Annotated in this window: 56 protein-coding genes and 2 riboswitches; of the genes, 52 read left to right on the top strand and 4 right to left on the bottom strand. The window is 32.8% G+C overall.

Translation table 11 applies throughout. The features are described from left to right. The first annotated feature begins 238 nt into the window (after positions 1–238). The 39 genes from P8V03_RS11965 (at position 239) to P8V03_RS11775 (ending at position 37,522) form a co-directional block, all read left to right on the top strand. Entirely contained in the window at positions 239–781 is a 543-nt protein-coding gene (locus P8V03_RS11965) for a CDP-alcohol phosphatidyltransferase family protein (protein ID WP_261671353.1), read from the top strand. 265 nt (positions 782–1,046) lie between these two features. Next, a complete protein-coding gene (gene ortA, locus P8V03_RS11960) occupies positions 1,047–1,358 on the top strand; it encodes a 2-amino-4-oxopentanoate thiolase subunit OrtA (protein WP_261671352.1) in 312 nt (103 codons plus the stop codon). Further along, positions 1,358–2,779: a 2-amino-4-oxopentanoate thiolase subunit OrtB gene (gene ortB / locus P8V03_RS11955; protein ID WP_261671351.1), complete on the top strand. Its 1,422-nt coding sequence runs from the start codon at positions 1,358–1,360 to the stop codon at positions 2,777–2,779. The genes ortA and ortB overlap by 1 nt, the downstream gene beginning before the upstream one ends. A 20-nt stretch (positions 2,780–2,799) precedes the next feature. Further along, positions 2,800–4,149, top strand: coding sequence for an APC family permease (locus P8V03_RS11950; protein ID WP_261671350.1), 1,350 nt, complete (start codon positions 2,800–2,802; stop codon positions 4,147–4,149). 449 nt (positions 4,150–4,598) lie between these two features. Further along, a complete protein-coding gene (locus P8V03_RS11945) occupies positions 4,599–5,390 on the top strand; it encodes an energy-coupling factor transporter transmembrane component T family protein (RefSeq protein ID WP_261671349.1) in 792 nt (263 codons plus the stop codon). An 11-nt stretch (positions 5,391–5,401) separates the two neighbouring features. Then, the gene (locus P8V03_RS11940) at positions 5,402–6,127 is read left to right on the top strand and encodes an energy-coupling factor ABC transporter ATP-binding protein (RefSeq protein WP_261671348.1); all 726 of its coding nucleotides are present in this window, start codon (positions 5,402–5,404) and stop codon (positions 6,125–6,127) included. A 100-nt stretch (positions 6,128–6,227) separates the two neighbouring features. Further along, positions 6,228–6,407, top strand: a riboswitch (cobalamin riboswitch). 183 nt (positions 6,408–6,590) lie between these two features. Beyond that, a complete protein-coding gene (locus tag P8V03_RS11935) occupies positions 6,591–8,108 on the top strand; it encodes a cobyric acid synthase (RefSeq protein WP_261671347.1) in 1,518 nt (505 codons plus the stop codon). Positions 8,109–8,132: 24 nt separating this feature from the next. Further along, positions 8,133–9,107, top strand: coding sequence for an adenosylcobinamide-phosphate synthase CbiB (gene cbiB, locus P8V03_RS11930; RefSeq protein WP_261671346.1), 975 nt, complete (start codon positions 8,133–8,135; stop codon positions 9,105–9,107). Between the two features lie 68 nt (positions 9,108–9,175). Next, positions 9,176–10,291 (top strand): pyridoxal phosphate-dependent aminotransferase, encoded by a 1,116-nt coding sequence (locus tag P8V03_RS11925; RefSeq protein ID WP_261671345.1) that lies wholly within the window; start codon positions 9,176–9,178, stop codon positions 10,289–10,291. Between the two features lie 58 nt (positions 10,292–10,349). Beyond that, on the top strand, positions 10,350–11,069 hold the full coding sequence (locus P8V03_RS11920) for an energy-coupling factor ABC transporter permease (RefSeq protein WP_261671344.1): 720 nt from the start codon (positions 10,350–10,352) through the stop codon (positions 11,067–11,069). A gap of 4 nt (positions 11,070–11,073) precedes the next feature. Further along, the gene (locus P8V03_RS11915) at positions 11,074–11,370 is read left to right on the top strand and encodes an energy-coupling factor ABC transporter substrate-binding protein (RefSeq protein ID WP_318798277.1); all 297 of its coding nucleotides are present in this window, start codon (positions 11,074–11,076) and stop codon (positions 11,368–11,370) included. After that, entirely contained in the window at positions 11,336–12,037 is a 702-nt protein-coding gene (locus P8V03_RS11910; RefSeq protein ID WP_261671342.1) for a CbiQ family ECF transporter T component, read from the top strand. Before P8V03_RS11915 ends, P8V03_RS11910 begins: the two co-directional genes overlap by 35 nt. A gap of 68 nt (positions 12,038–12,105) precedes the next feature. Then, complete coding sequence (gene hemA, locus P8V03_RS11905; protein WP_318798276.1) at positions 12,106–13,305, top strand: glutamyl-tRNA reductase; 1,200 nt, start codon at positions 12,106–12,108, stop codon at positions 13,303–13,305. Next, positions 13,263–13,910, top strand: coding sequence for an NAD(P)-dependent oxidoreductase (locus P8V03_RS11900; protein ID WP_318798275.1), 648 nt, complete (start codon positions 13,263–13,265; stop codon positions 13,908–13,910). Before hemA ends, P8V03_RS11900 begins: the two co-directional genes overlap by 43 nt. Before the next feature lie 39 nt (positions 13,911–13,949). After that, positions 13,950–14,822, top strand: coding sequence for a hydroxymethylbilane synthase (gene hemC / locus P8V03_RS11895; RefSeq protein WP_261671339.1), 873 nt, complete (start codon positions 13,950–13,952; stop codon positions 14,820–14,822). 44 nt (positions 14,823–14,866) lie between these two features. After that, positions 14,867–16,324 carry a uroporphyrinogen-III C-methyltransferase gene (cobA, locus tag P8V03_RS11890; RefSeq protein WP_318798274.1) on the top strand — a complete coding sequence of 486 codons (1,458 nt, stop codon included), beginning with the start codon at positions 14,867–14,869 and terminating at the stop codon, positions 16,322–16,324. 110 nt (positions 16,325–16,434) lie between these two features. Beyond that, entirely contained in the window at positions 16,435–17,403 is a 969-nt protein-coding gene (gene hemB / locus P8V03_RS11885) for a porphobilinogen synthase (protein ID WP_261671337.1), read from the top strand. Between the two features lie 47 nt (positions 17,404–17,450). Then, positions 17,451–18,719, top strand: a complete 1,269-nt coding sequence (gene hemL / locus P8V03_RS11880; protein WP_318798273.1) for a glutamate-1-semialdehyde 2,1-aminomutase — start codon at positions 17,451–17,453, stop codon at positions 18,717–18,719. 231 nt (positions 18,720–18,950) lie between these two features. Then, positions 18,951–20,276 carry a cobyrinic acid a,c-diamide synthase CobB gene (locus P8V03_RS11875; RefSeq protein WP_318798272.1) on the top strand — a complete coding sequence of 442 codons (1,326 nt, stop codon included), beginning with the start codon at positions 18,951–18,953 and terminating at the stop codon, positions 20,274–20,276. A gap of 53 nt (positions 20,277–20,329) precedes the next feature. Then, entirely contained in the window at positions 20,330–21,403 is a 1,074-nt protein-coding gene (gene cobT, locus P8V03_RS11870; protein ID WP_318798271.1) for a nicotinate-nucleotide--dimethylbenzimidazole phosphoribosyltransferase, read from the top strand. A 31-nt stretch (positions 21,404–21,434) separates the two neighbouring features. Further along, a complete protein-coding gene (locus tag P8V03_RS11865; protein ID WP_318798270.1) occupies positions 21,435–22,055 on the top strand; it encodes a precorrin-8X methylmutase in 621 nt (206 codons plus the stop codon). 4 nt (positions 22,056–22,059) lie between these two features. Beyond that, positions 22,060–23,139, top strand: coding sequence for a cobalt-precorrin-5B (C(1))-methyltransferase CbiD (gene cbiD / locus P8V03_RS11860; RefSeq protein WP_261671332.1), 1,080 nt, complete (start codon positions 22,060–22,062; stop codon positions 23,137–23,139). Between the two features lie 84 nt (positions 23,140–23,223). Continuing rightward, entirely contained in the window at positions 23,224–23,853 is a 630-nt protein-coding gene (cbiE, locus tag P8V03_RS11855; RefSeq protein WP_318798269.1) for a precorrin-6y C5,15-methyltransferase (decarboxylating) subunit CbiE, read from the top strand. A 33-nt stretch (positions 23,854–23,886) separates the two neighbouring features. Then, positions 23,887–24,450 carry a precorrin-6Y C5,15-methyltransferase (decarboxylating) subunit CbiT gene (gene cbiT, locus P8V03_RS11850; protein WP_261671330.1) on the top strand — a complete coding sequence of 188 codons (564 nt, stop codon included), beginning with the start codon at positions 23,887–23,889 and terminating at the stop codon, positions 24,448–24,450. A gap of 78 nt (positions 24,451–24,528) precedes the next feature. Continuing rightward, complete coding sequence (locus P8V03_RS11845) at positions 24,529–25,203, top strand: cobalt-factor II C(20)-methyltransferase (protein ID WP_261671329.1); 675 nt, start codon at positions 24,529–24,531, stop codon at positions 25,201–25,203. Between the two features lie 14 nt (positions 25,204–25,217). Next, positions 25,218–25,994, top strand: coding sequence for a precorrin-4 C(11)-methyltransferase (cobM, locus tag P8V03_RS11840; protein ID WP_318798268.1), 777 nt, complete (start codon positions 25,218–25,220; stop codon positions 25,992–25,994). Continuing rightward, the gene (cbiG, locus tag P8V03_RS11835; protein WP_318798315.1) at positions 25,975–26,958 is read left to right on the top strand and encodes a cobalt-precorrin 5A hydrolase; all 984 of its coding nucleotides are present in this window, start codon (positions 25,975–25,977) and stop codon (positions 26,956–26,958) included. Before cobM ends, cbiG begins: the two co-directional genes overlap by 20 nt. 40 nt (positions 26,959–26,998) lie before the next feature. Continuing rightward, positions 26,999–27,715 (top strand): precorrin-3B C(17)-methyltransferase, encoded by a 717-nt coding sequence (gene cobJ, locus P8V03_RS11830; protein ID WP_318798267.1) that lies wholly within the window; start codon positions 26,999–27,001, stop codon positions 27,713–27,715. A gap of 38 nt (positions 27,716–27,753) precedes the next feature. Continuing rightward, positions 27,754–28,554: a sirohydrochlorin cobaltochelatase gene (locus P8V03_RS11825; protein ID WP_261671326.1), complete on the top strand. Its 801-nt coding sequence runs from the start codon at positions 27,754–27,756 to the stop codon at positions 28,552–28,554. A 27-nt stretch (positions 28,555–28,581) separates the two neighbouring features. Next, entirely contained in the window at positions 28,582–29,349 is a 768-nt protein-coding gene (locus P8V03_RS11820) for a cobalt-precorrin-6A reductase (RefSeq protein WP_318798266.1), read from the top strand. 24 nt (positions 29,350–29,373) lie between these two features. Beyond that, positions 29,374–30,210, top strand: a complete 837-nt coding sequence (locus P8V03_RS11815) for a GHMP family kinase ATP-binding protein (RefSeq protein WP_318798265.1) — start codon at positions 29,374–29,376, stop codon at positions 30,208–30,210. A gap of 16 nt (positions 30,211–30,226) precedes the next feature. Beyond that, positions 30,227–30,745, top strand: a complete 519-nt coding sequence (gene cobO, locus P8V03_RS11810; RefSeq protein WP_318798264.1) for a cob(I)yrinic acid a,c-diamide adenosyltransferase — start codon at positions 30,227–30,229, stop codon at positions 30,743–30,745. 409 nt (positions 30,746–31,154) lie between these two features. Continuing rightward, a complete protein-coding gene (locus P8V03_RS11805; RefSeq protein ID WP_318798263.1) occupies positions 31,155–32,006 on the top strand; it encodes a YitT family protein in 852 nt (283 codons plus the stop codon). A gap of 202 nt (positions 32,007–32,208) precedes the next feature. Beyond that, positions 32,209–32,814, top strand: coding sequence for a DUF3793 family protein (locus tag P8V03_RS11800; protein ID WP_318798262.1), 606 nt, complete (start codon positions 32,209–32,211; stop codon positions 32,812–32,814). A 58-nt stretch (positions 32,815–32,872) separates the two neighbouring features. Beyond that, a riboswitch (FMN riboswitch) is annotated at positions 32,873–32,987 on the top strand. Positions 32,988–33,194: 207 nt separating this feature from the next. Then, positions 33,195–34,292: a bifunctional diaminohydroxyphosphoribosylaminopyrimidine deaminase/5-amino-6-(5-phosphoribosylamino)uracil reductase RibD gene (gene ribD / locus P8V03_RS11795; RefSeq protein ID WP_318798261.1), complete on the top strand. Its 1,098-nt coding sequence runs from the start codon at positions 33,195–33,197 to the stop codon at positions 34,290–34,292. A gap of 53 nt (positions 34,293–34,345) precedes the next feature. Then, a complete protein-coding gene (locus P8V03_RS11790) occupies positions 34,346–34,996 on the top strand; it encodes a riboflavin synthase (protein WP_261671316.1) in 651 nt (216 codons plus the stop codon). Between the two features lie 67 nt (positions 34,997–35,063). After that, positions 35,064–36,281: a bifunctional 3,4-dihydroxy-2-butanone-4-phosphate synthase/GTP cyclohydrolase II gene (locus P8V03_RS11785; protein WP_346432508.1), complete on the top strand. Its 1,218-nt coding sequence runs from the start codon at positions 35,064–35,066 to the stop codon at positions 36,279–36,281. A gap of 1 nt (position 36,282) precedes the next feature. Continuing rightward, positions 36,283–36,744: a 6,7-dimethyl-8-ribityllumazine synthase gene (ribH, locus tag P8V03_RS11780; protein ID WP_261671314.1), complete on the top strand. Its 462-nt coding sequence runs from the start codon at positions 36,283–36,285 to the stop codon at positions 36,742–36,744. Positions 36,745–36,862: 118 nt separating this feature from the next. Continuing rightward, the gene (locus P8V03_RS11775; RefSeq protein ID WP_318798259.1) at positions 36,863–37,522 is read left to right on the top strand and encodes an HAD family hydrolase; all 660 of its coding nucleotides are present in this window, start codon (positions 36,863–36,865) and stop codon (positions 37,520–37,522) included. 152 nt (positions 37,523–37,674) lie between these two features. Here the strand turns inward: P8V03_RS11775 and P8V03_RS11770 are convergent, their stop codons facing one another. Next, complete coding sequence (locus P8V03_RS11770; protein WP_318798314.1) at positions 37,675–38,229, bottom strand: DsbA family oxidoreductase; 555 nt, start codon at positions 38,227–38,229, stop codon at positions 37,675–37,677. Positions 38,230–38,721: 492 nt separating this feature from the next. On the opposite strand from P8V03_RS11770, the gene P8V03_RS11765 reads away from it, so the two are divergent. Together P8V03_RS11765 and P8V03_RS11760 are read left to right on the top strand one after the other, a co-directional pair. Then, complete coding sequence (locus tag P8V03_RS11765; RefSeq protein ID WP_318798258.1) at positions 38,722–40,737, top strand: cell wall-binding repeat-containing protein; 2,016 nt, start codon at positions 38,722–38,724, stop codon at positions 40,735–40,737. 259 nt (positions 40,738–40,996) lie between these two features. After that, positions 40,997–41,140, top strand: coding sequence for a hypothetical protein (locus tag P8V03_RS11760; RefSeq protein WP_318798257.1), 144 nt, complete (start codon positions 40,997–40,999; stop codon positions 41,138–41,140). A 47-nt stretch (positions 41,141–41,187) separates the two neighbouring features. Here the strand turns inward: P8V03_RS11760 and P8V03_RS11755 are convergent, their stop codons facing one another. The 3 genes from P8V03_RS11755 to P8V03_RS11745 all read right to left on the bottom strand — a co-directional run bounded on the left by P8V03_RS11755 (position 41,188) and on the right by P8V03_RS11745 (position 42,964). Further along, on the bottom strand, positions 41,188–41,328 hold the full coding sequence (locus tag P8V03_RS11755; RefSeq protein ID WP_318798256.1) for a hypothetical protein: 141 nt from the start codon (positions 41,326–41,328) through the stop codon (positions 41,188–41,190). A gap of 140 nt (positions 41,329–41,468) precedes the next feature. Then, positions 41,469–42,260 (bottom strand): metal ABC transporter permease, encoded by a 792-nt coding sequence (locus P8V03_RS11750; protein ID WP_318798255.1) that lies wholly within the window; start codon positions 42,258–42,260, stop codon positions 41,469–41,471. Positions 42,261–42,310: 50 nt separating this feature from the next. Continuing rightward, positions 42,311–42,964 carry a metal ABC transporter ATP-binding protein gene (locus P8V03_RS11745; RefSeq protein ID WP_261671308.1) on the bottom strand — a complete coding sequence of 218 codons (654 nt, stop codon included), beginning with the start codon at positions 42,962–42,964 and terminating at the stop codon, positions 42,311–42,313. Positions 42,965–43,298: 334 nt separating this feature from the next. Between P8V03_RS11745 and P8V03_RS11740 the strand changes: the two genes are divergently transcribed. The 11 genes from P8V03_RS11740 (at position 43,299) to P8V03_RS11690 (ending at position 57,560) form a co-directional block, all read left to right on the top strand. Beyond that, positions 43,299–44,249 (top strand): metal ABC transporter substrate-binding protein, encoded by a 951-nt coding sequence (locus P8V03_RS11740; protein ID WP_261671307.1) that lies wholly within the window; start codon positions 43,299–43,301, stop codon positions 44,247–44,249. A 50-nt stretch (positions 44,250–44,299) separates the two neighbouring features. After that, a complete protein-coding gene (gene mnmA / locus P8V03_RS11735) occupies positions 44,300–45,406 on the top strand; it encodes a tRNA 2-thiouridine(34) synthase MnmA (RefSeq protein ID WP_261671306.1) in 1,107 nt (368 codons plus the stop codon). A 126-nt stretch (positions 45,407–45,532) separates the two neighbouring features. After that, entirely contained in the window at positions 45,533–46,909 is a 1,377-nt protein-coding gene (locus P8V03_RS11730) for a PhoH family protein (RefSeq protein WP_318798254.1), read from the top strand. A gap of 230 nt (positions 46,910–47,139) precedes the next feature. Then, on the top strand, positions 47,140–48,147 hold the full coding sequence (locus P8V03_RS11725; RefSeq protein WP_261671304.1) for a phosphodiester glycosidase family protein: 1,008 nt from the start codon (positions 47,140–47,142) through the stop codon (positions 48,145–48,147). 38 nt (positions 48,148–48,185) lie between these two features. Further along, positions 48,186–49,211, top strand: coding sequence for an NHL repeat-containing protein (locus P8V03_RS11720; RefSeq protein ID WP_318798253.1), 1,026 nt, complete (start codon positions 48,186–48,188; stop codon positions 49,209–49,211). A gap of 145 nt (positions 49,212–49,356) precedes the next feature. Beyond that, positions 49,357–50,001, top strand: coding sequence for a site-2 protease family protein (locus P8V03_RS11715; RefSeq protein ID WP_318798252.1), 645 nt, complete (start codon positions 49,357–49,359; stop codon positions 49,999–50,001). Positions 50,002–50,124: 123 nt separating this feature from the next. After that, positions 50,125–50,760, top strand: a complete 636-nt coding sequence (gene trmB, locus P8V03_RS11710; protein WP_261671301.1) for a tRNA (guanosine(46)-N7)-methyltransferase TrmB — start codon at positions 50,125–50,127, stop codon at positions 50,758–50,760. A 1,323-nt stretch (positions 50,761–52,083) separates the two neighbouring features. Beyond that, complete coding sequence (locus P8V03_RS11705) at positions 52,084–52,224, top strand: hypothetical protein (protein WP_318798251.1); 141 nt, start codon at positions 52,084–52,086, stop codon at positions 52,222–52,224. A 71-nt stretch (positions 52,225–52,295) separates the two neighbouring features. Further along, on the top strand, positions 52,296–54,215 hold the full coding sequence (locus tag P8V03_RS11700; RefSeq protein WP_318798250.1) for a cell wall-binding repeat-containing protein: 1,920 nt from the start codon (positions 52,296–52,298) through the stop codon (positions 54,213–54,215). A gap of 163 nt (positions 54,216–54,378) precedes the next feature. Next, complete coding sequence (locus tag P8V03_RS11695; protein WP_318798249.1) at positions 54,379–55,854, top strand: cell wall-binding repeat-containing protein; 1,476 nt, start codon at positions 54,379–54,381, stop codon at positions 55,852–55,854. A 407-nt stretch (positions 55,855–56,261) separates the two neighbouring features. Continuing rightward, positions 56,262–57,560, top strand: a complete 1,299-nt coding sequence (locus P8V03_RS11690; protein ID WP_318798248.1) for a cell wall-binding repeat-containing protein — start codon at positions 56,262–56,264, stop codon at positions 57,558–57,560. Positions 57,561–57,671: the final 111 nt, after the last annotated feature.

The raw sequence follows: 57,671 nt of genomic DNA, 5'->3' as shown, positions 1-57,671 counted from the left end.
TTGATGAAATAATGCTTTTAAACTCTATTTCAAGGGATCTTAATAACGGATTTAAGGAAGCTCCCTTTACTAAGAGAGAAGTATGATCTCAGTGCAATTCTATTTTTGTTATTGAAAATGGAAAGTTCAGTGGAAGAGAAAAACAGATATGTAAGTTTTGTGAATAAGTATAATTACAGTATAATATTTATATACAGTGATACTTAATAGTAATATTTATGTATAGTGAGGCAGTAGAATGAAAAGTATACCGAATATTATATCCATATTAAGAATTTTATTATCTCTAATTCTTCTATTTTTAAAACCCTTCAACCTTTTGTTTTTCATTGTATATTCCATATGTGGATTTAGCGATATTATTGATGGATATATTGCAAGAAAGACTAATTCAGCAAGCGGCCTAGGGGCTATACTTGATAGTATTGCTGATATTGTTTTTATGGGTGCTGTGATTGTTGCTATTTTGCCTACAATATTTGTTCCAATGAGAATATTCATATGGATAATACTAATTGCTTTTGTGAGAATTGTTTCATTGTTGGTAGCATATTGCAAATACCATACATTGGCTATTCTTCATACATATGCAAATAAAGCAACAGGCTTTCTTTTATTTTGCTATCCGTATTTATATAATACAGTTGATATAAGTATTTTATGGTGCTTGATTTGTACAGTAGCAACTTTATCTGCAATTGAAGAATTGATTATACATATAACATCAAAAGAATTATCAAGAAATGTTATAGGGATATTTATTCATAAAAGGAGTATTTAGTTAACACTACAATTGGCCTTTTTCAATTTATGCATTAATAGGTAGTCCGGTTTGGACTACCTCTTTTAGTGTGTATATATCAACAGTTTAATCTAATAGAGTGTTATTAAAATACAAATACCGGAATAAATATATATGGTAATCCTCATATTTTTTTATAATATCATCATTGATTTTTAAATATTAAAAATATTCGAAAAATGTGCTATAATTATATTATTTCCAGCATGAGAGAAAACATTGATTAAAAGGGGGCATATGGAAAATGAATTTAAAAGCAATTAAGGGAGATTGGGTGCAAATTCACAGCATTGTATTAAAACCAGAAGAACGAACAGGAAAGATCCCAGAGGATACTAAAAAGGTTCCGCTAGAGATGTGGGTAAAGGGATTCTTAAATAGTGACTCAGAAGTAGGAGATAAGGTTTCTGTAATAACTTTGACAGGGAGAAGAGTAGAAGGTGAATTGGTAGAAGTCAATCCGAGATATATACACAATTTTGGAGAAGAATATGTTCCAGAACTTTTAGAAATTGACATGCAGATAAGAAACATTGTTAAGGCAGGTGAAATTTAATGACAATGGATAATAGTTATGAAGCAGTTATGTCAAGAAATAGTGAAATAATGAAAAAGGCTACAGGTATTGATTATTCTAAATATGAATCTGGCGGTATAGCTTTTGACTATGAGGGAATGATGCAGGATACTGGATACAGCCTTGAGGATATAATAAAGATTCAAAGGGAAGTGGGAGTAGGAAATACCCCTCTTTTAGAATTGAAAAATTTAACTTCCTTAGCAAGGAAAACTGCACCAAAGGGTAAAGGGGCAAGGATTTTTGTAAAAGATGAACAATGCAATCCATCTGGTAGTTTTAAAGACAGAAGGGCATCTATATCTGCCTACCAAGCTAAACAATTAGGATTTAAAGGGATAGCAGCAGCCACTAGCGGGAATTATGGAGCAGCAGTAGCATCACAGGCAGCTATGAGAAATCTAAACTGTATAATTGTCCAAGAGTGCTTTGACTCGAAGAAAACTGGACAACCAGAGATACTTGAAAAACAGAGAAAATGTGAATCCTTAGGTGCAGAAGTTGTTCAGCTTTCTGTAGGACCGGAGCTTTTCTATTCTTACCTTAGAGTTTTAGAGGAAACAGGATACTTTAATGCTTCACTTTATTCTACCTACGGTATAGCTGGAGTAGAGTCTTTAGGATATGAAATAGCAATGCAGTGTAGAGAACTTCTTGGACGAGATCCAGACTATGTTATAGCTACTCAAGCAGGAGGCGGCAATCTAACCGGCACTGCAAGAGGACTTATGAAAGCTGGAGCTGTAAATACAAAGATTTATGGAGCAAGCGTTGATCTTTCTGGTCTTCATATGGCATCAGATAAAGATTTTAATAGAAAGTCCTTTACTACCGGTCATACTGGTTTTGGTGTACCTTATGCCACTAATCCAGATCACTCAGATGTGCCTAGAAGTGCGGCAAGAACCTTAAGATATATGGATGAATTTTTAACAGTTAAACAGGGAGAAGTGTTCTACATCACAGAGGCTTTATCAGTTCTTGAGGGAATGGAAAGAGGACCTGCAGGAAACACATCACTAACTGCTGCCTTTGCATTAGCAAGGGAGTTGGATGAGAATGCAGTAATAGTGGTACAGGAAACAGAGTATACAGGAGCAGGAAAACATCCATTAGCTCAGCTTTCCTTTGCTAGGTCAAGGGGTATAGAGATAAAATTCGGAGATCCAGAAGAGGAAAAGCCAGGAGTAAATATTATACTTCCACAGCATCCATCTTTCATAAATACTAGATTTGAGGATATGAGTAAATTAAGAAAGTCATATATTAAGAATGCTGTTAAGCATGTTAATGCTTCAAGTGCAAATGAAAAGGATATTAGTTTTTTAATAGAGGATACTAGGTCCGATAGAAAATTTGTAATAGAAACCCTTAGGGAATTAGCTGTGGAAATAGTGTAAGTGTATTAGGGGGGGCTTATATGGAGAAAAAGGGTAATATGCCAGTTTTAAAGAGAGAAATTAAATTGGGGCAGGCAACAATGCTTGTAGTTGGTATAGTTATAGGAAGTGGTGTGTTTTTTAAACCAGCACAGGTTTTTAAAAATACAGGAGCACCTGGACTTGGAATATTAGCTTGGATAGTTGGGTGCCTAATAACTATGGCTGGGGCATTAACAATTGCAGAGATTGGCTCTGCTATACCTAAAACAGGAGGACTTTTCGCATACCTTAAAGACTTATATGGTGAAAAGTGGGCTTTTTTACTTGGTTGGGTACAGACCTTGATATACTATCCAGGAATTGATGCAGCACTTGCTGTTGTATTTGCAACACAATGTACTAGCTTTATAGATTTAACACCAGCACAGCAAAAGGGAATGGCTGTTGGCCTAATTATATTTTTGACTATAGTAAATCTAGTATCAACCAAGTTTGGTACTAAGTTTGCCGTTCTATTTACAATAGGCAAGCTAGTACCTATTGGTGTTATAATAGTATTTGGTTTACTTATGGGAAAGGTTCACAACTTTACGCCTATGTCCACTGAAGTGAGTACCGGCGCTGGATTTGGAGCTGCGCTGCTAGGAGTATTATTTGCTTATGAAGGTTGGATTGCCGTTGCTAATATGTCTGAAGAAATGAAAAATCCTGCAAAGGATTTACCAAAAGCTATAGTCTTTGGTCTTACAATCATAACAATTGCATATTTAGGGGTCAACTTAGCAATAATAAATACTATGCCGGCAGCGGATGTTGCAGTTTCCCAAAAAGCAGCTTCAGATGCAGCAGTTATACTTTTCGGACCAATAGGAGAAAAGCTTATTGCAGCAGGTATACTAATATCCATAACTGGGTGCATAAGTGCATTCATAATGACTGGGGCAAGAATTCCTTATGCTATGGCTGCAGACAACCTATTTGTATTTAAAAAGTTCTTTGGTAAGTTAACAGAAAAGGAAGCAATTCCTGCTAATGCCATAATATTTGAGTCAATATTGGCTTGCTTATATGCTTTATCAGGTTCTTACGATACATTAACGGATCTAGCTGTATTTGTTATGTGGTTGTTCTTTATCTTAGGAATATTTGGGGTGTTTGTACTAAGAAAAAATCATAAAGAGCTTATCAGTGAAGATTCTTATAAGGTTCCTTTTTATCCTATAGTACCGATAATTGGAGTAGCTGGGGCTCTCTATGTTGTGATTAGTACACTTATCACAGGAACTGAAAATGCTTTATTTGGTCTTGGGGTTACTTTAATAGGCTTACCTGTTTATATGTATATAAAAAATAAAGATACTAGTTCAAACAGTTCTGCTAGTGTATAATTATGCTAGTTAACAACTTTTTAACCTGACATTATTGGAGGAGTCAGAAGGATTAGATTGTATAATTTTTCTGACTCTTGAACTTTGCAACATTAAATAATATTTCGAGGTGATTAAATGATAGAAGCTATGATATTAATGTGCAGCATAGTGGCTGTGATATTAACTATAGTTGTGTTATTGGTCTTTTTTATAATATTTTTTCGAAAAAAATAACTATGGCGGGAATAAAAGGTTCTGTCCATAGTTTTTTTATTGTCTATTAAGGAATCGCAGGACAAATTAATTGCATTAATTGGAGATTTATGATATATTTTTAACATAAGCACATAAGAGTAATTTTTTTACAAAATATTAAATTCAGAAATTTATAAATTTTTACATAAATCGACATTGTATTTATCCATAAGAACGTTATAAGACTATGATGAAATGTGAAGGTGTATACTATGGAAGATTGGCTTTATAAAAAAGATGATTACATACCTAAGAAGGATAAAGATAGCTTTATAGATAAAAGCATAATGTCTATTATTCATATACTGTCTCTAATAAAGAGAAATGGTATAACTGGCAATGGTTTTGTATACAAGCTAAATCCTCTTATTAAGCTTATCTTTACAGTATTAAATATATTGTTAATAGCGTTATCTCAAGAGTTTACATATGTTTTAATTATTGATGCATATCTATTATTACTAGTTGCCTTATTAGATGTAAGAGAAATAAAGAAAATATTAGCTTTAAGTTTAATGGTGCCATTATTTACTATAGTAATGTTGACACCTTCTATAATAATGGGAAACGTTAGAAACAGTATTTTACTACTCTTTAAGGTTACAGGAACTATAATATCTATAAATCTGTTATCTTATACCACAAGATGGCATGATATCACTAAGTGTCTAAAGATTTTTTTTATACCAGATATATTTATATTAGTATTTGACATTACAATAAAATACATTTATATATTAGGTGAGTTTTCCCTTGAAATGTTTTATGCTTTAAAGCTGAGGTCTGTGGGGAGAAATAGCAGTAAATATTCTTCCTTAACTAAAATAATGGGTAACTTATTTTTAAAGTCAAAGGAGCTTGGAGATGAAATGTATTCTGCAATGGAATGTAGAGGTTTTACTGGAGAATACAAGGCTTATTCAAAATTTAGTTTTACTTTTAAAGATATTTTATACTCTTTTGTAAATGTATTAATAATAATGATGTATTTTTACTTTAAGTAGGATGTGAGAAAATGATTGAAGTTAAGAACAGTTGGTTTAAATACAAGGATATTGAAGTTTTGCGAGATATAAATGTAACCATTAAAGAAGGAGAATCAGTAGCGTTAATAGGTCCAAATGGTAGTGGAAAGTCAACTTTTTTAAAGTTGATAAATGGCATAATATTTCCAACTGAAGGAAAATATTATTTTAATGGAGAAGAAATAAACAGTAAGGTACTGGGAAATAACAATTTTTCAAAGGGTTTTCACAAAAAGGTTGGTTTTGTATTCCAAAACTCTGATGCTCAGCTTTTCTGTTCTAATGTTTATGAAGAAGTAGCCTTTGGATTAAGACAAATGGGTATGGATGAGAAAGAAGTGGAGAGAAGAGTTGGTGATTGTTTAAGACTTTTAGATATTGAGGATTTAAAGGATAGAGAGCCTTATAACTTAAGTGGTGGAGAAAAGAAAAGAGTAGCTATAGCTAGTGTACTTGCTTTAAATCCAGAGGTTTTAGTTTTGGACGAGCCTATGAATGGCATAGATCCAAAGGGAAAAAATTTTTTAAGAACCCTTTTGACTAGGTTAAATGAAAGCGGCAAGACCATAATATGTTCTACTCATGATTTTCAGTATGTAGAGGGAGTATTTAAAAGAGCATTGGTGTTTTCAGAAGATCATAAAATAATAAGAGACGATAACTATGAGGTAGTAATTAATGATACTGATTTTTTAGTTCAATATAATATAAAATAAATAGAGCTTGTAGTTTCTGCATTTGTAACTGATATGGAGTTAATGGATACCTTAGAAGCCATTGACATATAATGAAGCTTATAATAAACTAAAAGTGTAAAATAAAATAATTTATATAGGTGCCTTTTAAAAAAAGGTGAAAAGGGAATGCGGTTAGAATCCGCTACAGCCCCCGCTACTGTATTTGAGGACGAACCTTTGTTAAACCACTCTATTTAGAGGAAGGTAAAGGGGAGGAAGAATCATAAGTCAGGAGACCTGCCTAATATGTTTTATGGACTTTCGGAGGGAGAGTACTTTTAATATGATGTCTGGCTTTAGCCGGTTTTTCAGTGATGTTAAAAGCAGTAAACTTTCAGGGTTTACTGCTTTTATTTTTAGTAATACTAAAGTTTAACTATAAATAAATAGAACATAGAGTGGTATAAATGCTACATGGAAGTTTTATAAGGGGGAGATAGTCATGGCTAAGATAATGATACAAGGAACGGGATCATCAGTAGGAAAGAGTATATTAGTAACAGCACTTTGTAGAATATTTAAGCAGGATGGATATTCAGTTTGTCCTTTTAAATCACAAAATATGTCTTTAAATTCTTACATAACTTTAGATGGAAAAGAGATGGGACGTGCTCAGGTACTTCAAGCTTATGCTTCGGGACTTCAACCAGAGGCTTATATGAATCCTATACTTTTAAAACCTACTTCAGATAAAAAGTGTCAAATCATAGTTAATGGGAAGGTTTATGGTAACAGTACAGCTATGGAATATCACAACATGAAGTTAGAGTTTAGGGATATGCTTAAAGAACAGTTCGAAAAGATGGAAAAGGAATTTGACATAATTGTTATGGAAGGGGCAGGGAGTCCTGCAGAAATTAATCTAAGAGATAGAGACATTGTAAATATGGGAATGGCTGAACTTGTAGATGCTCCTGTGCTTTTGGCAGGAGATATTGATAAAGGAGGAGTATTTGCATCTCTTGCAGGAACTATGGTGCTTTTCACTGAAGATGAAGGAAAGAGGGTTAAAGGTACTATAATAAATAAGTTTAGGGGAGATGTGGAGATATTAAAACCAGGGCTTACTATGCTTGAGGACATAATAAAAGTGCCTTGTTTAGGTGTAGTCCCTTATTTTAATCTAGCTCTTGAAGATGAAGATGGTGCAGTACAATTTAATACTAAGGTTACAGCACCTATAGATATAGCTGTAATTAAACTTCCTCATATATCTAATTTCACAGATTTAGATGCCCTAAAAAGTGAAGCAGATGTCTCAGTGAGATTTATAAATTCCTTAGAAGAATTTGGTCACCCTGATTTACTAATAATTCCAGGAAGTAAGAATACTATTGAAGATCTACTTAAGTTAAGGGAGTGCGGTCTTGAGAGAGCTATTAAGGAATATAGCAAAACAGGTTTAGTAATGGGAATTTGCGGTGGGTATCAGATACTTGGAAAGCTCATAAAGGACCCTTATGGCGTTGAAACTGAGGTTAAGGAAGTAGAAGCTATGGGACTTTTAGATATAGAAACAATTTTTGAAGAAGAAAAGGTAACTACTAGAGTAAATGCTGAAAGTATAGAAGACTTCAATGTGTATAATGAGGATAATTCCATGGAAAATATAAAATTAAAAACCTATGGATATGAAATTCATATGGGAATATGCACCTATGGAAAGAATGCAAAGCCTCTATTTAGAATACTAGATAAAAATGGAGAAAAGGTTGAAATTCTTGACGGAGCAATTAATACAGACAGAAATATAATGGGAACTTATATACATGGAATTTTCGACGGAGTAGATTTTAGAGAATATATGTTAAATAGAATTAGAGTGAAAAAGGGAATGAAAACAAAAAAATCCGGTACCTATGAGAGTCTTAGGGAATTAGAACTAGATAAACTGGCAGATATCGTAAGGGCTAATATAGATATGAACAAAATTTATGAAATTATGAACATAAAAAAATAATTTAAAAAGGTTGGAGGGAACGGTTTGATTACATCTTTTTTTATCACTAATACAATAGCTATATTTTTAGCAGTTATACTTGACTGGATAATAGGAGATCCCTATTGGTTCCCTCATCCTGTTATATATATAGGAAAGCTTATATCCTTCTTAGAAAAGAGGGGAAGAAAGTTTTGTAAAACAAATAAAGGAATTAAGTTTTTTGGAGGATTGATAGTAGTCATTGTAGCATCCATAAGCTTTATGATTCCATTTATATTATTAAAGTTAATAGGGGATATTACTTGGCTATATATTATTATAAATACAGTTATAATATGGACAACTTTAGCTGCTAAGTGCCTAGCACAGGAAGCTAAAAAGGTTTACTATGCATTAAAGGATAACAATTTAGGAGATGCCAGAGTAAAGCTATCATATATAGTGGGAAGGGATACAACAGAACTTAGTGATAAAGAGATAATAAGAGCAGATGTAGAAACGGTAGCAGAAAATGCTGCAGATGGAGTAATAGCACCATTATTTTATGCCATTATAGGTGGAGCACCACTGGCTATGATGTATAAGGGCATTAACACTATGGATTCAATGCTTGGTTATATGAATGAAAAATATAGACATATAGGCTTTTTTCCAGCTAAGGTAGATGATGTTTTTAATTTTATACCTGCTAGAATTACTGGTTTTCTTATATGCGTAGTTGCTTTTGTGGTAAAAGGAAATATGGTGGAAAGCTTTAAGATAATGATTAGAGACAGAAAAAATCATAAAAGTCCTAATTGTGCTTATCCGGAAGGGGCAGCTGCAGGAGCTATGAAAGTACAGCTCGGTGGCACCAACGTGTATTTTGGGGAAGTGGTCTATAAGCCTACCATTGGAGATAAGATAAAGGAGTTAAGCTTTGAACATATAAATGACTCTGTAAAACTTATGTATGCAGCAGAAACTCTGATGATGATTTTATATGCAGCTGTAGTTTTAACTACTATCAGCTCATAAACTATCTGTTGTTAGAAAATAAAAGAAGCTGATATTAGTTCAAAATAAGAGTATAGGAGGTGATAACAGTGGAGCATGGAGGAGATGTATACACAGAGGGAATATTAAAGGGAATAGAGCTTTTAGATTTTAGCTCAAATATTAACCCTTTAGGAATACCTAAAAGCTTTAAGGAACATGTAAATGAAGCCTTGGAAAGTATGGAGAGATATCCTGATATAAAGTATAGAGAGTTAAGAAAATCCTTAAAGGAGTATATAAAATTTAGTGAAAGTTATTTTATATCTCAACATAAGGAAAGTACATATGGTCTTGGTAGCGGACTGCAGATAAGTGAGGATAATATAGTTCTTGGAAATGGTGCTGCAGAAATTATAGATCTAGTTATAAGCTGCTTCAGTAAAGTATGCATACCTATACCTTCCTTTATAGAGTATGAAAAAAGTGCAGCAAAATGGGGCTGTAGTATTGCATATTCTCTTATGAAGGAGGATATGACTTATAATTATGAAGATATATTAGAAAAATTAAAGGAATCAGAGGCTTTAATTATAGCAAACCCCAATAATCCTAATGGAATGGTATTGGATAAGGAAGTGTTTAAATCTATATTGGATTACTGCGAGAAGAATTGTAAGGTAGTTGTCATAGATGAGGCCTTCATTGAGTTTACTGGAAAAAGAGGTTTTAGCTTTTTAAAGGAAGTAGAAAAATATAGCTGTTTATTTATAATAAGGGCTTTAACGAAATTTTATGCTATGCCAGGAGTAAGATTTGGATATGGTATAACTAAAAATATGACTTTAATAAATAAAATACAAGATAAACAAAATCCATGGAATATAAACTGTTTTGCAGAATTAGCAGTAAAATATGTTTTAAAAGATAAGGGATATATAGAAAAGTCTATAGAATGGATTGATAAGGAAAGGCAGTTTATGCTCTGTAACCTTGAAAAAGTAAGTTTTATAGAAAAGGTGTATAACAGCTACAGCAATTTTATACTTTGTAAATTAAAAAACACAAACTGCCATGAGCTATATGAGCTTTGTTTAGAAAAGGAAATTGCAATAAGAAAATGCAATAACTTTAAAGGTTTAAACGAAAACTACATAAGACTAGCAGTTAAAGATAGAAAAAGTAATGAAAGAGTTTTAGAGGTTTTAAACTCCTTGAATCTTTAAGGGCTAAAATGAAAATCCTAGAAAACTACAAATAAGAAAGTTTACGGAGGAATATATTATGAAAAAAAGATATAGTTTGCTCATGGTAATGGCCTTAGTATTAAGCCTTTCGCCAAGGGTTTACGCGATGCATATATCGGAAGGATTCCTGCCTCCTATATGGTGTGGTGTATATTTTCTGTTATCGCTACCTTTCGTAGTAATTGGACTAAAGCATATTAGAGTAAAAACAGAAAAAAGTAAGGATTTAAAAATGCTTTTAGGTCTTGTTGCTGCTTATGTATTTGTTTTATCTGCCACAAAATTACCTTCTGTTACAGGAAGCTCTTCCCATCCAACAGGTACAGGCTTTGGAGCCATATTATTTGGACCTTTTGTTATGGCTGTTATATCCGTAGTTGTGCTTTTGTTTCAGGCCATATTTTTAGCACATGGAGGAATAACAACATTAGGAGCAAATGTATTTTCTATGGGAATAGTTGGACCTATAGTTTCTTACTTAGTCTTTACAGTAACTAAGAAGAAAAATAAGAAGGCAGCGGTGTTCTTAGCAGCGATGCTTGGTGATTTGGCAACTTATATAACTACAGCAATTCAACTAGGGCTAGCTTTTCCAGCTAGTAATGGGGGATTCCTAACTTCCTTTACCAAATTTATTTCCATATTTGGAATAACTCAAATACCTCTTGCTATAATAGAGGGTATTTTAACAGTTGTAATATTTAAATTCATTGAAAATTATGCAGCTAAAGAAATAAGTGATTTAAGAGAGGTGTAAGGTGTTGAAAAGGAAAAGTATAAGTATAGGAATTGTCTTTGTAGCTTTACTAGTGATGTTATTTATAGCAGGTTCAATTGGAAGTAAAGCTCTTGAGGGCACAGATGACCAGGCGCAAGCTGCAGTAGCACATTTAGATGAGAATTACAAACCTTGGTTTAACAGTGTATGGGAACCATCATCAGATAAAGTTGAAGAGGCTATATTTGCACTTCAAGCAGGGATAGGTATAACTTTTATAATATATTATTTAGGAAGAAAAAAACATGCTAAAACTAATAATGGCACTATCAAGAATTAATAAAATTTCAAAGATACATCCAGTGGAAAAAATACTTTTAAGTATATTTCCAATAATAGTTATAGGATTTTGTCAAAGGGCTATTCCTATTATTGGAAATATAATGGTTTTTATAATACTTCACTTAATATGTGAAAACAATAAAAAGATAGTTGTGAAATTTACTTTAGGGATAACAATTTTTGCTGCAATTTCATCCATTACTTTTGTTTTTGATTATGGATTGAACTACTCTGTAATTATTTTGTTAAAAAGTTTATCAGCGGGACTGTGTTTATCATTTTTTTCTTTAACTACAGCTATAGATGATGTGCTGCTTATTCTTTCTAAAAATAATTACCTTAGAGATATATGTGACATAGCAAAGAGTATGGAAAGATTTATATTACTAATCGATGAAGAGTGGAGAATTCTATATAATTCTATCAAGTCTAGAGGTGGATTTGACGGAGTAAAGTTAAAGATTGAGAATACTGGAAAGATGACAGGTTTGTTATTTATAAATACAATGCACAGATGGAAGAATATAAAAGATGGTATAGACAGTAGAGGGTACAAAGGATACATGCCCTATTTAAACAAAGATTTCAATTTTTCTTATCTAAGATTTGGAGGTATATGTATTTATCTGTTAGGGTTATCTACACTTATATATATTAATATTTAATTCTGCATAATAAGTTTTTTATCCTAAAGTTAAAGTTTTAATTTCAAGTATAATTAGGGGTTGGTAGTATGATACAGCTTATAGCACTAAAGAATGACATAGGAATTGAAATAAGAGAGAAATTTTCTGTAATACAAAAGCGATGCGAAAGTTCATTGAAAAAATTGTCTCAAATATGTGAAGAAGTAGTTATGATAAGTACCTGTAATAGAACAGAAATATACTTCAATTCTTCCTATGACGATTTGAGTATAATAGAAAAGATATTTGAAACTTTAAACTGGGATAAAAGTTTAATGAAATATATTTGCCACCATAAGGAGGAAAAGGCTGTTAGACATCTTATGGACGTAGTTTGTGGGTTTGATTCTCTAATATTAGGAGAAGATCAAATATTGGCTCAGGTAAAAGAAGCTTATGAAACTGCTAGAACAGCAAAAACAGTACATAAGGAACTTCAGAAACTTTTTCTTACTGCAATAACCTGTGGAAAAGAGTTTAGAACGAAATCCAATCTATATAAGATACCAGTATCATCTTCTTCAATAGCAGTTAGTGAAAGTAGAAAAAAAGCAATGAATAGATTTATGATATTAGGTTTTGGTGAGGTAGGGAAGCTAACTGCAAAGTATATAATGTCCGGTAACTTTGAGGTTTTATATATAGCAGTTAGGGATATTAGTATGGTAAATATAGAGGATAGCAGAGTTAAGGTGATACCTTTTGAAAAACGATTAAAGTATTATGAAGATGTAAATTGTATAATATCCTGTACTTCAGCACCTCATACTGTAATAAAGAAAGATGATTTGCCTAACAATAGGAATATGCTTTTATTTGATTTAGCAGTACCGAGAGATTTAGATAGAGATGTGTGTGACTTAAAAAATGTTCAGGTTTATGATATTGACACAGTAAGCCTTATGGACGATAACAACAGAAAATTGAGAAAAGACATAATGAAAGAAAATAGACTTATACTAGAGAAATATATAAAGGAATTTGAACAGTGGCAAAGTTTGCAGAGTATTTCTCAGGAAATAGTGAAATTAAAACAAGCAGGAGAACGGGTATATAAAGAAAGATACAAAACCTTTAGAAACAAAAAGGATACAAAAGACACTGATAAATTAGCGGAAGTACTACTAAAGAGTACATCTGACGCCTTTATAAATAAGGCTATAGAGGTATTAAAAGAAGAACAATTGAAGGGACGTGTCAGTGATTGTATGAAAATAATACAGAGGATATTTTATGTAGTGGAATAGAATATACCTTTCTTTCTCTAATATCTGATAAAGTGAAGGTTCTCATAGTAGGTGGAGGAAGAGCAGCTTTAATAAAAGCTAAAACCTTTTTAAAAAAAGGATGTAATGTTTCTGTAGTGGCAAAGGATTTTATAGAAGAATTTATAGAGTTGAAAAATAAAGAAAATATAACTCTTATAGAAGGAGAATATAACAGCAATCACATAGATAAAAATCATTTAATAATAATTGCAACGAACTGTGCAAGTTTAAATGATGAAATAAGAAAGGATTGCGATAAGGTTTATAAATTATACATAGACTGCAGTAGTCCCAAAGATGGATTATGCATAACCCCTTGTCAAAGGAGTTCTAAGAATATCTCCTTTGGAATTCACACTAAAGCAGGAAGTCCTAAAACATCAGTTTATGTAGCAAATAAGGTTGAAAAGTATTTAGAGGACTTTGATAATTTTATAGAATTTACAGCTTGTATAAGAAATAGGATGAAAAATAGCAGTAACAAAAAAGAAATAATGGATTTTATATGCAGTGATGATTTCTACTTTTTCTGTGAAAGAGGAAAGGAAAGAGAGATTTTCAGCATGTTTTATGATTTAGACTAATTCTTACTCTAAGTAATATAAATGGGATGGTGATATATTGTGACTTTAAAAATTGCAACACGTAGAAGTAAGCTAGCTCAGGTTCAAGCAGATACTATAATAACTATGTTAAAGGAACAGCAAAGCGTAGAAGCTGAAAAGCTCCTTATAGAAACCACAGGAGATTTAAGATTAGATGTTACCCTAGATAAAATAGGCGGAAAAGGGCTTTTTGTTAAAGAAATTGAAATGGCACTGTTTGAAGATGAGGCTGATGCAGCTGTGCATAGTATGAAAGATGTACCTTTTGAAATTCCTGAATTCTTTGAAATAGCAGCAATTCCTATAAGAGAAGATGTAAGAGATGTATTTGTATCTATTAATGGCGTTCATTTTACTGAATTGAAAGAAGGAGCGAAAATCGGTACAAGTAGTAATAGAAGAGCTGAACAACTAAAGATATTAAGACCAGATTTACAAGTAGTACCAATAAGAGGGAATGTTCAGACTAGAATAGATAAAATTGAAAGAGAAAATTTAGACGGCATAATACTTGCAGCAGCAGGACTTAAGAGATTAGGAATGGAGAATATAATTACTGACTATTTTTCAGTAGATGGAATTATTCCAGCGGTTGGTCAGGGAGCTTTAGGTATAGAGATCAAAAAGGGAAGTAAGAATGGTGAATTGTTTAAAAAGCTGAATCATGAAGAAGCTAGAATATGCGTTGAGGCAGAAAGAAGTTTCATGAGAGAACTAAATGGTGATTGTCATTCCACTATAGGAGCTTACGCTGAAACAGAAGGAAGTTTAATGAATATCTTAGGCATATATAATGTAAATGGAAGATTAATAAAAAAAGAAGTAACGGGAAAAAGAGAAGATCATATAGAATTAGGCAAAGAACTAGCTAGAAAAATTTTAAATGGATAGAAGATAATTGTAGTAATATAAAGGACATAATAAGGAGGATAAAGATGGGTAAGGTTTATCTTATTGGTGCAGGACCTGGGGATGAAGAACTTATAACATTAAAGGCGGTAAGAAAGCTTAGTGAGTGTACAGCGGTAATGTACGACAGACTGTCCGGTACAGGAGTTCTAAAGTATTTAAATAAAGATTGCAAGATATACTATTGTGGAAAAGAACCAGGCTGCCATTATAAAACTCAAGATGAAATAAATGATATGCTAGTTAAACTGGCGAAAGATGGCCATATTGTTGGAAGAATTAAAGGGGGAGACCCATATATATTTGGAAGAGGTGGAGAAGAAGCCTTAAGACTTATTGAGGAAGAGATTGAATTTGAAGTTATTCCAGGAATCACCTCGCCTATTTCTGTATTAAATTACGGAGGAATACCTGTAACTCATAGAAAGATAGCTAGAAGCTTTCATGTTTTCACTGGAATGAGTGCTGATAAGCTAGAGGTAGATTGGAAAGCAGTTGCTGGTGTTGGAGGCACACTTATATTCCTAATGGGATTTGAGAACTTGGGAGGGATATCAAAGAATCTACTGGAAAATGGTATGGATGAGAATACTCCTAGTGCAGTAGTGATGAGAGGAACTACTTCTAAGCAGAAAAAGGTTGTAGGAACTTTAAAAGATATAAAAGACAAAGCTATAGAAGCTGGGCTCCACTCACCTTGTATTATAGTTGTTGGAAAAGTTGTTGAATTTAATGATAAGTTAAATTGGTTTGAGAGGAAGCCTCTTTTTGGACAGAATATCTGTATTACACGTTCAAAGGAACAATCAAAGGAGATAAGAGAAAAACTTATAGACTTAGGAGCACAGGTTACAGAGGTAAACTCTATTGATATAAAATATACTTCTGAAAACCTAGATAATTTTATAAATAATTTAGCTGATTACAATTACATTGTTTTTACTAGTGTAAATGGAGTAAATAGCTTTTTTGATTACCTGAGACAGAAGGACTATGATATAAGAAATATAAAGGGAACCTTTGCAGCTATAGGACCTGCTACAGAAAAAGCAATAAAGGACAGAGGGATTATTCCAGAAATAATCGCAGAAAAGTTTGTTGCTGAAAGTCTTTTTGATAAAATGAAGAACTTTGTAAAGGCAGGAGATAAAATATTATTACCAAGATCAAAACAGTCTAGGCCTTACTTAGCTGAAGTTCTGAAAGAGGTTGGATGTTATGTAGATGAATGCTTCACATATGAAACTATAACAGGAGAATTGATAGATCCTAGTTCTTTTGAGGAAGTAGATACAGTTATTTTTACAAGTCCAACTACAGTAAATAATATGATAGAACTTGTAGGTCTGGAAGCTGTAAAAAAGAAGAAAGCTATTTCCATAGGACCTATAACTGGGAAAGCCTTGGAAATTAATAATATAACCTATGAAATATGTGAGGAATATACCACTGAAGGAGTTATTAAAAAGTTATTAGAATGCTAGTAACCCGATAAATCAATACTTTAAGCTTATAATTAAAATTAATTATATAAAAGTTGATAATAAATTATTTAACTGTCAACTAAAAATAAATTATAAAGGGGTAATGACAAATGTTTAGAAGACACAGAAGACTTAGACAAAATGAAGTTGTAAGATCCATGGTAAGAGAGACTATACTTGATCCATCAGATTTTATATATCCTCTATTTGCAGTAGAAGGAACAAATATTAAGAAGGAAATCTCATCATTACCAGGAAATTATCATATTTCTGTAGATAGATTACAAGAAGTAGTAGAAGAAATTACAGAAGCAGGAGTTAAAAGTGTAATATTATTTGGAATTCCAGATCATAAAGACGAATGTGGTAGTGGAGCTTACGATGAAAACGGAATAATACAAAAGGCTATAAGAAAGATAAAGGAAGTAAATAAGAATATTTATGTTATTACAGACGTTTGTATGTGTGAATATACAAGTCATGGACACTGTGGAATAATTCATGGTGAGGATGTAGAGAATGATGAAACTTTAGAATACATAGCTAAAATATCTTTATCTCATGCTAAAGCAGGAGCAGATATGATAGCTCCATCAGATATGATGGATGGCAGAATAGATGCTATAAGAGAAATATTAGATGAAAATGGCTATAAAAATATTCCTATCATGGCTTACAGTGCTAAATACTGTTCAGCTTTTTATGGTCCTTTTAGAGAGGCAGCAGACTCAGCTCCTCAATTTGGAGATAGAAAAACTTATCAAATGGATCCAGCTAACGTAAGAGAAGCTATGCTAGAAATTGAAGATGATATAAATGAGGGTGCAGACATTATAATGGTTAAACCAGCAATGTCTTATTTAGATGTAATAAGAGTAGCTAGAGATAGATTTGATGTGCCAGTAGCTGCTTATAATGTAAGTGGTGAGTATGCTATGGTTAAAACAGCAGCTAAAGCAGGACTTATAGATGAAAAGAGAGTTGCTTTAGAAATGCTTACATCTATAAAGAGAGCTGGAGCAAAAATGATTATAACTTACTATGCTTTGGAAGCAGCTAGATGGCTTAGAGAAAAGTAATAGAGCTCATAGGCAGAAATATAATAAACCCTTAGGAGATGAAAGTTGTGAGAAGTTCAGATATATTTAATGAGTCTAACATATATATGCCAGGAGGAGTAAACAGCCCTGTTAGAGCATATACAGGATTAGATATAACTCCACCTGTAATTAAGAAGGGATTAGGAGCTCATATTTTTGACGAAGATGGAAAAGAGTATGTAGATTTTATTGGAGCATGGGGGCCTATGATACTTGGCCATTGTGACGGGGATGTAGTAAAGGCAATAAAAGATACAGCAGAAAATGCAATAGCCTTTGGAGCACCTACAGAGCTTGAATTAAAATTAGCAAAACATATCTGTACCACAATAGATAATGTAGATATGATTAGAATGGTCAATTCTGGTACAGAGGCTACTATGAGTGCTATAAAGCTTGCAAGGGGCTGCACTAAGAGAGATAGAATTATAAAGTTTGCTGGCTGCTATCATGGACATTTTGATGGATTTTTAGTAGAAGCAGGTTCAGGAGTTCTTACAGCAAATATTCCTGGTTCACCAGGAGTACCAAAGGGCAGCATAGAGAACACGTTAATAGCTCAGTATAATGACATAGAAAGTGTAAAAGTACTTTTTGAAAAGCACGGCGAAGAGATAGCAGCAGTTATCATAGAGCCTATTGCAGGAAACATGGGAGTTATACCTGCTCACAAGAAATTCTTGGAAGATTTAAGAGAACTTTGTACACAATACGGAACTATCTTAATATTTGATGAGGTTATGACTGGTTTCAGAGTAGCTTACAAAGGGGCACAAAGCCTTTATGGAGTTAAACCAGACTTATCAACTTTTGCTAAGATTATGGGCGGTGGTCTTCCATCTGGGGCCTATGGCGGAAGAAGAGATTTAATGGAACAACTATCACCTATGGGGCCGGTTTACCAGGCAGGAACTATGTCTGGAAATCCCCTAGTTATGGCAGCAGGATATACAACCCTTACAAAGCTTCATAGTAATCCACAGTACTATGATTATATGGATAAAATAGCAGAAAAGCTTCAAAAGGGAGCGGAAGAGGTAGCTAAGGAAAAAGGTCTTCCTTTAGTTATAAATAGACGTGTAAATATGATGACTCTATTCTTTAATGAAGGTGGAGAAGTTACTAACTATAAGCAGGCAAGAGCTTGTGACACTAAATTGTATGGAAGATTCTTTAAGCATATGTTAAAGGGTGGAATGTTTATGTCACCAGCACAGTTTGAAGCTATGTTTATAGGTGTAAGACATACAGAAGAAGATATAGAAAAGTTTATAGACTTAATGAGAAAATTTTAAACTGAAGCTTGACTTATAGATTAAGGAAATCTAAAGCTAGACTTATGTTCTGGGATATGTTGTTAATAGCAATATATCCCTCTGTATAAATTAAGTTTCTAAGTTTGTTTATCTAATATGGACAAGTAGTTTAGAACTTAAACTTATTCTGGACATAGAAATATTAGAGGATAAGTATAAGTTTGGAGCTTGGCAATTATATAAAATACATTAAGAAAAGTGGTGATACACTTGAAAAGTATAGTTATATCCTCAAATAGCAGTGGTGGGGGAAAGACCACTGTAACATTAGGTATTATGAAGGCTTTGATGAAGAAGGGTTTTGATGTTCAGGGGTATAAAGTTGGACCAGACTACATTGATCCTGCTTTTCACAGCTATATAACAGGAAAGCCTTCCAGAAATTTAGATTTGTATCTTATGGGAGAAAAGGGGGTTAAGGCTTCTTTTTCCAGAGGAAAAGGTGATATGGGAATAGTTGAAGGTGTTATGGGACTTTACGATGGCAAGGGAATAGATTCACAGTACTCAACTGCCCATTTATCTAGGGTTTTAAATCTTCCTATTTTATTGGTGATTACACCTAAAGCACAAAGTGCAACTTTGTGTGCAGAAATTAATGGAATTATGAATTTTGAAAAGGTAAATATTGCGGGAGTAGTATTTAATAATATAAGTGAAAGTTATTACAAATTACTAAAAGCAGCAGTGGAGAAGAACTGCAATACTATTGTATTTGGATATGTACCTAAAAATGAAAAACTTTCTTTAAAGAGTAGACACCTTGGGCTGGTACAAAGTAGTGAAATAGACGATTTAAAGGAAAAAATTGATCTGTGCAGCGAATTGATTTTGCAGCATGTTAACTTAGAAAAACTTATAGGTTATTTTAAAGAAACTGAAAATTATGATGATAAATATCATTTAGAAAATAGAGGAATAAGAACAGCGGTACCTTATGATAAAGCCTTTAGCTTTTATTACAGGGAGAACATTGAACTATTACAAGAGGCTGGAGAAGTAGTTTTTTTTAGTCCACTAGAGGATGATAAGCTGCCAGAGAATATAGATTTTCTTTATATTGGAGGTGGGTACCCAGAAGTATTTATAGAGGAATTAAATAAAAATAAATCCATGCTCAGCAGCATTAAAGAGGAGTTAGAAAAAGGTCTTAAATGTTATGCCGAATGTGGAGGGCTGATGTACCTTACAGAAGGTATTCAAGGATTAGACAGTGATGAAGTACTTAACTCTGTAGGTTTTTTAAAGGGAAAGACTTATATGACAAAAAAACTTCAAAATTTTGGGTATGCTAAATTAAAGGTAGAAAAGGATAACGGAGTTTTACCTAAAGGTACAGAAATAAACTGTCATGAGTTTCATAAGTCCTATGTAGACTTGGAAGAAGAAAAGGTTTATCTTCTTACAAAGGAAATTTACGATGGTACATTAAAAAACTGGAGTTGTGGATTCGTAAAGAACAATACTTTAGCAGCTTATGGACATGTTCACTTTTTTGGAAATATAGAGATGCTGAAAAAGCTATTATATAGATAAAAACTATGGATTTTAGAAAATCACATAAAACTTAATATTAAGGGGGAAAAATAATGAGGTTAATTGAAGAAACAATAGAAAGTATAAAGCCAGCATATGAGGATGTTATTAAAGAAGCATGGCTTAGAATAGATAGTCTTACAAAGCCCCTAGGAAGTTTAGGAGAACTTGAAGAAATTGCAGCAAAGATGGCTGGCATTACAGGTAAAATACATAATAAGATAGATAAGAAAAGTGTAGTGATTATGTGTGCTGATAACGGAGTATGTGATGAGGGAGTAAGTAATTGTCCTCAGGATTTTACAGTAACAATAACTAATAACCTAACAAGAGGCATAACAGGAGTATGTACCTTAGCACGTTTTGCAAATTCCGATATAACTGTAGTAGATGTTGGGGTAAAGGGAGAGTTTAACAATCCTAAGATAATAGACAAAAAAGTTGCATATGGAACTAAAAACATTGTTAAGGAAGCAGCTATGACAAGAGAAGAGGCAATACAAGCTATTGAAGCAGGTATTGAGATTGTAGACAAGCTAGCTAAAGAAGGATATAACCTGTTAGGCACAGGTGAAGTTGGAATAGGAAATACTACAACAAGTTCAGCAGTATTAAGTGCTTTATCAGGATTATCTGCGGATGCTGTAGTAGGTAAAGGCTCAGGATTAACAGAGGAACAGTTTCAAAATAAGAAAGAAGTAGTACAAAGGGCTATAGATGTAAATAAGCCTAATAAAGAAGATGTGATAGATGTTTTATCTAAGGTGGGAGGTTTTGATATAGCAGGACTTTGTGGATGTTTCTTAGGCGCTGCTAAAAATAGAATTCCTATTGTTATAGATGGTATTATATCTTCAGCAGCAGCACTATGTGCTTATAGATTAAATAATTATGCTAAGGATTTTATGTTCCCTTCCCATTTATCTGCAGAACCAGGTGTAGTTTATATAGCTAAAGAGTTAGGGGTAAACCCAATGCTTAATTTAAGAATGAGATTAGGTGAGGGATCAGGATGTCCACTTGCTTTTAATATAATAGAATCTGCACTTTATACCATGGATAACATGGCTACTCTTGAAGAGGCAACTATAGATGGAAGTTGTCTTGTAGACATAAGAGAAAAATAATAATAAAAAATCATAGAAGGGAAAATCACAGATGGATTATATAAAAATTCCTATGGATATAGAAAAAAGGAGCTTTGAAATAATAGGAGAAGAGATGGGAGACCACAATTTTTCAGATAGGGAGCTTCAAATAATAAAAAGAGTTATACACACCACCGCAGACTTTCAATTGAAGGATTTAACATATATTAGAGAAGGTGCAATAGAGGCTGCTTTAGAACTATTAAAAAAAGGTGTAACTATATATACAGATACTAATATGGCTGCATCTGGTATAAGTAAGGCAACTCTAAAAAAGTTAAACTGCAAGGTGGAATGTTACGTAGGTAGAGAGGATATTGCTGAGATAGCTAAGGAAAGGGGAATAACTCGTTCAATGGCAGCTGTGGAAAAGGCAGTTGAGGAAGGGGTAGAGTTCTTTGTCTTTGGTAATGCTCCTACAGCCTTATTTAAGCTTAAAGAACTTACCTTAGCAGGAAAAGCAACTCCTAAGTTTATAGTGGGGGCTCCTGTGGGATTTGTAGGAGCTGCAGAATCTAAGGAAGAAATTGAAAAAATGGATATACCTATGATAACTATAAGAGGAAGAAAAGGTGGAAGCAATATTGCTGCAGCCATAGTAAATGCACTAATGTATATGATAATAAGGTGATAATATGTTAGATATGTATGTAAATTGTGATGGTAAAAGGCTTAGATGTGGATATACTACTGGTTCCTGTGCAGCAGCAGCAGCTAAGGCAGCAACTATGATGCTTTATAACGGAGGGCAATTAAAGGAGATAAAGATAGATACTCCAAAGGGAATAGAGCTTAATCTTCCTATAGAAAAGATAAATATGGGAGATAACTTCGTTGAATGTTGTGTAGTAAAGGATGGAGGAGATGATCCTGATGCTACCCATGGATTAGAGATATGGGCTAGAGCGGATAAAAGGAGCGAGGGGTATACCCTAAAAGGCGGAAAGGGTGTAGGAACAGTTTGCGGGGAAGGGCTTTATGTAAAAAAAGGTGAGCCTGCTATTAACCCCGTTCCTCGTAAGATGATAGAGAAGGAAGTTAAAGAAGTTCTTCCAAGGGATAAGGGAGTAGAAATTACTATATTTGTACCAAAGGGAGAAGAAGTAGCTAAAAAGACTTTTAATCCAAGACTTAACATACAAGGCGGTATATCTATTCTTGGAACTACAGGTATAGTAATGCCTATGTCAGAAGAGGCGCTTATGCAGTCTGTAGAACTTGAAATGAACCAAAAAATAGCTAAAGGGCATAAAGACATCATACTTATATTCGGAAATATGGGAGAAAAATTTGGAGAAAGTATAGGCTTAGACACTAGTAAGATGGTTGTTATGTCCAACTATGTCGGCTTTGCACTAAACTGTTGTATGTCTAAGAATATTAAAAAAATACTTGTGGTAGGCCACATAGGAAAGCTTTGTAAAATAGCTTCAGGATGCTTTAACACTCACAGTAGAGTTTGCGATGTTAGATTAGAAACCTTAGCCTTAGAGTTAGCTCTTATGGGAGAAGATAGAGAGCTAGTTGAGAAGGTTTATAATGAAGAGACTACAGAAGGGGCAGTAAGGCTTCTGGGTGATGGATATGAGCAGCTGTATAGGAATATAGGACTGAAGGTGAAAAAGAGAATAGAGCAGTATGCTTATGATAGTATAAAAGCTGACGTTATTATGTACTCCATGGATAAAGGAATATTATACAGTAGTGTAGAATAAATTAATTAGCTGATAAAGCTAAGTCAGTAAGGATTTTATTAAATTATTTATAGTAAAGAAATTTTATTAATAGAGGTTTATAGTATGGATGGTAAAGTGTATGTTGTAGGTATAGGCCCTGGGCATAAAGATTATATATTACCTAAAGCAGTTGATACTCTAAAAAAATCTGATTTAATACTTGGATTTGAAAGAGCTATTGAAAGCTTAGCTTTTATTGACGGGAACAAAATTATTGTAAAAAAGCTCTCAGAAATAATTAATATAATAAATTCAAGTGAGTATAAAAGAATATCTATTGCAGCTTCTGGAGATCCTCTTTTCTATGGAGTAACGGATTATTTAAAAAAGAATTATTCAGGAAACTTAGAGGTTATTCCGGGACTAAGTTCTTTTCAATATATGATGGCAAGAATAGGCAAGAGTTGGCAAGGATGTTTTTTAGGAAGCCTTCATGGAAGAGAAGATAACTTCCATAAAGTTGTAAGAGAGAATAGAATTTCTATATGGCTTACTGATAACAAGCACTCTCCTTCATATTTGTGCAAGGTTCTAGAAGAAAAAAATATTAATGTTAAAGTTTATGTTGGAGAAAACCTTTCTTATGAGGATGAAAAAATAACTAAAGGAACTGCTGAGGAAATAAAAAATATGGAATTTAGTAATCTCTGCGTTGTAACAATAGAGAATGAAGATATGAGTAACAAGCTTTAAATCTAATTTTATTTAAGTAGGTGAGTTAATTATATGATTTATATAAAAGATGAAGAGTTTATACGGGGAGATTGTCCTATGACTAAAGAGGAAGTTAGGATTTTAAGCACCGCAAAGCTTGAATTAAAAGAAAATTACAGAGTTATAGATATAGGCGCTGGTACAGGTTCTATAAGCATACAGATATCTACAATGTGTACAAGTGGACAGGTAATAGCTGTTGAAAAAGATGAGGAAGCATTAAGAGTAATTAAATTAAACAGAGAGAAATTTGGTGCTAGTAATCTGACCATAATTGAAGGAGAGGCACTAGCTGTAGAAAAGGATATAGACCTTTTATTTGATGCTATATTTATTGGAGGAAGCGGTGGCAATATTGAAGACATTATAAGATGCTACGATTTAAAACTGAAGACTGGGCATAATATGGTTTTAAACTTTATTACTATAGATAACCTTTATAAAGCTATGAACACATTAAAAGGCTTAAATTATGAAGTAGAGTGCATGCAGGTTTCAATAAGTAAAGCTAGAGGGAAAAGCTATATGATGGCCTCTAATAATAGCATATTTATAGTAACAGGAAAGAAACAATAAGAAAGAAGTACACCTTCATAGAAAGTGAAGTATTAATATATTAAGAAAAGAAGATATATGAGACTGGAGGAAAGAAGTATGGAAAGGTTAGGAACACTATACGGTATAGGTGTAGGACCAGGAGATGAAGAATTGTTAACTCTTAAAGCTGTGAACGTCCTAAAAAAGTGTCCAGTAATAGTGGCACCGTCTGCTAGGGAAGGTGGCAGTAGTATAGCTTTAGATACTGCTAAGAACTTCATAGGTGAAGATAAGGAAGTTATGATAAAACATTTTCCAATGGGGGGAGAGGAGCAGGAAGGAAAGATATATGAAGCTTTCCAGGCTATAGAGGAGAAATTAAAGGAAGGTAAGGATGTAGCTTTTCTTACCATAGGAGACCCTTTTGTATATAGTACATATATATATCTTTTAAGATACATAAAAGAGCAGGGATATAAGACGGAAACAGTACCAGGAATTACATCCTTCTGTGCCGCTGCAAGCCTTGCAGGGGAAACTTTAGTAATTGGAGATGAAAGAGTTTTGATTCTTCCTGCAAACCAAGTGGATAAAATAACAGATGAAAAATTTGTGGTAATAATGAAGGTTTATAAACTTGAAGAAAAGGTTTTAAATGTTCTAGAAGAGAAGGGCTTCAGGTATACCTTTGTAAAGAGGGCTTACAGAGAGGGACAGGAAGTTCTAAGAGATAGAGAGGAAATATTGTCTGGCAGAGACTATATGTCACTTATAATAGCACAGAGAGATTAAAAGGAGAGAAGCACATGGAAAATGTAGTTTATTTTATAGGAGCAGGACCAGGGGATCCAGATTTAATAACAGTAAAGGGAAGAAAGATTTTATCAGAGGCAGATGTAATAATTTATGCAGGATCTTTAGTAAGTAAGGAACACTTTCAGTACTGTAAAGGTGATGTAGAAATTCATAATTCAGCTTCAATGACACTAGAGGAAGTTATTGAAGTAATAAATAACTCTTACAAGGAAAATAAAAAAATAGTAAGATTACACACTGGTGATCCTGCTATATATGGAGCTATAAAAGAACAGATGGATGAGCTTGAGAAATTAAAGATACCTTATCAGGTTGTACCAGGAGTAAGCTCCTTTACAGCGGCAGCAGCAGCCATAAAAAAGGAATTTACTTTACCAAATGTAAGTCAGACAGTTATACTTACAAGAGTTGAAGGAAGAACTCCTGTACCTGAAAAAGAAGATTTAGAGAGACTAGCTAGCATAGGAGCATCTATGGCTCTTTTCCTTTCAGTGAATATGATAGATAAAGTAGTTGAGAGACTTAGAAAAGGCTATGGAAGAAATGTACCAGTGGCAGTTATACAAAGGGCTACCTGGGAAGATCAAAAGGCTGTTATAGGAACCTTAGATGACATTGCAGAAAAGGTTAAGGCAGAAAATATCACTAAAACAGCTCAAATACTTGTAGGAGATTTTATAAACTGTGAGTATGATAAGAGCCTTTTATATGATGAAAGCTTTACTCACATGTTTAGAACAGCTAAAGATGAAAATAGCAGTAATTAATGTTACTAATTCAGGAGAGATTATTACTGAAAAACTAAGAGATAACTTAGATATAGATTTCTATCCTAGGGAACTTATAAAGGAACTTGGTATAAAAGAAATTGCCAAAAGGGCAATGGAGAAATATAAAGCAGTAGTATTTATAAGCTCCACTGGCATAGCTGTACGAGCTATAGCAGAATATATAAGGGGAAAAGATAAAGACCCAGCGGTGATAGTTATAGATAGCTGCGGTAATTTTGTTATAAGTCTTTTAAGTGGTCATCTAGGAGGAGCTAATGAACTTACTGAGAGGATAGCTGAAATACTGGGCAGTACTGCTGTAATTACCACAGCAACAGATAACTTAGGTGTTGTTGCACCAGATATGATTGCTAAAAATAATGGCTTAGTAATAGACAGTCTCAAGAATGCCAAGGAGATAGCTGCTTTATTAGTAGATAATAAAAGAGTAGCTTTTCTTGATCCAAAGGGCCGTATATCTGTACCAAAAGGATATACTAGTGAACTAGAGGACATAGATGGACTTGTTTTTATTGACCATAGCTTAAAAGATAAATATAAGTCTATGAAAATACCAGTTCTAAAATTGATAAGAAAAGATATAGTACTAGGAATTGGCTGTAGAAAAAATTTTGATACAGAGAAAATGAAAGAAAATATAGTAGATTTGCTAAAAGATAAGAATTTAGATGAGAGAGCAGTAAAAACTATAGCTACCGTTGAAGTTAAAAAGGATGAGGAAGCCATATTAAAGCTTGCTGAGTATTTTCATTGTGAACTTAAGATTTTTTCACTGGATGAAATAAAAAAGGTGCACAACAAGTATGAAGGCAGCGATTTTGTAGAAAAGACCATAGGCGTAAGGGCAGTCTCAGAACCCTGTGTAGAACTTTTAGGAGCTAAACTTATTACGGATAAGATTAAAGTTAACGGTATGACAGTATGTATAGGAGAGATTTAATAAGTACATTTAACTTACATAAAGAAAAGGAAGTGTTAACATGGGAAAACTATACGTTGTAGGAATCGGGCCTGGTGGACTTGACCATATGACCTTAAAGGCAGTAAAAGCAATAGAAGAAAGTGAAGTTATTGTAGGATATACAAAATATATAGAAATGATAAAACCATTAGTTAAAGATAAGAATGTAGTTTCTACTGGTATGCGCGGAGAGGTAGAAAGATGTAAACAAGCCCTAGAACTATCTAAAAATAATATAGTATCAATAGTAAGTACCGGTGATGCTGGTATTTATGGCATGGCAGGACTTATTTTGGAGATGAGAACTGAAGAAGATGTTGAGGTAATTCCAGGTGTAACAGCATCTTCAGCAGCAGCGTCAAGGATTGGGGCACCGCTTATGCATGATAACTGTAACATAAGCCTAAGTGATCTCATGACTCCCTACGATTTAATTAAGAAGAGAGTTGAACTTGCAGCGGAAGGGGATTTCATTATATCTCTATATAATCCTAAAAGTAATGGCAGACCTCTGTATTTAAGGGAATGTATTGATATTGTAAAAAAGCATAGAGAAGGAGATACTCCAGTAGCAGTAGTTAAAAACGCTTTAAGAGAAGGGGAAGAAGTAACATTATTTACATTAGATACTTTTGATGATAGTATAGTTGATATGTTCTCTATAGTAATTATAGGAAATAGTAATAGTTTTATTAAAGATGGACAATTTATAACTCCAAGAGGATATACTGTCTAAGCAGAAAGGCAAATTATAAAAAACAAGAGGTGACGGAAATGAGTAAAAAAGGAATATTAGTAGTAAGTTTTGGAACAAGTGTTTTAGAAACCTTTAGAGATTGTATTGAAAGTACAGAAAATAGAATTAAAGAATCTTTTGAAGGCTATGAAGTAAGAAGAGCCTTTACTTCATATATGATAATTAAAAAGTTAAAAGAAGAGAATAAGATTTTTATAGACACAACAGAGGAAGCATTAGAAAAAATGAAATCTGATGGATTTACAGAAGTTTACGTTCAGCCTCTTCATATTATGCCTGGTGATGAGTATGATAAAATAATCAATGGAGTTAATCAGTATAAAGAGTTGTTTGATAAATTAGTTTTAGGAAGACCTATATTATATAGAGAGAAGGACTATCTAATAGCAGCAGAAGCACTAAAGACTCAGCTTCCACAGTTAGAAGGAAATTCTGCAGTAGTTTTAATGGGCCATGGATCTACCCATCCAGCCAATGCAAGTTATACACTGCTTCAATCTATACTACATGACAATGTGTCAGATAAGATTTATGTGGGAACTGTAGAAGGCTATCCTATGCTAGAACATATTATTCCAAAGCTTAAAAAGGATAATATAGAGGAAGTTACTTTAATGCCGTTCATGTTAGTAGCAGGGGATCATGCTATAAACGATATGGCAAGTGATGAGGAAGATTCATGGAAAAGCATATTAGAAAAAGAAGGCTTTAAGGTTAACGTATATCTTCATGGTTTAGGGGAAAATGGAGCATATCAGCAGATATATGTTCAACATATTAAGGACTGTATAGATGGAAATCCTTTAATGATAGGATAAAAATTATTTGTAGATTGGGGTTTTTCAATGATAGGTTTAATTCTTGGAACTTCAGAAGGAAGAAAAATACTATCTCTTTTAAATAACTATACCGAAGATATATTTGTATCTACAGCTACAGATTATGGTGGTGAAATTTTAAAAGATTATAAGTATTCCTACTTGAACACAAAACCATTGCCTTTAGAAGAATTAATATATACCCTTAGAGAAAAGGAGATAAGGCAATTAGTAGATGCAACTCATCCCTATGCCTTAGAAGTTACTAAAAATGCCATAAAGGCCTGTGAAGCCTTAGATATTGAATACATAAGATATGATAGACCTTCTTCTATTCAAAAGTTTATGAATGAAAAATATATTGTCAGAGTAAATGATTATGATGAACTCTATGATAAATTAAAAACTATAGAGGGAACAATACTTAACACCACCGGAAGCAGGAACTTGGACAAGATACTTTCGATGAATCTGGAAAACAGAATAGTACATAGAGTATTGCCTTCTATGAAGGTGATGCAGGAATGTTTTGATAAAGGGATAAAACTTGAGAATTTAATTGCTATAAAAGGCCCTATAAGCTATGAACTTAACTGTGCCTTTATTAAAGAGTATACTGCTAAAGCTATGATTCTTAAGGACAGCGGTATTGAGGGCGGCACAGAAGAGAAGCTTAAGGCTTGTATTGATAATAGTGTATATGGGTTTGTAATAGAAAGAAAGCCAGTAGAATACAAAAATGTTTTTACTGATATAGAAGAACTAGTTAGATATTTAGTATTGAAACATAAATAAAATAAATTGCAAAGGGTGTAGCTTATGGAGTTTATAGTAAACTACCCAGGCAGCTTTGGAGAAGTGCTGCAGGGAAGAATAAATGATAAAGACTTGCTACTATCTTGCCCTGTTAACATTTATACTAAGGTTAGATTATTTGAATGTAATGAAGCTGATAAAAAGTTTAATAATAAAAAATCAGCGGATTTTCTTCATAATATCCTAAAGCTTTGGGGATATGAAGAATATTACAAAAATATTGATATAGAAATTAACTCTGATATACCCTATGGTAAGGGATTAGCAAGCAGCACTGCTGATTTGTGTGGAGTATATTATGCTCTGCTTAAAATGTTTAGAAGAGAGTTTAATGAACAGGAACTAGTAGAACAGTGTATAAAAATTGAGCCAACAGATAGCATCATATTTAAGGAAATGACCCTTTTTGATTATAAAAAAGGACTATTTAAGCAAGCTATTGGTAAGTATATGACCTATAATATTCTTGCTTTTGAAGGAAACAATATAGTAGACACTGTGGAATTTAACAATAAAAATCTACCACCTTTAAGTGATGTAGAAGATTTATTTACAACCTTAAAAGAAGCAGCAGCGGAAAGTAACCTAAAAAAGCTTGCATTTGCAGCTACCGAAAGTATATTAAGAAATCAGAAGAGGTTAAAGTATGATTTCCTGGAAGAGGTAATGAGTATAAAGGATAAAACTTCTGGTATGGGTATAATAGGTGCTCATAGTGGAAGTGTATTAGGTATTATATATGAGGATTTAGAAAGTCTTAAGTTTGCTGAAAAATTGGCTAGAGGGTTGGATCTATGTAAGATATACCCAGTAAAGACTTTAGAAAATATAGATATATAGAAAAGAGGGCATTAATATGGATAACAAAGGATATATTCAAATTTATACAGGAAATGGAAAAGGAAAGACTACTGCAGCTTTAGGATTATCTCTTAGAGCAGTTTGTGCTGGAAAAAAAGTTTTCTTTGGACAATTCGTAAAGGGAATGGAGTACAGCGAATTAAATGCAGCAAAGTATTTACCTAACTTTACATTAGAGCAGTTTGGAAGAAATTCTTTTATTTTTGGCAATCCTACCAAAGCAGATATAAAGGTTGCTGCAGAAGGATTAAAAAGAGCAGAAGAGGTTCTAACTTCCGGAGAATATGATGTTGTAGTCCTAGATGAGATAAACATAGCTATTTTTTATGAACTTTTTAAAGTGGAAGAAGTGATGGAGCTTTTAGATAAGAGAGCTGAAAAGGTAGAGGTAATCTTAACTGGAAGATACGCAAATGAAAAGCTTATAGAAAAAGCAGATTTAGTAACAGAAATGAAGCAAATAAAACACTACTATACACAAGGAGTTCCTGCAAGAAAAGGTATAGAGGACTAGCGGTTTTAAGCTAACTTAATAGAATAAGAAAATAAAGTTAAAAAAGTCCATTTGTTTTGTAATAAAACAAATGGACTTTTTTAAAAAACAGAATATAGGGCTTTTAAAGGACATATATTTTTTGCTAATTAATGTCTGAATTTTCAATATCACGGAAACAGAGGATTCATTAGCTATTTATATGATAGCAAGAGAAATAGTGCTTTTATTTTACAATTATAATTAAATGGACCTATAATTGGACTAATCCATGGATTAATCCGTAGATTGGTCCTTTGACATAGATACAAAGCTGTAATAGAATTTAGATAGTAGGTAGAAGGAGAGTAAGTTTAGCTAGTTTAACCTAAGAGGATATCCTCCTAACTACAGTAGAACTTTAGTTTTGTATAGGAGGCATATGGGATATATGAGTATGAAAAAAGAAAGTTTATTAAGAATTTTAATGGTGATAATAGGTAGTTTGATTTACTCCATTGGAGTTAACACCTTTATTATACCTCATAAGTTTCTTAGTGGAGGAGTAGCAGGTGTAGCAATAATCCTTCAATATATAACAGGTATATCCTCTGGTTATTTTGTAATACTTATAAATATTCCAATATTCTTGATTGGAGTTAAGGCTGTTAACAGGGAATTTGGTGTTTTTAGTTTCATAGGTATGATCGCTATGTCTCTTTCGTTAATACTAACAAGACAACTTCAAAGTTTATATTATATGAGTGACCCTTTGATTTCTTCATTATGTGGAGGTATCTTAATGGGAGTAGGAGCAGGTATAATATTTAGAAATAGAGCCTCACAGGGAGGTACCGACATTGTAGCTGTAGTAGTTAAAAAAAGATATGGAATATCAATAGGAAATATTGGATTTATAATAAATGCTATAATTGTTGCTATTGGAATGTTTATAGGAAATTTGGAAACAGCAGTGTACACTTTAATAGCTATGTATATGAGTTCAACGGTGGTAGATAAGGCTATCCAAGGCTTTGATAAGGAAAAAGTAGTATTTATAGTTACTGGTGATTGTGATAAAATTAAGCAAGCTATTTTACAGAAGTTAGGTAGAGGAGTAACTTATCTCTATGGAGAAGGTGCTTACACTGGAGATAAGAAAAAGGTTATATATTGTATTTTAACCTCAAGAGAACTTGAACAAGCTAAAAGCTTAATTGAAGATATAGACTCCACTGCAGTAGTATCGGTAATGGATACCGCAGAAGTTCGTGGAAAGGGCTTTAAGGCAGCGGCCTTTTAAAAAGCTTAATATAGACCTATAAATAATGTTGTTTATACAGCAGCTTAAATAGATTAATTTGATAGAAACCTTTCTTAGTAATATGGACTAAGGAAGGTTTTTGATTTATTTAAAATATTTAACAGTAAACATATATCAATAATTCACCTAACTTATGCAGAAAATAAAGTTAAATTTCTTTAGGGATTAAAGGATGGTGATTGTGATAAGAGTATTACTGGAAGAGTATATGAATAGAATAAAGTCTATGGATAAAAAAGAGTACTTGTTTGGAGTGATATTATATAGTGCAGCACCTACAGTAGCAGGTCATAAGCCAGCTTCCATAATTACCTTAAGTAGGGATAAGGGTAACTTATATTCATTATGGGAAAAATATAAAAAAGAGTTCTTGTCAGAGTGGATGGTGGAATTCTGCGAGATTAAAAAAACGGAAAATGTAATAACTTTATTATTTTATGATAGTGATCAATTGACAAAGGTGATTTATGAAGAGGAAAACATGAAATTCTTATATAAGTTTGGATATAGGGAATATTTTAGTTTAGAGGAAAATTTAGAGGTTTTAAAGTTAAGGTTTGAAGAATCCTTCCCTCATGAGATAGGGCTATTCTTAGGAATACCTTTAGAAGATGTAATTTGTTTTATAGAATCACCAGATAAAGAATGTCTGCTTTGTGGTTATTGGAAGGTCTATAACAATGTTGAATATGCTAAGGAAAGTTTCTCAAAGTATGATACTGACAAAAACACTGTAATTAATTGTGTTTTACAAGGAATTCTCCCTTCATTGGTTATGAGAGGTTGATAATGAAAATATATGTTGATATTATAAAAAAATAGTGGTATTATGAAATCATAAAAAAATAAGTCTTCAGGGCGGGGTGAGATTCCCCACCGGCGGTATAGCCCGCGAGCCGTAAGGTATGATTCGGTGAAACTCCGAGGCCGACAGTAAAGTCTGGATGAAAGAAGATAGATATGAGATAGCTTAATTTACATTAGAAGATATATGCATAAGTGGATATATTAAATGTGATACTATAAAAGTTACTCTATATTTGTGAAAGTTAACGCTCTGAATTTTTTCAGAGCGTTTTTTATTTATATAAATCTGTATTCTTTTTTAATAATTGGGGATTTATTTAATTATAAAAGAAACTTAATTAAAAGGTTTGGAGGTGTGAAATGGAAACTAAATATATGAAAAGGGCATTAGAATTAGCTGCTATGGGAATTGGATATACTAACCCTAATCCTTTAGTTGGAGCTGTAATAGTCAAAGATGGAAAGATTATTGGAGAAGGATATCATGAAGTTTACGGAAGCAATCATGCAGAAGTAAATGCCTTTAAAAATGCCACCGAAGACGTTAAAGGTGCAACCATGTATGTGACACTGGAGCCTTGTTCACATTATGGTAAAACTCCACCCTGTGCAAAGGCAATAGTTGAAAAAGGAATCAAGAAGGTTGTTATAGGTTTAAAAGACCCAAACCCTCTAGTAAGCGGAAAAGGCATCCAGATACTAAAGGATAACAATATTGAAGTTGTTACTGGTGTTATGGAAGAAGAGGGGAGAAAACTAAATGAAATCTTTTTGAAATACATAACAACAAAGCTTCCCTTTTGTATTTTAAAAACAGCCATGACCTTAGATGGCAAAATTGCAGCCTATACTGGAGATTCAAAGTGGGTTACAAACGAATTTTCTAGAAAATTTGTTCATCAACTAAGGCATAGGGTTTCATCTATTATGGTAGGCATAGGGACAATACTAGCAGATGACCCCCTCCTAACAACAAGACTTGATACTGGCAATGGAAGTGATCCAATAAGGATTATAGTTGATAGTAATACAAGAATTCCATTAGAAGCTAAGGTACTTCACGTACAGTCTAAAGCAAAAACAATCATAGCCACCACGGAATTGGCAGATGGAAATAAGTTAAAAGCTTTAGAAAGTGCTGGTGCGGATATTATTATTACTCCATTAAAAAATAATAGAGTAGATTTAAGTTATCTTATGAAAGCCCTGGGAGAAAGAGCTATAGATAGTGTGCTTTTAGAAGGTGGAAGTGAATTGAACTATTCTGCTGTTGAGGAAGGTATTGTTGACAAAGTTAACGCTTTTATAGCCCCAAAGATTATAGGTGGCAGAGAAGCAAAAACACCAGTTGGAGGATTAGGAAAAGCCCTTATGAGTGAAGCCATTTCAATTGAAAATATTGAAATACACAGCTTTAAGGATGATGTAATGTTAGAGGGCTATGTAAAAAAACACTAGATTGGATTTAATATATGAGATTGACCAATATAGAAGGAAAGGAGGACTTCTTTATGTTTACTGGGTTAGTAGAGGAAGTAGGAATCATACAGGCTATAATTAAATCTACAAAATCTGCCAGGATTACTATTAAAGCAAAGAAAGTACTAGAAGAAGTAAAGCTGGGGGATAGTATAAGTACTAATGGAGTATGTTTAACAGTAACAGATTTTAGTACAAATCATTTTACCGTTGATGTAATGGCAGAAACTATGAGAAGAAGCAACCTAAAGAATTTGTCTTCAGGAGATGAAGTTAATTTAGAAAGGGCTTTAAGAGTAGGAGATAGACTGGGAGGTCATATGGTTAGTGGTCATATTGATGGGATAGGGGTAATAGCTAAATATGAAAATGAAGATAACGCTGTTTGGATTACCATCAGTACCTCCCCAGAAATATTAAGATATATTGTGGAGAAGGGATCTATTGCTATTGACGGAGTAAGTTTAACAGTGGCCTATGTAGACGATTCAATATTCAAAGTATCTATAATACCACATACAAGAGATGCCACAACATTGCTAAGGAAGAAAACAGGCGATATGGTTAATCTAGAATGTGATATGGTTGGTAAGTATATTGAAAAGCTAATCTTTGTTAAGGAAGAGCCGGAGATAAAAAAAGGTATTGACCTGGATTTTTTAAGTAAAAACGGATTTGTATAGACTTAATTTTCGAAATAGTAAAATTACGAAAAATACAATAAAAATTTAAAGAATTAAGATAGGGGGAATAAAAGTGTATAAGTTTAATACTATTGAAGAAGCTATTGAAGATATTAGAGAAGGTAAAATAATTGTTGTTGTAGATGATGAAGATAGAGAAAATGAAGGAGATTTACTAATGGCAGCAGAAAAGGTAACTTCTGAAGCCATTAATTTTATGGCAAAGTACGGAAGAGGATTAATCTGTATGCCAATTACAGGCGAAAGATTAGATGAACTACATATCCATCCAATGGTATCAGAAAATACAGATCCACATAAGACTGCTTTTACGGTGTCAATAGATGCAGCAGAAACTACTACAGGAATATCAGCCTATGAAAGAGCAGCTACAATTAGAAAAGTATTAGACCCAAAGGCGGAAGAAAAGGACTTCAAAAGACCAGGTCATGTTTTTCCACTAGAGGCTAGAAAAGGTGGAGTGTTAAAGAGAGCAGGTCACACAGAGGCTGCTGTGGATTTTGCAAAACTTGCAGGATTATATCCAGCTGGAGTAATCTGTGAAATTATGAGTGAAGATGGAACAATGGCAAGAACTCCAGAACTTATGGAGTATGTAAAAGAACATAATTTGAAGATTGTTACCATTGCAGATTTAATTGCTTACCGTAGAAAAAATGAAGTTTATATAAAAAGAGTAACGGAAGCTAAAATGCCTACAAAATATGGAGAATTTAAAATAATTGGTTATGAAAATACGCTAAATGGTGAACATCATGTTGCTTTAGTTAAAGGAGAAGTTGCTGGTGAAGAACCTGTTTTAGTAAGAGTTCATTCTGAGTGTCTTACAGGAGATGCCTTTGGATCTTTAAGATGCGATTGTGGAGAACAATTTGCAGCAGCAATGAAAGAAATTGAAGAAGAAGGAAGAGGTGTTCTTCTATATATGCGTCAGGAAGGCAGAGGAATTGGACTTATTAATAAGTTAAGAGCCTATGCTCTTCAGGATCAAGGTATGGATACTGTAGAAGCAAACTTAGCTTTAGGGTTTGAAGCTGACATGAGAGATTATGGTATAGGAGCACAAATATTAGCTGATCTTAAGGTTGAGAAAGTAAATCTAATGACAAACAATCCAAGGAAGATAGCTGGTCTTTCAGGATATGGAATAGAAATTTTAAATAGAGTACCAATTCAAATGAATCATAATGAGAGAAATGAATATTATTTAAAAACTAAAAAACAAAAATTAGGTCATATGTTAAATTTTAAGGAGGAACAATAAGATGAAAGTTTATGAAGGAAGTTTAATAGCACAAGGGTTAAAGTTTGGGATTATAGTAGGAAGATTTAATGAATTTATAGGAGGAAAACTATTATCTGGTGCAATTGATGGATTTAAGCGTCATGGTGTTGAAGAAGAAAATATTGAAATTGCATGGGTTCCAGGAGCTTTTGAAATTCCCCTTGTAGCAAAAAAAATGGTAAACACAAAAAAATATGATGCTGTAATATGTTTAGGGGCTGTAATAAGAGGGGCAACACCACACTTTGAGTATGTATCTGCTGAAGTATCAAAAGGGGTTGCAAGCGTTTCTCTAGAAACAGGAGTGCCAGTTGTTTTTGGTGTGTTAACTACAGATACTATCGAGCAGGCTATAGAGAGGGCAGGAACAAAGGCTGGAAATAAAGGATATGATGCTGCAGTTACTGCAATAGAAATGGCTAATTTACTAAAGCAAGTTTAATATGTAGAACTCTATAGAGCAGGATGGGAATTCAGGTAGATAAAATCTATCTGAATTTCTTTATCCGAATCTAATCCAGGTTTCACTTTATAAATAAATATAAGGAAGTGAAGAGCAAATGATTAATTTTGAGAATATAAAAACTATCTTTTTTGATTATGATGGAACTTTGCATGACAGTATGAAAATCTATGGCCCTGCCTTTAAGAAAGCCTATGCTTATCTTGTGGAAAATAAATTTGCAGAGCCAAGACAGTGGAAGGATGAAGAAATTAGCTATTGGTTAGGCTATAACAGCCAGGAGATGTGGGAAAACTTTATGCCTAATTTACCAAAGGCAATACAGGATAAAGGTAGGCAAATAGTTGGAGATGAAATGAAGTCACTTATAGAACAGGGAAAGGCAGTTTTGTATGAAGGTGCAGTAGAAACATTAGATTACTTAAGGAATAAAGGCTATAATTTAGTTTTCATCAGTAATTGTAGAATATACTATAGAGATTCACATGCAAAGCTATTTAACTTGCATAACTATTTTCAAGATATGATATGCTCAGAGGAATATGATTTTATTCCCAAGTATGAAATCTTAGCTAAAGTAAAAGATAAGTATTCAGAAGAGATGGTTATAGTTGGAGATAGAAAACACGATATAGAAGCAGGAAAGAAAAATCATATATATACTATTGGGTGTGATTATGGTTTTGCACAGCCCGGTGAGTTAGAAGAAGTTGATGTTGTTATCCATAATATCAGTGAACTAAAGGAGTATTTTTAGGTAATAAGTTTAAGTTTATACATCAAAAGGGGCTGTAGCACTAAGAATAAAGTTCCCAACATATTGCGTTTGTTATTGAGCTGCAAACCAATATATTGTATGTAAATTTCTTAATGCCATAGCCCCATTTAGTTTGATACAGATTGAGATTACTATTGCTGTTTTTCAATATCTAACAAGGTTTTTCTAAAAGCCTCTAATGGCTGTGCACCTACAATGACGAATTTATCATCTATTATAAATGTTGGAGCACTATTTATTTCATACATCTGAGCTCTCTTTTGAACATCTCTTACGTTTTTTTCATAAATACCTGAGTGAAGCCTGTCTGTGAGTTCATCTATATTTAAACCACTGATTTGAGCAATACCTTTTATTACTTCTATATCACCTATATCTTTACCTTCACTAAAGTAAGCACGAAATATATTTTGGTGGAATTCATGAAATTTGCCTATTTCCTTTGAATACTCTCCTGCTTCTAGAGATTTACGGGAATTTGACAAAATATCATTTTTATTAAAATCTATACCATAGGGCATACCCATACTTTTGAGGTTGTCAAACATCCTATCTATTGAAGCTGATGGGAATTTTTCTGCCATAGGGACCCCTTCTTCTGGAGTTTCAGGGTGAATTTCAAAGGGAAGCCATTCATCTTCGATATCAAACTCCTCCTTTAATTTGTCGACAATACCTTTGCCAATATAGCAAAAGGGTCAAATGTTATCTGAAAATATTGTGAACGTATGCTTCATAAAAATTTCTCCTTATTCTCTTATTACATAGATATTATAGCCTTTCCTATAGGTTTATTAGTAATAGTATAAACAAAAAAGTGTTTTATATTTAATGTTTCCAAGCTATTTTTCTTGCCTTTAAAGGCTGTCTGATGACAGATTTAAATTATATGATTTTTATATCATATATAAAGTCTAAACTATACACCTTATAAAATAATTATACTATATTATTTTGATGAGTAATAATTATTAATTTATTACTGGAAATAAGATGATTTAACGAGATAGGCTTCCAACACAGGAATAAGTATCACATTGAAATTATGCATATATATACCTTAAACTTATAATATAAGGTCAATCTCTAATAATTATGAGTTACCTATTAAGGAAAACTTGAATTTTATGAGACTTTATTTAGGAAAGAGACCTAGTTTAATTTTTGGAGGTGTATTATTGAAACGAAGAAATAAGTTTATTTCATTTATAGCAACAATAGTAGTAAGTACAATGTGTTTATCATATAAAACCTATGCAGCTGCACCAACAAATATAACTAGGCAGCAAGCGCAGAGCAGAGGATATGATATGGCCTATGTTCTTTGGAATTATGCCAGGGGCTTAAATGGAAATGTTAATAGTGGTACTGAATTACCGGATCAGCTAAAGGGAAAGGAAACATCACAGGAATTTGGTGTGCCTTATAATTGGGGAGGACTAGACGGAATTGATACAACCTCCGTGAAACAATGGAGCAGCTTCTTAGATGGAATAAATAAAGGGGCTATGGCAGGAAATGTACAAACAGAAGGTGGATATAAAGCTGGAACTGCAGGGTTAGACTGTTCTGGATTTGTACAAAGTTCTTTAAAGATTCCAGGATGGAAACAATCAACTAGTACTTTAGGTCAATATTTAAATCCTATATCCATTGATGATTTAAGAAACATGGACGTGCTTTTAGATAAAGGGAGCCATGTAGCCTTTTTTCAGTCCTGGGTATATGATGATTATGGACAGGTAATAGGAGCTACTACATTAGAGGCTACAGATGGAAACAGGGATGGTAGTGGACAAAAGGTTAAAGAATACTATAGATCTAAAAGTGAGTTAACTTCTAGGTTTACCTTAGGAAGGTACAAGTATATAGGCAATGATTTTATAGAAAACAATACTTCTAAACCTATTATAGAAGCTCCTCTATATAGACAAGCTGTTAATAACAATGAGAACAAAATATATTTTAAGTGGGACTTTACAGACATAGCTAACGGTGGTTATCAAACAGCTTATAGAATTAGAATATATGAGGGAGATATCGAAGGAAGTTCAAAATTTATTACCCAGATATCAGAAAATACTTCCGCCACAGAGAAAGTTGTAAAACTACAAGGAATGCATGAAGGCAATTACTACTATATACTAGAGACTAAAAATAGCAGAGGATATTGGTCTAATCCAGTTGTTACTCCCTTTAAAATAGTAAGTGATATAAATAGTGTCCAAACTAAAATTGATAAAATTGAAAGATTTGGTGGGCAAGATAGATATGAAACTTCTAGATTGATAGCTGAAAAGAACTTTGGCAGCAGTTTAGATAGTGTAGTTATTGCTAGTGGTAATGATTTTCCAGATGGATTGGCAGGGGTTACCTTGGCTAAGAAGGTTAATGCTCCTCTACTTCTTGTAGACAAAAGTTTAGAAAGCAAAGGAAGTAGTAATATACTAGAGTATATTACTAATACTCTAAACAAGGATGGAAAAATATACATTTTAGGTGGAGAGGGTTCTGTAGATAACTCATATGTAGAATATCTTAAGGAAAAAGGATACTCTGATAGCAATATTATTAGAATTGGCGGGCTAGATAGAAATGAAACTAGCGTTAAAATTGCTGAGAGTCTATCCTTAGAAAAAGGAACTCCTATTGTAATATCTAATGATTCAGCTTTTGCTGACGCTTTAAGTATTTCACCAAAGGCAGGTTCTAGCCAATGGCCTATACTTCTAACATCTTCAAATAAACTTCATGAAGAGGTAGAGGAATATATTAAGGATATTCAACCTTCTGCTGTTTATATTGTAGGTGGAACTGGAGTTATTACTGATAATGTTAAGGATAAAATTAAGCAAATTACAGGACTTGATAACAGCAAAATAGTAAGATTAGGTGGAAGTGACAGGTATCAAACTGGAGAAGCTATAAACAACTATTTTTATGCAAATAATTTGGACAAGGTCTTTGTAGCTTATGGTGAGAACTTTCCAGATTCACTAAGCGGAAGTGCAGCGGCGGCTATAGAAGGTAAGCCACTAATACTTGTATCAGATTATTCCTTTGTAAATGGGGCAAGATCCATTAACAGAGTAACTGGAGCCAACAAAGTAGACGTAAGCATATTTGGTGGGGATAAAATAGTAACTAATTATCTAATTTCTAAAATTGATAATTTATGTTTAAAATTACAATAAATCTTAACTTAAAGATATAAATGAAAATATATTAGAGATTTAAAAATTAAGTTAAGTTTTCTTTAATGATATTATATAGATAAAAATATACTAATTTAGTATGATTAAAATATTGAAGGATTTGAAGTTACAACTTTATATTAGTTTTATTGGAATTAGTACTATCATAATCATAAAGTATTATCTGTACTATTGCATAAACTAAGGATAGTTCAACAGCATTTTATTATAAATCTTAAATATGCAAGGAGGGACAGATATGAGAAAAATTATAGCTTCTCTCTTGATAGCTAGTTCTATAATAAGTAGTTGTAACTTTATTTCTAACAATGAAGAAAAAAGCCACAAGAAGCATAGGTATGGAGAAAAAGTGTTGGTTTTAATATATAATTCATTAGACTAAAATAATTTTAGGGTAAAAACTTCCAGACTTTTACCCTAAAGTTATTTTTATTTATTGATTCTTTGTCTTATAGCATCTTGGATTATCCTACCGGCAGCTGTTAAGTTTTCTTCGTGAAACAAAATACCGGAAGCTGAAGCAATCTTTTCTTTATTTCTTGTTTTATCTTCTTTTATAATATTTCGCATAGATACACTCCTTTATTTTTATTCCTGTAACTTATATATTATTTTTAATCATATGGTTATTAAATATTCAAAAATAAAATATAATTTTAAAAGTAAAACTCAATTTTCAAGAAGGTTGAAAATTGAGTTTATTAAAGTAGTTATTTATTTGTTTTATTTAACAGGAGTACTATGAGAAGTACAGCAACAGAAGTTATTGCTATTGTTCCGCCAGGGGCACTATTGATATAGTAAGATAAAATTAATCCAACTATTATATCTATAAATCCAAATATTATGGAAAATATAAAGGTTATTTTAAAACCCTTCCTCAATTGAAGAGCTGCAGCTACAGGCATTGCTATCATTGAGGATATAACAAGGATACCCATAATCCTTATAGAAACAGAGATAGTTGCACCTACTAACAGGGCAAATAGATAATTAATAACCTTAACCTTGACTCCCGCTATCTTGGCACCATTTTCATCAAAGGTAATATAAAGGAGTTGATTATAAAGGATGGAAAGTATTATAACTGATAAAATACTTAAAATAAACACAGTATAAAGTTCGTTCTTAGATACAGTTAAAATGCTTCCGAATAAATAGGAATTTACATTTGCACCAGTTTTACCAGTGCTTATCAATGTAATGGCTATTCCTATAGAAAGAGTCATTACAATTACCAGGATAAGCTCAGCAAATTTTTTATAGTATCCTCTCAAAAACTCAATTAAAAGTCCGCAAACAGAGGTGAAAATAAAGGCACATATTATAGGGTTATAACCAAGAATAAGACCTACAGCAACTCCAGCAAAAGAAGCATGTGATAAGGCATCTCCCATCATTGAGTATCTTCTGAGCACAAGGAATACGCCTACTGCAGGACATAGAATTGAAATAAATATTCCTGCAATAATTGCATTTTGCATAAAACCATATTGTAACATTGTTATCCTCCAGAACAAGTATTAGATTTGATAAATATCATTTATATAAACTAAGAAACTCTTATGAACTTTCTATATTCATCTATTGTATATAAGGTTGCCACTCCACTTTCCATTAGACATATATGGGTAGAGTTTTCTAAGGCAGCTTTTAGGTTATGCTCTACAGCAATTACTGTAATTCCTAGATGAAGGTTTAAATGTTTAATTATACTGTATATTTCCTTCTGACTTTGAATATCAATACCGGTAGAAGGTTCATCAAGGACTAAAAGTTTTGGGTTTCCCATTAAAGCGCGTGCTATAAAAACCTTTTGCTGCTGTCCGCCAGACATATCCCCTATAAGGTTGTTTATAAAATTATTCATGCCTACCGAATCTAGACTGTGAGAGATTGCTTTAGAACTTTTTAAATTTAAAACTTTCATATGGCACTTTAACATCTCGTAAACAGTAATTGGAAACTCAGAATTGAAATTTTCAACTCTTTGAGGTACGTAACCAATTCTATCTGTATTTAAAGATATGCTCCCGCTGCAAGGGTTCAGTAAGTTAAGTATTAGCTTTAAAAGAGTAGTTTTTGCACTACCATTTTCACCTAGGATTGAAACATAACTGCCATTTAGGATGTTTAAATTTAAATTATTTAGAACATAAGGTGGATTTCCCGTATATGAAAAAGTTAAATCCTTAATTTGAATCATGAAAAGTTTTCCTCCGAATTTATATAATTTTAGTAAAACTGTCAATAATAACAGATAAATTATATACATAATGCTTATTTAAAACAATAGTTCTATATAAATATCATTGACAAAAAAAAGTTAAAGTATAATAATATTATATATCTAGTTGCGAATAATTTGCAACAACATAGTAAAAATTTAGGATTAGCATACAATGATAAATAATATGGTTATATAATTTTAAAATATTATAGCCAAAAATATTTTGTTGAAATATAGAAGTTTTATTATATTCTATTGAAAAAGTTATGATAGTATGCAAAATAAACAATATTTTAGGAGGAAAGAATATATGTTAAAAAAAATAACTTTGTCATTAATAAGTATGCTTTTATTAGTGACAGTTGGTGCTTGTGGCAATAAAAATGTAGGTACTTCTACAAGCAGCAATAGTGACTTTGAAGCTAATGATGGAAAAGTGAAAGTAGTAGTAAGCTTTAATGCTCTTGCACAGTTTACAAAAGCTATTGGTAAGGATAAGGTTGATGTACAGACAATAATACCAAAGGGAACAGAGGCCCATGATTTTGAGCCTAAGCCAAAGGATTTAACAAGTTTAAGCAAAGCAAAGATTTTTGTTTATAATGGACTTGGAATGGAGTCTTGGGTTGATAAAACTATAAAAGCAGCAGATAACAAGGAATTAGTTTTAGTTGAAGCATCTAGAGGAGTTAATCCTATAAAGAACGTAGATCAAGAATCTTCTGATAGTCATGAAGGTGAAGTACAACATGGACAGTATGATCCCCATGTGTGGATAAGTTTAAGTGGGGCTAAAATAGAAGCTAAGAATATCAAAGATGCATTAGTTAAAGTAGATCCTGGTAATAAAGATTTTTATGAAAGCAATTACAATGAGTTTGCAGCTAAATTAGATACTATGCTAAATGAATACAATGGAAAGTTTAGTGAAGTGAAAAATAAGAATTTTGTAACTGGACACTCAGCCTTTGCTTATTTCTGCAGAGACTTCAATCTTCAGCAAAATAGTGTGGAAAATGTTTTTGCTGAAGGAGAACCAACACCTAAGAAAATGCAGGAGCTTATAGACTACTGCAAGGAAAATGGGGTTAAGGTTGTATTTATGGAAGATATGGTAAGTCCTAAGGTTTCAGAAACTTTAGCTAAAGAGGTAGGAGCAAAGGTAGAAAAAATATATACTACTGAAAATGAGGAAGATGGAAAAGACTATATACAAAGTATGAAGGAAAATTTAGATAAGGTTTATAACAGTCTTAAGTAATTAGACGAAGATTTATAGTTTTTAACTTAGGAAAGGAGCACAAAAGAGGAATGAATTCAAAGGGAAAAGTAGTTGTTGGAATGTCTGGAGGAGTAGATTCCTCAGTATCAGCTCTTTTACTTAAAGAGCAAGGGTATGATGTTATTGGTATATTCATGAAGAATTGGGATGAAAAGAATGACGAAGAGTATTGTACTGCAGTTGAAGACTATGAAGATGTTAGAATGGTTTGTGATCATATAGGTATTCCATACTATACTGTAAATTTCGTAAAAGAATATTGGGATAGAGTCTTTACTTACTTTCTAGAAGAATATAAAAGAGGACGTACGCCAAATCCAGATGTGCTATGTAACAAAGAAATTAAATTTAAAGCCTTTCTTGAGTATGCTGAGAAGCTTGGAGCAGACTATATTGCTACTGGACACTATGCACAGATAGGCTTTGAAGATGGAAAGTATCAGCTTCTGAGAGGAAGAGATGAGAATAAGGATCAAACCTATTTTCTATGTCAGCTAGGACAATATCAATTGTCCAAAACAATATTTCCAGTAGGAAATATTCCTAAGGATAAGGTAAGAGAAATTGCACTTGGAGCAGGATTGACTACTGCCAAGAAAAAAGACAGCACCGGTATATGTTTTATTGGAGAAAGAAATTTCACAGAGTTTTTAAGCAATTATCTACCGGCAAAACCGGGACCTATAAAAACCTTAACAGGAGAAGTAAAGGGTACTCATAATGGCCTTATGTATTATACCCTAGGGCAAAGAAAAGGCCTTGGTATAGGCGGAGAAGGCACAGGAGAACCCTGGTTTGTAGCAGAAAAAGACCTGAAAAATAATATACTTTATGTAGTACAGGGTGAGAGCAGTCCAGAACTTTATTCCTATGGATTAGAAGCTAACAAGTTAAATTGGGTAAGTGGCGAAGGAATAAAAGGAAGTCTTAAATGTACTGCAAAATTTAGGTATAGACAGCCGGATCAAGGAGTAACCTTAACTGTTATAGATGATGAAAGAATATTAGTAGGTTTTGATGAACCTCAGAAGGCAGTAACACCTGGTCAGGAAGTTGTATTCTATCAGGAAAATGTTTGTCTTGGTGGGGGAACTATTGATAAGATTTTTAGGAATAAAGAAGATTTAAAAGCATAGGATTAAGAACAACAGGATAATAAAAACTGTTGTTCTTTTTGTTTGGATTTATAATTTTATAAAAATTAATTCATTTGTGGAAATAAATGAATATAATAGTAGTAATGGAAGAGGGGGGGAATAGATTTGAAGAGGACCTATGTTATTGATACCAATGTTATTCTGTACTCGCCAGGAGCAATTTTTACTTTTGGTGATAATAATGTAGTTATACCAGAGGTAGTACTTGAGGAGTTAGATAGCTTTAAGAAAGACAAGTCAGACCTCGGTGCAAATGCGAGACACGCAGCAAGATTGATTGATAGATTAAGGAGGCAGGGAAAGCTCAATAAAGGAGTGGTACTTCCAGGCGGTGGAAAGCTTAGAGTAGAAATGAATCATTATGACACTGAAATTCCTCCATCCTGGGATAAAGGTAAACCTGATAACAGAATAATACAGGTATGTAAAGGTCTAAAAGAGCAGGGGGAAGATGTGTGTCTTATTACAAAGGACACCTTTGAGAGAATTAAAGCAGATACAGTTAACATAGATGTAGAGGATTTTTATGAAAAAGTAGTTCCTGAAAATGAAAGTCAGTACACTGGCAGAATAGAACTTTATGCTGCTGCAGAAAAAATATCAGAGTTTTATCAAAACAAATCTATAAAAGTAGAGGATGTATTATACTACTGCAATGAAACAAATAGATATTTGAAGCCGGAGCTTTATACAAATCAGTTTATTATAATTCATTGTCTTCAAAATCCAAAGCAAACGGCATTAGGAAGGTTTGATGGGAAAAAAATTGTTCAGTTGTTCTATAAGGATGCTGTTCCATTAGGTATAAGCGCCAGAAATGTAGGACAGAAATTTATGATGGAGGCACTATTCATAGATGCAGATAAAGCACCATTAGTAATAGTAAAGGGGCCAGCAGGCACTGCTAAAACTTTATTTTCTTTGGCTGTAGGACTTCATAAAATTATAGAAGAAGGAACAGAACAATATAGGAGAGTTCTTGTTTGTAGACCAAACGTAACCATGGATGAAGAAATAGGGTTTCTGCCAGGATCAGAACAAGAGAAAATATCACCATTTATGAGACCAGTTCTAGATAACCTTGAAATATTAGTAGACTCTGATGAAAAAGAAAGGTACAAAAATGAGAAAGAACTAGCAGATAAAATCAGAGAGCTTTTTGATAGAAGGATCATAACTACAGAAGCGGTGGCCTACTTGAGAGGAAGGTCTATAGTAAAGAACTGGGTAATTATAGATGAAGCACAAAACTTAACCCCTAAGCAGGTTAAAGCAATCATAACTAGAGTAGGATCCGGAACAAAGCTTATACTAATCGGTGATCCAGATCAAATAGATCAACCTTTTCTTGACTCAAGATCTAACGGACTTTGCTACGCTTCCGAAAAAATGAAGGGCAGCCATTTATGCTATCAAGTTACCTTAAAATACGATGAATGTGAAAGATCACCACTTGCATACGAAGCCTCTAAGAGGTTATAATTTAATTAAAGTTATAAGGGCACTAAAGACATCTATTGAGCTTTAGTGCTTTTTTTAGGTATTTAGTAAATTTTTAACATTCCAGTATTCTATAAAAGTTGAGGTTATTTTACATTTTAATATTTTACAGAAAAGTTTTTAATCTATTTATAATTATTTCTATTTAAAAAATATATCATTTATTGTACAATATTGAAAGATAAAGTTTTAGAAAGGAAAGGTTTTAACGTATGAATGAAAAGAAAACCGAAGGTAAGAAAAAGAGTTCCTTTTGGAAGTTATTTTTAGGTTTCTTAATATTTCAATTTATATTTACCGGAGTAACGGCTCCTCTTGTAGTGTTTTATGGACCTTTTGAAAATGTAAAAAGGACAATTGTAGGTGCAGCTATGACCACACTTAGTCATCAGTATATAGCTAAAGCATTTTTGTCTGATGAAGAAATAAATGAAATTTTAAGTGAAAATTCTATAGAGACTATTCAGCAGGATGACTCTCCAGATATTAAGATTGCTAATAAACATGATAGCAGCATAGAAAGAGAAGATATTAGTGACGGAAGAAAGTTTAAAGGTTACATGCTAATTATACACGATCCTACTAGGGTAAAAGTGGGATACAGTCAGAAGATAGGACAGGCTGGTGAGTTAACAAGCCAGATAGCCAAACGTAATGGTGCAGTAGCAGCTATCAATGGAGGCGGTTTTGTAGATAGTTCTTCTGAAGGAAGTCAATGGACAGGTACTGGAGGAAAGCCAGTAGGTATAATAATGAGTGATGGAAAAACAGTTTATAGCGATATGGAAGATGAAACTACAAAAGTAGAAATAATGGCTATAACTAAAGATGGGGTACTTTTGGTAGGACCTCATAGTTTGAGTGAAATGAAGAAGCTAGGTGTAACAGAAGCTATTTCTTTTGGACCAAGCTTGGTAGTAAATGGTAGAGGAACAATTAAGTCTGGTGATGGAGGCTGGGGGATTGCTCCTAGAACAGCTATAGGTCAAAGAAAAGATGGAGCTATACTTATGCTTGTTATAGACGGAAGACAAACCAAAAGTGCTGGTGCTACACTAAAGGATGTGCAAAATATAATGCTTCAGTATGGTGCAGTTAATGCCACAAATCTAGATGGAGGATCTTCTTCTACTATGTATTATGAGGAAGAAGTAATAAATAATCCTTCTGATCCTCTTGGGGAAAGATCTATACCTTCAGCAATATATGTAAAGCCTTAGAGATACACTAAAGATGATCATTAGAAGGGGAGGGTGAAATGAAGGTTTTTAAAAGAATATTTTTATGGATAATGATATCCCTAACTGTACAATTTGCTGGGCTTTATTATGCAAATAGTTATATTCTGTCTTCAGATACATCTATAAAAACTAAAAAGGTAGTAAAAAGCGATACGAAGAAACCAGATGCAGAAGTTAAGATTCCTGAAGGTGCAAAACATGTGGGAGTATCCTTTGATGGAAGGTATTTAGCTTACTATGATGGAGATGTACTAAAGGTAGTAGATACTAAGACCGGTGAAGAAAAAAATGTAGAATTTGATGATGGAGTTCAGGTATCCTTTTATAAATGGCTTTCAGACAGAAACAGGATGTTAATAGCAGAAAAGGAAACATCAAAACGCAGTTCCAATTTTAAATTAGCATACTATGATGTGGACAAAGACATAAAGGAAGAAATTAAAGAATTAGATTGGGCAGATAAAAACGCAGAAGTTGAAGATATACAGGCATCACCTTTAACAAATATAATATATGTTAAGGTGGCTAATAGCGGCAAAAGAAGTAGCATATACTGGATTAACATAATGAAGGAAATGAAGAAGGCGGATACAAACTCCTATGTAATAGGAAAAATAAGAGTAGTACCTCATGAAGATAAACTAGTATATGAAGATTTAACTTATAATAGAATATCAGTAACTGGAAAAAATAGATCTATAAATATTGACGGAGTGAAGACTCCATCGCTTATAGCTGTCGATGATAACGATAATGTTTATATTGGTGATACCCAAGATGGTAAGGTTACCAAGATTTATTATGGTAATGTAAATGACGATGGAAGTCAATATAAGTCTGTAGATCTAAGAGAGGCTGTAAATAAAGATGATATATTTGTGGCTTCACAAGGAAAGATTTATACCAATGATAATCTTAAAGGAACCGTAAGGGAATTTGGAAGTGGAAAAGAATTCATATATCCTGGAATTTTTGTTCAGATGTATGAAGGTGGAGTAGTATCAATAAGCGATGGTAAGCTTGTAAAAACGATCTTTAATTAGCAGAAAAGGATTGATGGTAACATGCATCAATCCTTTTTCAATATACAACTGTGAAAGTTTCTTTAATTATAAGTTGCATTTATTGAGTATTAAACACTGTTTTGTTATAATTAAGTTACTTTTATTAGAGAAGGGATGATTATATTTGAATGATTGGTTATTAGGAAAAATTCTTATAATACCAGCTATATTAATAGGACTTACATTTCATGAATATGCTCATGCAATTGTAGCAGACAAACTTGGAGATAAGACTCCAAAATTTCAAGGAAGGCTTACATTAAACCCCTTTGTTCATATAGATATAATGGGATTTTTAATGATATTGATAGTAGGTTTCGGTTGGGCAAAGCCGGTAGAGACAAATCCAAGTGCTTATAAAAATAGATACAAGGATGATTTAAAGGTGTCCATAGCAGGGCCTATAGCTAACTTAATAGTTGCTTTCCTTGGAGCTGTGCTTATGGCATTAACTCTGAAGTTTGCACACAATAGCTTAAGTGCAAATCCAACTCTTTACGGTATATTGATTAGTATATTTAGAGCTGTTATCAGCATAAATTGTATGCTTTTTGTATTTAATCTAATACCAATCCCAGGACTTGATGGATTTCATGTTTTAAGAGACTTATTCCCAGCTGCTTATTATAGAATTTCGGATAAAATTTATAGATATCAGCTTATAATACTTTTAGTGTTCATAGCAACACCTTTGTCCAATTATATAGTAGGAATTCCTACAGCATTTTTATATAATGTATTTACTAGAATTGCAGGAACTATTATATAATACTAATTCACAATGGAGGTAGCTATTGTTCTTCTGAGTGAAAATCTTCAGATCAAGTTACAGGTTGGAGAACTATAAGTTGTAATATTGGAGTAGTAATTATTATAAACTAGGAGGAAACATATGAGATTAAGAAAAAAGTGGTGGGCCAGACCAGAAATGGAGGCAAGTCATTTAACAATAACAAAACCACAGGAGTACAAAGGTAAGTGGAGTGAAGAATTTAAAAATAATAATGATATATATTTAGAATTAGGTTGTGGAAGAGGAAGATTTATATCCAACCATGCACAGCAAAATCCTAATATAAACTATATAGGTGTAGACTTAAAGGATGAGGTAATAATATATGCATTAAAGAAACTAGTTGAGGCAGAACTTGAAAATGGCAGAATTATTCCTATGAATATTGCTGGTATTGCAGAAATATTTGATAAAGATGAAGTAAGCAGAATATATATAAACTTCTGTAACCCATGGCCTAAAGAAAGACATAATAAAAGAAGGCTAACCCACCCGAAATTTTTAACAGAATACAAGAAATTCTTAAAACCAGGGAGCGAAATATGGTTTAAGACAGATGATACAGAGCTCTTTGAAGATTCACAGGTTTATTTCAGAGAAAGTGGTTTTAGCATAGAGTATTTAACTTATGATTTGCACAAAAGTGATTTCCAAGGAAATATTGTTACAGAGTATGAGGAAAAGTTTACCTCACTTGGAATGAAGACTATGTTTTTACTAGCTAAATTGTTGTAACCAACTAATATAATTTTGAATATATAAAAATAGTCTTGAACCTACAAATAAAGTTTTGAATATCAACCTCACATTAGAGCCAACCAATCCGCTCTAATGTGGGCTTTTTTTATTGCCCGAATTAGGGATTAGGTAGAATAGAAACAAGGAAACAAGCGAATTTGCGGGAGCTGAGGGAGTATTTTATTGTTTTCTAAATCACTTAAATTTCCAGTTGATAACTCACAGTCAAGTTCTTTAATTGAGTTATGGTTAAGTTTTTCTTTTTTCGAGCATATCTTATTCGTTCATTTATAGTTTCCATGGTAAATCCGCTTAAGACATACCTGATATGCGATAAATGCGTTCAAAATATCGTATATCAAATATATAATTATATTAGTTGATTATCAACCAGTATAATTTTATCACAGAATTTGGAGTTGCTAAATGAATTGAGAAAAAGACCGTTAAGTGAATTTTGGGAAATAGTTAACGAAAGTTTTATGATAAAGATATAGATATTATGGAATATTATGGGTGATTTTGTTAAAATATATATAGTTCATTTAATAGCAAAATACGTTTAAGTTTACCCAAGGAGAAAATATTATGATTAGCAAAGAACTATTAAGCATATCAGCAGCTATTACAGTAGTGTAGGTGGCAACATTACCTAGTTTTATTACAAAATGAATAAAATCAGATTGGACTTCTTAGGCGGTTAACGAAACTCAAGATATCTCAAAAATAATAAGAATTACATATGCTGACTATTTTAAGATTGATACAGCAATATGTAAAGAAGGTGAACAAGGCTGATAATACTATAATGTCAAGCTTATCAGAGTTTAGGTTTATTTAAGTTATGTATTCAAAGGACAGATAGGAAGGTAGAAATATAAAGATAAAATTCTTGGAGTTTTAAGTGAAAAAGAGAGGAATTAAGTAAAAAATTTAAGTTTTTTATTAGAAAGGAATGGGGAGCTTTATGAAAAAACTTTGAATATTGAAAAGAAACAGTAACTTTTTAAACATACATAAAGTGGAACAATAAAACACATGATCTTAAGAGGAAAATTTAATGAAGAAGCAAATAGAATTTTAAAAGGAGAAGAGTTATTTGTTTTAACTGGTATCTGAATAATATTAGTAATATGTTTTTTAATCTACGTTTTTATAATGTTAACATGAGAAGTGCTTCATTTCGAATAAAAGATTTAATTATTCTAATATCTATTATTCTTTATCCTTTATCCTGTAGATATTGCGTATGGTTTGAGGTCAATGGCAAATTTGTTTAGCGTATTAAACGAGGCTAATAGAGACTAAGAAGATGAAGAAGTGAAGAGAAACGTGCGTATGCCGATGAAAGGTTCAGTGAAAATAATGAGATTTACACTTGATATAAGATTACAACTTGTTTTAGATGGATTCTTGGAGGGGGATAAGGCATTAACCACATTGCTGGAGCTAAAAATCTAGTATGATATGAACAAAGTAGTTTTTGCAAATTACGAAGGTTATTCAATAAAATATAAAAGGAGAAAATGTTTATGAAAAATATAAAAATTAGAAGTATATTATTGGCATTATTTTTAGTCACATTTTTATCAAATTATTCTGTTGTACATGGAGAAACAATTTCTCACCACCAAGACGAAAATGGCGGTGTAACTTACGAAAGACATGATTTACCAGAAACTTTAAGTTTAGTAGAAGAGATGGTTAATGAAGCCATAGAGCAGAAATCACTTATTTATTACAATGAAGCTTATAATGCAGTAATGGGACTGTATGATGAAGAAAATAGAGAACCACTGTTAAATAAGTTAACGTCAATAGATAAAGAAGTTCTTCAAGGGTCAAAATCTGATACGACTACTAAAGTTACAGGAACGCAGTTGGCAGATTCTACAACTCAAAAAATAACAACTCAAAAGATAATAGGTGGAAGTTCTTATGAAATAGCCACAGCAGTAAGCAAGGCTGGATGGGATAAAGCTGATAGTGTTGTACTTGCAAGTGGTGAAGATTTCCCAGATGCTCTATGTGGAACTTCTCTTGCAATTCAACTAAATGCACCAATATTATTTACAGCTAAAATAGATAATTTGAGTCAGTATGATTCTCATACTGCAAGTGAATTAAGAGATGAAATAGATAAAAATAATAATGAAACTAAAACCGAAATAACACGTTTAGGAGCTAAAAAAGTATATATTTTAGGTGGACAAGGAGCGGTTTCTTCAGATTTAGAAAATAGTATTAGAGCTCAAGGCATTGATATAGTTAGATTGCAGGGCACAGATAGATTTCAAACGTCTTTAACCATAGGACAAGAAATAGTAAATAAAAGTAAATCTAATACAGTATTTCTTTCAAATGCTTATGGTTTTGCTGATGCATTATCAGTAGCTACATACGCAGGACAACAAGGAAGTCCTATTCTATTAACTGAAAAAGATAGCATAAATGCAACAACAAAAAAGGCTTTAAGTGATTGGAAAATTAAGAACATATATATAGCTGGTGGAAACGGAGTAGTTTCAGAAAATGTTGAACAGGAACTCAATGATATGGACGTTACTGTTACACGCTTAGGTGGAGTTGATAGGTATGATACTTCTCAGAAAATAACGAACTACTTTAATAAAGATGGTACTAAATTTACATTAGTTACTGCAAAAGATTATCATGATGCTCTTGTAGCATCTGTTTATGGGAGTAGGATAAATCAACCAGTAATGCTGATGGATAATGATAGCAGTGTGGAAACTAAAAACTTTGTAAAAGATAAAAGTTTTATAATTGTTGGAAATGATATATCAGAAGATGTAATAAGAAATCCTGTACCTGTGAGTTATTATTCAAAAGATGGAATGACATTTAGTACATTAAATGATATGCCTGTGCTAACCGAAAAAGATATTGAGAATGATGAGCATGGTACACCAAGGTACATTTATTATTCAACACATATGGAAAGATGGATATGTCCAAAAATAAAATCTACTGCAATATCAGACATCGAAAATAATTTTGAAGTATTAGATAAAGAATTAGGATTTGGACATGGAGCAGGGTTTGCGGCCTATAATCTTTTTGGAGAGCATGTTAAATCTACTAAAAACAGTGTTATTAATATAAGTAATCAAACAATTGCAGGAAAATATAACACTTATAATACTGAAATAATGATTCAATTTGATGTATGGGATGGGGAATATTATTATCCAGAAAATTACAGAGTCAAACAGATAGCGAAACAATTATTCAAGTTTTATTTCCCAAAAGGATATGAAACAATGTTTAATTATGTAAATACTATCTATAAAGGAACAGATGCAGAAGCATATGCTTTACTTGATCATGTGGTTACTATAGATAGTAGGGAAGTATTATTTACTTGTCCGCAAGATAAACTTATGATTTGGGTAAGTGCTCCTGGAGAACATCTTAGAACAACACCTTAGTAAATAGTAGATTGTTAGAAAGAAGGACATTATAGGGATGTAGGTTTAGGGATTAAGATATGGGAAGTCAACTTTCTTAACTATTATTAATAAGAAACAAAAGAGTAACATAAGATTAAGAAGATATACACTTAACTAATATTATTAAAAAAGGAGCATAATTATGAATAAGAAAATATTAGCAACAACAACTGCTTTAGTAGCTATTATAAGTGCTACTGTTTGCACTTTTAATATAAAAAGTGTTAAGGCAGATACCACAACGTTAATTTCAAGTACGCAGGAGAATAGTTCGAATGTTAAAAGAATTACTGGAGCAGATTATTATACAACTGCAACAGCGGTAAGCCAAGCAGGATGGACAACTTCAGATGACATCATCCTTGCTTCATCAGCCAATTTTCCAGATGCATTATCAGGTACTTCACTTGGTATAAATCTAAATGCACCAATACTGTTTACATCAAAAGATACTCTAAATGAGAATACTTTAAATGAAATAAAAAGATTAAATGCAAAAAAAGTGTACATATTAGGAGGAACGGAGTCTATTTCTCAAAGTGTTGAAGATGGTTTTAAAGTTCAAGGTTTAGTAGTTACAAGGTTATCTGGGAATGATAGATTTGCAACTGCGGTGGCTGTTGGAAATGAGGTTATAAGTAAAAGTAAGTCTACAACAGCTTTTTTAAGCAATGCGTATGGATTCGCTGATGCCTTAGCAAGTTCAAGTTTTACGAATGGAAGTCCTATTTTACTGACAGATAAGGATAGCTTAAATGCAAATACTAAACAGGCTTTAAGTGATTGGGGCATTAAGAAAGTTTATATACTTGGAGGAACAGGTGTTGTTTCACAGCAAGTGGAAGATGAACTTGGAGCTATGGGAATTAGTGTTACACGTTTAGGCGGAGCTGATAGGTATGGAACTGCTCAAAAAATAGTTAGTAATTTCGATTCAGCTTTAGATAAGTTTACTCTAACTACAGGAAAAGACTTTCACAACGCTCTTGTAGCATCAGTATACGCGAATAAAACTAATCATCCAATTATGCTGATGGATACTGATTGCAGTACAGACGTAAAGAACTTTGTGAAGGATAAAGACTTAGTAATAGTAGGCAATGACATAGATGAGAGTACTCTGAATAACGTTAATCCTATAACCTCAAATCCTGCTGATTGGGTATGTCCACAAATAAAGTCAACTGCAACTTCTGATGTAGAAGGTGATTTTGCTGTGTTAGACAAAGAATTAGGCTTTGGACATGGACAAAGTTGGGCAGGATATAGTTTGTTTAAGGAACATCCTATTAACACAAATTCAACAGTAATAACTGTTGGTGATGAAGTTAATTACGGAAAGACTTATAATTCACAAATAATGATTCAAATTGATGCATGGAATAATGACCCTAATATAGAGGGAAGTTATAAGGCAAAACCTATTGCTCAACAATTATTTAAGTTTTATTTTCCTAATGATTATATGACTTTGTATAATATATTTGAAAAAGATTTCAGTGCTAATCTGAATAAGATAATCAAATTGGATAATAGGGAAGTATTAATAACAAGACCAGCAGATTCAGTTATGGTATGGGTAAGTGCTCCTGGAGAACATCTTAGAACAACGCCTTAGTAACTTAGTAGGTTCAAAGGTTTAATAGGAATAAGGGATGTTTGCATACATTCTTTGAATTTTTGAAGCCCTAATATTAAAGTTTTTAGCTTCAATTAATTCATTCTGTATAAATAATATTTATGGTTAAAAACAACAAATTAGGCCTAACTATGAACAACTACTAGTATTTCAATATTGTAAATTTGTTTTATAACAGATAGAATATAATCATCGAATACGTTCAACATATCAAATCATGGAGAAACATTCCTAATAAGTTTTAGTTAACTTTAAGATTAGATTTTCAAAAAAATTCTTTTCAAGTTATAAAGTGAAAAATGGAAAAATTAATTCCTTAAGCGTATATATAGTTAATTAATAATTTTAGTAATAATAAATTTTACAAAACAAAGGGAGATAAATTTATGCTAAAAAGAAAAAAGAACATTACATCACTAATATTATCAGTAGTTATGACAGCTTCTTTAAGTGGAGCAATGTCCACTTATGTTAGTGCTGCATCTTCAAGACTTGCAGGATTAGATAGATATGAAACCTCTGCGGCAATTTCTAACAGTGGATGGACAACCTCTGATTATGTAGTAATTGCAAATGGAGAAGATTACCCAGATGCCTTAAGTGCATCACCACTTGCTAAAAAATATAATGCTCCAATATTATTGACAAGTGCAGGGGCCTTAGATAAAAATGCTAAAAAAGAGATACAAAGATTAAAGCCAAGCCATGCTTTTATAATAGGTGGCAATGCTTCTGTATCTAAAGCTGCAGCTCAAGAAATATCATCTTTAATACCTAATGTACAACGTTTAGGTGGACTTGATAGATACGAAACTTCAGTAGAGGTAGCTAAGGCACTTGGGACAGTAAGTAAGATAGTACTTACATCAGGAAATGGTTTTGCAGATGCTTTATCGATAGCACCTGTAGCAGGTAAAGAAAGCATGCCAATTTTATTAACTGAAAAGGATAAGTTACCAGATAAGGTAAAGGAGTATCTAGATGGTGTTAAGGATTCTATAGAAGAATCTTATGTTATAGGGGGAGCAGGTGTCATAAACGAGGATGTGGCTTCAAAATTACCTACAGAAGCCGTAAGACTTAGTGGAAATGACAGATATGAAACTAATGTTGAAGTAATGGCATACTTTAGCGACAAAATAGATTTTAGTAATCTTTATGTTGTAAAAGGTGACGGGTTAAATGGTAAAGCCTTTGCAGATGCTCTGTCTGGTTCAGCTTTAGCAGCAAAAAATTCTTCTCCTATAGTGTTAACAGATGGAATAATTCCGGAAAATACCAAAGGCTTTATGAAGTTTGTCTTAGGAGAAGATAGTAACTTCATTGCTTTAGGAGGAGAAGCGGTAGTTCCTCAAGGTATTGTAACTAAATTGGAAGAGATGAAGGTAGAAAAAGTTAACCTAGTGAAGGAAATCACTGAGGAAGTACAAAAGTTTGTAAGCCAAGTAAACGCTAAAGTACCTGAATTAGCTACAGACAATGAAAAGAAGGTAGTTACAAAACTAATCGACTCTTTAAGCAAAGGTATATCTGATCCTAATTATGACCTAACAAGTGAACTGGATGAATATAACAAGCTATATGAGCAGTTAACTGATGAGGAGAAACAGGATATTGGAACTAAACTAGCAGGTATTGATATTGTTAAATTACAAAGTTTGTTGCAGCAAGCAGGAGTACTATAGATTTAATAGTAGGGTCTATATGAGCAAAACTTAATATAATATTTTTAGTAGAGTAAGTTGTAACTTTAAGAAAGGACCCTGTCTCTTTGGAAGAGATATGGTCCTTTTTTT

The sequence above is a fragment of the Clostridium tanneri genome, assembly GCF_033659955.1.
GTDB lineage: Bacteria > Bacillota > Clostridia > Clostridiales > Clostridiaceae > Clostridium_AM > Clostridium_AM tanneri.
The sequence above is the reverse complement of the archived record's forward strand: the minus strand, read 5'-3'. Positions and strand labels throughout refer to the sequence as shown.

Coding starts and splice junctions, on each gene's coding strand:
- P8V03_RS11965 (WP_261671353.1), top strand. CDS start 239: ATGAAAAGTATACCGAATATTATATCCATATTAAGAATTTTATTATCT.
- ortA (WP_261671352.1), top strand. CDS start 1,047: ATGAATTTAAAAGCAATTAAGGGAGATTGGGTGCAAATTCACAGCATT.
- ortB (WP_261671351.1), top strand. CDS start 1,358: ATGACAATGGATAATAGTTATGAAGCAGTTATGTCAAGAAATAGTGAA.
- P8V03_RS11950 (WP_261671350.1), top strand. CDS start 2,800: ATGGAGAAAAAGGGTAATATGCCAGTTTTAAAGAGAGAAATTAAATTG.
- P8V03_RS11945 (WP_261671349.1), top strand. CDS start 4,599: ATGGAAGATTGGCTTTATAAAAAAGATGATTACATACCTAAGAAGGAT.
- P8V03_RS11940 (WP_261671348.1), top strand. CDS start 5,402: ATGATTGAAGTTAAGAACAGTTGGTTTAAATACAAGGATATTGAAGTT.
- P8V03_RS11935 (WP_261671347.1), top strand. CDS start 6,591: ATGGCTAAGATAATGATACAAGGAACGGGATCATCAGTAGGAAAGAGT.
- P8V03_RS11920 (WP_261671344.1), top strand. CDS start 10,350: ATGAAAAAAAGATATAGTTTGCTCATGGTAATGGCCTTAGTATTAAGC.
- P8V03_RS11910 (WP_261671342.1), top strand. CDS start 11,336: ATGCTAAAACTAATAATGGCACTATCAAGAATTAATAAAATTTCAAAG.
- hemA (WP_318798276.1), top strand. CDS start 12,106: ATGATACAGCTTATAGCACTAAAGAATGACATAGGAATTGAAATAAGA.
- cobA (WP_318798274.1), top strand. CDS start 14,867: ATGGGTAAGGTTTATCTTATTGGTGCAGGACCTGGGGATGAAGAACTT.
- hemB (WP_261671337.1), top strand. CDS start 16,435: ATGTTTAGAAGACACAGAAGACTTAGACAAAATGAAGTTGTAAGATCC.
- cobT (WP_318798271.1), top strand. CDS start 20,330: ATGAGGTTAATTGAAGAAACAATAGAAAGTATAAAGCCAGCATATGAG.
- P8V03_RS11865 (WP_318798270.1), top strand. CDS start 21,435: ATGGATTATATAAAAATTCCTATGGATATAGAAAAAAGGAGCTTTGAA.
- cbiD (WP_261671332.1), top strand. CDS start 22,060: ATGTTAGATATGTATGTAAATTGTGATGGTAAAAGGCTTAGATGTGGA.
- cbiE (WP_318798269.1), top strand. CDS start 23,224: ATGGATGGTAAAGTGTATGTTGTAGGTATAGGCCCTGGGCATAAAGAT.
- cbiT (WP_261671330.1), top strand. CDS start 23,887: ATGATTTATATAAAAGATGAAGAGTTTATACGGGGAGATTGTCCTATG.
- P8V03_RS11845 (WP_261671329.1), top strand. CDS start 24,529: ATGGAAAGGTTAGGAACACTATACGGTATAGGTGTAGGACCAGGAGAT.
- cobM (WP_318798268.1), top strand. CDS start 25,218: ATGGAAAATGTAGTTTATTTTATAGGAGCAGGACCAGGGGATCCAGAT.
- cbiG (WP_318798315.1), top strand. CDS start 25,975: ATGAAAATAGCAGTAATTAATGTTACTAATTCAGGAGAGATTATTACT.
- cobJ (WP_318798267.1), top strand. CDS start 26,999: ATGGGAAAACTATACGTTGTAGGAATCGGGCCTGGTGGACTTGACCAT.
- P8V03_RS11825 (WP_261671326.1), top strand. CDS start 27,754: ATGAGTAAAAAAGGAATATTAGTAGTAAGTTTTGGAACAAGTGTTTTA.
- P8V03_RS11820 (WP_318798266.1), top strand. CDS start 28,582: ATGATAGGTTTAATTCTTGGAACTTCAGAAGGAAGAAAAATACTATCT.
- P8V03_RS11815 (WP_318798265.1), top strand. CDS start 29,374: ATGGAGTTTATAGTAAACTACCCAGGCAGCTTTGGAGAAGTGCTGCAG.
- cobO (WP_318798264.1), top strand. CDS start 30,227: ATGGATAACAAAGGATATATTCAAATTTATACAGGAAATGGAAAAGGA.
- P8V03_RS11805 (WP_318798263.1), top strand. CDS start 31,155: ATGAGTATGAAAAAAGAAAGTTTATTAAGAATTTTAATGGTGATAATA.
- ribD (WP_318798261.1), top strand. CDS start 33,195: ATGGAAACTAAATATATGAAAAGGGCATTAGAATTAGCTGCTATGGGA.
- P8V03_RS11790 (WP_261671316.1), top strand. CDS start 34,346: ATGTTTACTGGGTTAGTAGAGGAAGTAGGAATCATACAGGCTATAATT.
- ribH (WP_261671314.1), top strand. CDS start 36,283: ATGAAAGTTTATGAAGGAAGTTTAATAGCACAAGGGTTAAAGTTTGGG.
- P8V03_RS11775 (WP_318798259.1), top strand. CDS start 36,863: ATGATTAATTTTGAGAATATAAAAACTATCTTTTTTGATTATGATGGA.
- P8V03_RS11760 (WP_318798257.1), top strand. CDS start 40,997: ATGAGAAAAATTATAGCTTCTCTCTTGATAGCTAGTTCTATAATAAGT.
- P8V03_RS11755 (WP_318798256.1), bottom strand. CDS start 41,328: ATGCGAAATATTATAAAAGAAGATAAAACAAGAAATAAAGAAAAGATT.
- P8V03_RS11750 (WP_318798255.1), bottom strand. CDS start 42,260: ATGTTACAATATGGTTTTATGCAAAATGCAATTATTGCAGGAATATTT.
- P8V03_RS11745 (WP_261671308.1), bottom strand. CDS start 42,964: ATGATTCAAATTAAGGATTTAACTTTTTCATATACGGGAAATCCACCT.
- P8V03_RS11740 (WP_261671307.1), top strand. CDS start 43,299: ATGTTAAAAAAAATAACTTTGTCATTAATAAGTATGCTTTTATTAGTG.
- mnmA (WP_261671306.1), top strand. CDS start 44,300: ATGAATTCAAAGGGAAAAGTAGTTGTTGGAATGTCTGGAGGAGTAGAT.
- P8V03_RS11725 (WP_261671304.1), top strand. CDS start 47,140: ATGAATGAAAAGAAAACCGAAGGTAAGAAAAAGAGTTCCTTTTGGAAG.
- P8V03_RS11720 (WP_318798253.1), top strand. CDS start 48,186: ATGAAGGTTTTTAAAAGAATATTTTTATGGATAATGATATCCCTAACT.
- trmB (WP_261671301.1), top strand. CDS start 50,125: ATGAGATTAAGAAAAAAGTGGTGGGCCAGACCAGAAATGGAGGCAAGT.
- P8V03_RS11700 (WP_318798250.1), top strand. CDS start 52,296: ATGAAAAATATAAAAATTAGAAGTATATTATTGGCATTATTTTTAGTC.
- P8V03_RS11695 (WP_318798249.1), top strand. CDS start 54,379: ATGAATAAGAAAATATTAGCAACAACAACTGCTTTAGTAGCTATTATA.
- P8V03_RS11690 (WP_318798248.1), top strand. CDS start 56,262: ATGCTAAAAAGAAAAAAGAACATTACATCACTAATATTATCAGTAGTT.